Origin of the sequence: Arcicella rigui, from assembly GCF_034929435.1 — a bacterium.
Lineage (GTDB): Bacteria > Bacteroidota > Bacteroidia > Cytophagales > Spirosomataceae > Arcicella > Arcicella rigui.
In genome coordinates this window covers 115,344-173,014 of sequence record NZ_JAYFUM010000008.1, presented here as the reverse complement: position 1 = coordinate 173,014, position 57,671 = coordinate 115,344, and the positions used below count along the sequence as shown (strand labels likewise).

General features: G+C 35.7%; 58 protein-coding genes and 1 tRNA gene (2 of these 59 cut by a window edge). 31 read left to right on the top strand and 28 right to left on the bottom strand.

Annotated elements, in window-relative coordinates:
- Together VB248_RS08350 and VB248_RS08345 are read right to left on the bottom strand one after the other, a co-directional pair.
- Positions 1-264, bottom strand: the 5' portion of a protein-coding gene (locus VB248_RS08350; protein ID WP_323296301.1) for a RidA family protein. 249 nt of this gene lie to the left of the window's left edge; the window shows 264 of its 513 coding nt (coding positions 1-264); its start codon is at positions 262-264; its stop codon lies beyond the left edge, outside the window.
- 89 nt (positions 265-353) lie between these two features.
- Complete coding sequence (locus tag VB248_RS08345; protein ID WP_323296300.1) at positions 354-719, bottom strand: VanZ family protein; 366 nt, start codon at positions 717-719, stop codon at positions 354-356.
- Between the two features lie 218 nt (positions 720-937).
- On the opposite strand from VB248_RS08345, the gene VB248_RS08340 reads away from it, so the two are divergent.
- The gene (locus VB248_RS08340) at positions 938-2,548 is read left to right on the top strand and encodes a beta-N-acetylhexosaminidase (protein WP_323296299.1); all 1,611 of its coding nucleotides are present in this window, start codon (positions 938-940) and stop codon (positions 2,546-2,548) included.
- 349 nt (positions 2,549-2,897) lie between these two features.
- On the top strand, positions 2,898-4,931 hold the full coding sequence (metG, locus tag VB248_RS08335; protein ID WP_323296298.1) for a methionine--tRNA ligase: 2,034 nt from the start codon (positions 2,898-2,900) through the stop codon (positions 4,929-4,931).
- A gap of 380 nt (positions 4,932-5,311) precedes the next feature.
- Here the strand turns inward: metG and VB248_RS08330 are convergent, their stop codons facing one another.
- The 3 genes from VB248_RS08330 to VB248_RS08320 all read right to left on the bottom strand — a co-directional run bounded on the left by VB248_RS08330 (position 5,312) and on the right by VB248_RS08320 (position 10,046).
- On the bottom strand, positions 5,312-6,067 hold the full coding sequence (locus tag VB248_RS08330; RefSeq protein WP_323296297.1) for an SDR family NAD(P)-dependent oxidoreductase: 756 nt from the start codon (positions 6,065-6,067) through the stop codon (positions 5,312-5,314).
- Positions 6,068-6,241: 174 nt separating this feature from the next.
- Positions 6,242-7,003: an NIPSNAP family protein gene (locus VB248_RS08325; RefSeq protein ID WP_323296296.1), complete on the bottom strand. Its 762-nt coding sequence runs from the start codon at positions 7,001-7,003 to the stop codon at positions 6,242-6,244.
- A 28-nt stretch (positions 7,004-7,031) separates the two neighbouring features.
- Entirely contained in the window at positions 7,032-10,046 is a 3,015-nt protein-coding gene (locus VB248_RS08320) for an OmpA family protein (RefSeq protein ID WP_323296295.1), read from the bottom strand.
- 97 nt (positions 10,047-10,143) lie between these two features.
- Between VB248_RS08320 and pth the strand changes: the two genes are divergently transcribed.
- A complete protein-coding gene (pth, locus tag VB248_RS08315) occupies positions 10,144-10,704 on the top strand; it encodes an aminoacyl-tRNA hydrolase (RefSeq protein ID WP_323296294.1) in 561 nt (186 codons plus the stop codon).
- A 907-nt stretch (positions 10,705-11,611) separates the two neighbouring features.
- On the opposite strand, the gene rlmB is transcribed toward pth, so the two are convergent.
- Positions 11,612-12,403, bottom strand: coding sequence for a 23S rRNA (guanosine(2251)-2'-O)-methyltransferase RlmB (rlmB, locus tag VB248_RS08310; RefSeq protein ID WP_323296293.1), 792 nt, complete (start codon positions 12,401-12,403; stop codon positions 11,612-11,614).
- Between the two features lie 538 nt (positions 12,404-12,941).
- On the opposite strand from rlmB, the gene VB248_RS08305 reads away from it, so the two are divergent.
- From VB248_RS08305 to VB248_RS08185, 25 genes are all read left to right on the top strand, one after another.
- Entirely contained in the window at positions 12,942-13,529 is a 588-nt protein-coding gene (locus tag VB248_RS08305) for a hypothetical protein (RefSeq protein WP_323296292.1), read from the top strand.
- 442 nt (positions 13,530-13,971) lie between these two features.
- The gene (locus tag VB248_RS08300; protein ID WP_323296291.1) at positions 13,972-14,157 is read left to right on the top strand and encodes a CsbD family protein; all 186 of its coding nucleotides are present in this window, start codon (positions 13,972-13,974) and stop codon (positions 14,155-14,157) included.
- Positions 14,158-14,216: 59 nt separating this feature from the next.
- Entirely contained in the window at positions 14,217-14,693 is a 477-nt protein-coding gene (locus tag VB248_RS08295; protein WP_323296290.1) for a hypothetical protein, read from the top strand.
- A 105-nt stretch (positions 14,694-14,798) separates the two neighbouring features.
- On the top strand, positions 14,799-15,509 hold the full coding sequence (locus VB248_RS08290; protein WP_323296289.1) for a BON domain-containing protein: 711 nt from the start codon (positions 14,799-14,801) through the stop codon (positions 15,507-15,509).
- 94 nt (positions 15,510-15,603) lie between these two features.
- A complete protein-coding gene (locus tag VB248_RS08285; protein ID WP_323296288.1) occupies positions 15,604-16,227 on the top strand; it encodes a murein L,D-transpeptidase catalytic domain family protein in 624 nt (207 codons plus the stop codon).
- 82 nt (positions 16,228-16,309) lie between these two features.
- A complete protein-coding gene (locus tag VB248_RS08280) occupies positions 16,310-17,968 on the top strand; it encodes a L,D-transpeptidase family protein (protein WP_323296287.1) in 1,659 nt (552 codons plus the stop codon).
- Positions 17,969-18,085: 117 nt separating this feature from the next.
- Complete coding sequence (locus tag VB248_RS08275; RefSeq protein ID WP_323296286.1) at positions 18,086-18,868, top strand: MlaE family ABC transporter permease; 783 nt, start codon at positions 18,086-18,088, stop codon at positions 18,866-18,868.
- 51 nt (positions 18,869-18,919) lie between these two features.
- Positions 18,920-19,720 carry an ABC transporter ATP-binding protein gene (locus VB248_RS08270; RefSeq protein WP_407652891.1) on the top strand — a complete coding sequence of 267 codons (801 nt, stop codon included), beginning with the start codon at positions 18,920-18,922 and terminating at the stop codon, positions 19,718-19,720.
- Positions 19,701-20,696, top strand: a complete 996-nt coding sequence (locus tag VB248_RS08265; protein WP_323296285.1) for an MlaD family protein — start codon at positions 19,701-19,703, stop codon at positions 20,694-20,696. Before VB248_RS08270 ends, VB248_RS08265 begins: the two co-directional genes overlap by 20 nt.
- A gap of 178 nt (positions 20,697-20,874) precedes the next feature.
- Entirely contained in the window at positions 20,875-21,483 is a 609-nt protein-coding gene (locus tag VB248_RS08260) for a porin family protein (protein ID WP_323296284.1), read from the top strand.
- A 284-nt stretch (positions 21,484-21,767) separates the two neighbouring features.
- Positions 21,768-21,986, top strand: a complete 219-nt coding sequence (locus tag VB248_RS08255; protein ID WP_323296283.1) for a hypothetical protein — start codon at positions 21,768-21,770, stop codon at positions 21,984-21,986.
- Positions 21,987-22,363: 377 nt separating this feature from the next.
- Positions 22,364-23,404: a glycoside hydrolase family 130 protein gene (locus VB248_RS08250; protein ID WP_323296282.1), complete on the top strand. Its 1,041-nt coding sequence runs from the start codon at positions 22,364-22,366 to the stop codon at positions 23,402-23,404.
- The gene (locus VB248_RS08245) at positions 23,401-25,749 is read left to right on the top strand and encodes a glycosyltransferase (protein WP_323296281.1); all 2,349 of its coding nucleotides are present in this window, start codon (positions 23,401-23,403) and stop codon (positions 25,747-25,749) included. Before VB248_RS08250 ends, VB248_RS08245 begins: the two co-directional genes overlap by 4 nt.
- Before the next feature lie 155 nt (positions 25,750-25,904).
- Positions 25,905-26,348: a hypothetical protein gene (locus tag VB248_RS08240; RefSeq protein WP_323296280.1), complete on the top strand. Its 444-nt coding sequence runs from the start codon at positions 25,905-25,907 to the stop codon at positions 26,346-26,348.
- A 104-nt stretch (positions 26,349-26,452) separates the two neighbouring features.
- Positions 26,453-27,001: a hypothetical protein gene (locus VB248_RS08235; protein WP_323296279.1), complete on the top strand. Its 549-nt coding sequence runs from the start codon at positions 26,453-26,455 to the stop codon at positions 26,999-27,001.
- 62 nt (positions 27,002-27,063) lie between these two features.
- The gene (locus VB248_RS08230) at positions 27,064-27,333 is read left to right on the top strand and encodes a YtxH domain-containing protein (protein ID WP_323296278.1); all 270 of its coding nucleotides are present in this window, start codon (positions 27,064-27,066) and stop codon (positions 27,331-27,333) included.
- Positions 27,334-27,400: 67 nt separating this feature from the next.
- Positions 27,401-27,754, top strand: a complete 354-nt coding sequence (locus tag VB248_RS08225) for a hypothetical protein (protein WP_323296277.1) — start codon at positions 27,401-27,403, stop codon at positions 27,752-27,754.
- The gene (locus VB248_RS08220) at positions 27,751-28,239 is read left to right on the top strand and encodes a hypothetical protein (protein ID WP_323296276.1); all 489 of its coding nucleotides are present in this window, start codon (positions 27,751-27,753) and stop codon (positions 28,237-28,239) included. The genes VB248_RS08225 and VB248_RS08220 overlap by 4 nt, the downstream gene beginning before the upstream one ends.
- A gap of 81 nt (positions 28,240-28,320) precedes the next feature.
- Positions 28,321-28,755 (top strand): sll1863 family stress response protein, encoded by a 435-nt coding sequence (locus VB248_RS08215; RefSeq protein WP_323296275.1) that lies wholly within the window; start codon positions 28,321-28,323, stop codon positions 28,753-28,755.
- 45 nt (positions 28,756-28,800) lie between these two features.
- Positions 28,801-29,430, top strand: coding sequence for a porin family protein (locus VB248_RS08210; RefSeq protein WP_323296274.1), 630 nt, complete (start codon positions 28,801-28,803; stop codon positions 29,428-29,430).
- Between the two features lie 18 nt (positions 29,431-29,448).
- The gene (locus VB248_RS08205; RefSeq protein WP_323296273.1) at positions 29,449-29,604 is read left to right on the top strand and encodes a lmo0937 family membrane protein; all 156 of its coding nucleotides are present in this window, start codon (positions 29,449-29,451) and stop codon (positions 29,602-29,604) included.
- A gap of 499 nt (positions 29,605-30,103) precedes the next feature.
- On the top strand, positions 30,104-30,664 hold the full coding sequence (locus VB248_RS08200) for a helix-turn-helix domain-containing protein (protein WP_323296272.1): 561 nt from the start codon (positions 30,104-30,106) through the stop codon (positions 30,662-30,664).
- 39 nt (positions 30,665-30,703) lie between these two features.
- Positions 30,704-31,138: a response regulator gene (locus tag VB248_RS08195; RefSeq protein WP_323296271.1), complete on the top strand. Its 435-nt coding sequence runs from the start codon at positions 30,704-30,706 to the stop codon at positions 31,136-31,138.
- A gap of 352 nt (positions 31,139-31,490) precedes the next feature.
- A complete protein-coding gene (locus VB248_RS08190; RefSeq protein ID WP_323296270.1) occupies positions 31,491-36,083 on the top strand; it encodes a CheR family methyltransferase in 4,593 nt (1,530 codons plus the stop codon).
- Positions 36,084-36,264: 181 nt separating this feature from the next.
- A complete protein-coding gene (locus VB248_RS08185; RefSeq protein WP_323296269.1) occupies positions 36,265-36,579 on the top strand; it encodes a hypothetical protein in 315 nt (104 codons plus the stop codon).
- Positions 36,580-36,981: 402 nt separating this feature from the next.
- Here VB248_RS08185 and VB248_RS08180 read toward each other — a convergent pair.
- The 5 genes from VB248_RS08180 to hisG all read right to left on the bottom strand — a co-directional run bounded on the left by VB248_RS08180 (position 36,982) and on the right by hisG (position 40,824).
- Positions 36,982-37,055: transfer RNA gene (locus VB248_RS08180), tRNA-Ala, on the bottom strand.
- A gap of 60 nt (positions 37,056-37,115) precedes the next feature.
- A complete protein-coding gene (locus tag VB248_RS08175) occupies positions 37,116-37,622 on the bottom strand; it encodes a hypothetical protein (RefSeq protein ID WP_323296268.1) in 507 nt (168 codons plus the stop codon).
- An 11-nt stretch (positions 37,623-37,633) separates the two neighbouring features.
- A complete protein-coding gene (hisC, locus tag VB248_RS08170; RefSeq protein ID WP_323296267.1) occupies positions 37,634-38,689 on the bottom strand; it encodes a histidinol-phosphate transaminase in 1,056 nt (351 codons plus the stop codon).
- A 12-nt stretch (positions 38,690-38,701) separates the two neighbouring features.
- Complete coding sequence (gene hisD, locus VB248_RS08165; RefSeq protein WP_323296266.1) at positions 38,702-39,958, bottom strand: histidinol dehydrogenase; 1,257 nt, start codon at positions 39,956-39,958, stop codon at positions 38,702-38,704.
- 5 nt (positions 39,959-39,963) lie between these two features.
- Complete coding sequence (gene hisG, locus VB248_RS08160; RefSeq protein WP_323296265.1) at positions 39,964-40,824, bottom strand: ATP phosphoribosyltransferase; 861 nt, start codon at positions 40,822-40,824, stop codon at positions 39,964-39,966.
- Positions 40,825-41,160: 336 nt separating this feature from the next.
- Between hisG and VB248_RS08155 the strand changes: the two genes are divergently transcribed.
- Entirely contained in the window at positions 41,161-41,826 is a 666-nt protein-coding gene (locus tag VB248_RS08155) for a carbonic anhydrase (RefSeq protein WP_323296264.1), read from the top strand.
- Between the two features lie 188 nt (positions 41,827-42,014).
- On the opposite strand, the gene VB248_RS08150 is transcribed toward VB248_RS08155, so the two are convergent.
- The 5 genes from VB248_RS08150 to VB248_RS08130 all read right to left on the bottom strand — a co-directional run bounded on the left by VB248_RS08150 (position 42,015) and on the right by VB248_RS08130 (position 45,409).
- Positions 42,015-42,662, bottom strand: coding sequence for a phosphoribosylanthranilate isomerase (locus VB248_RS08150; RefSeq protein WP_323296263.1), 648 nt, complete (start codon positions 42,660-42,662; stop codon positions 42,015-42,017).
- Positions 42,646-43,140, bottom strand: coding sequence for an NUDIX domain-containing protein (locus VB248_RS08145; protein WP_323296262.1), 495 nt, complete (start codon positions 43,138-43,140; stop codon positions 42,646-42,648). Before VB248_RS08145 ends, VB248_RS08150 begins: the two co-directional genes overlap by 17 nt.
- A 3-nt stretch (positions 43,141-43,143) precedes the next feature.
- A complete protein-coding gene (locus VB248_RS08140) occupies positions 43,144-44,301 on the bottom strand; it encodes an MFS transporter (RefSeq protein ID WP_323296261.1) in 1,158 nt (385 codons plus the stop codon).
- A 175-nt stretch (positions 44,302-44,476) separates the two neighbouring features.
- Positions 44,477-44,998 (bottom strand): 5' nucleotidase, NT5C type, encoded by a 522-nt coding sequence (locus VB248_RS08135; protein WP_323296260.1) that lies wholly within the window; start codon positions 44,996-44,998, stop codon positions 44,477-44,479.
- An 18-nt stretch (positions 44,999-45,016) separates the two neighbouring features.
- Positions 45,017-45,409 (bottom strand): VOC family protein, encoded by a 393-nt coding sequence (locus tag VB248_RS08130; protein ID WP_323296259.1) that lies wholly within the window; start codon positions 45,407-45,409, stop codon positions 45,017-45,019.
- 111 nt (positions 45,410-45,520) lie between these two features.
- Here VB248_RS08130 and VB248_RS08125 point away from each other — a divergent pair, with 111 nt between their 5' ends.
- Entirely contained in the window at positions 45,521-46,270 is a 750-nt protein-coding gene (locus VB248_RS08125; protein ID WP_323296258.1) for a DeoR/GlpR family DNA-binding transcription regulator, read from the top strand.
- A 144-nt stretch (positions 46,271-46,414) separates the two neighbouring features.
- Here VB248_RS08125 and VB248_RS08120 read toward each other — a convergent pair whose 3' ends face one another.
- The 11 genes from VB248_RS08120 to VB248_RS08070 form a co-directional block, all read right to left on the bottom strand.
- A complete protein-coding gene (locus VB248_RS08120) occupies positions 46,415-46,870 on the bottom strand; it encodes a Spy/CpxP family protein refolding chaperone (protein WP_323296257.1) in 456 nt (151 codons plus the stop codon).
- Positions 46,871-46,874: 4 nt separating this feature from the next.
- On the bottom strand, positions 46,875-47,312 hold the full coding sequence (locus tag VB248_RS08115; RefSeq protein WP_323296256.1) for a hypothetical protein: 438 nt from the start codon (positions 47,310-47,312) through the stop codon (positions 46,875-46,877).
- Between the two features lie 63 nt (positions 47,313-47,375).
- Positions 47,376-47,924: an RNA polymerase sigma factor gene (locus VB248_RS08110; protein ID WP_323296255.1), complete on the bottom strand. Its 549-nt coding sequence runs from the start codon at positions 47,922-47,924 to the stop codon at positions 47,376-47,378.
- 152 nt (positions 47,925-48,076) lie between these two features.
- On the bottom strand, positions 48,077-49,036 hold the full coding sequence (locus VB248_RS08105; RefSeq protein WP_323296254.1) for a transketolase family protein: 960 nt from the start codon (positions 49,034-49,036) through the stop codon (positions 48,077-48,079).
- A 10-nt stretch (positions 49,037-49,046) separates the two neighbouring features.
- Positions 49,047-49,655 carry a hypothetical protein gene (locus VB248_RS08100; protein ID WP_323296253.1) on the bottom strand — a complete coding sequence of 203 codons (609 nt, stop codon included), beginning with the start codon at positions 49,653-49,655 and terminating at the stop codon, positions 49,047-49,049.
- Positions 49,616-50,590 carry an AAA family ATPase gene (locus VB248_RS08095; protein WP_323296252.1) on the bottom strand — a complete coding sequence of 325 codons (975 nt, stop codon included), beginning with the start codon at positions 50,588-50,590 and terminating at the stop codon, positions 49,616-49,618. Before VB248_RS08095 ends, VB248_RS08100 begins: the two co-directional genes overlap by 40 nt.
- Complete coding sequence (locus tag VB248_RS08090) at positions 50,587-51,171, bottom strand: Uma2 family endonuclease (protein ID WP_323296251.1); 585 nt, start codon at positions 51,169-51,171, stop codon at positions 50,587-50,589. Before VB248_RS08090 ends, VB248_RS08095 begins: the two co-directional genes overlap by 4 nt.
- 334 nt (positions 51,172-51,505) lie before the next feature.
- On the bottom strand, positions 51,506-52,363 hold the full coding sequence (locus VB248_RS08085) for a transketolase (RefSeq protein WP_323296250.1): 858 nt from the start codon (positions 52,361-52,363) through the stop codon (positions 51,506-51,508).
- Between the two features lie 48 nt (positions 52,364-52,411).
- Complete coding sequence (bcp, locus tag VB248_RS08080; RefSeq protein ID WP_323296249.1) at positions 52,412-52,864, bottom strand: thioredoxin-dependent thiol peroxidase; 453 nt, start codon at positions 52,862-52,864, stop codon at positions 52,412-52,414.
- Positions 52,865-52,903: 39 nt separating this feature from the next.
- Complete coding sequence (locus VB248_RS08075) at positions 52,904-54,931, bottom strand: M23 family metallopeptidase (protein WP_323296248.1); 2,028 nt, start codon at positions 54,929-54,931, stop codon at positions 52,904-52,906.
- A gap of 49 nt (positions 54,932-54,980) precedes the next feature.
- Positions 54,981-55,592 (bottom strand): fumarylacetoacetate hydrolase family protein, encoded by a 612-nt coding sequence (locus VB248_RS08070; RefSeq protein WP_323296247.1) that lies wholly within the window; start codon positions 55,590-55,592, stop codon positions 54,981-54,983.
- 176 nt (positions 55,593-55,768) lie between these two features.
- On the opposite strand from VB248_RS08070, the gene VB248_RS08065 reads away from it, so the two are divergent.
- Entirely contained in the window at positions 55,769-56,611 is an 843-nt protein-coding gene (locus VB248_RS08065) for a M48 family metallopeptidase (protein ID WP_323296246.1), read from the top strand.
- 74 nt (positions 56,612-56,685) lie between these two features.
- Here the strand turns inward: VB248_RS08065 and sucC are convergent, their stop codons facing one another.
- Positions 56,686-57,671, bottom strand: the 3' portion of a protein-coding gene (sucC, locus tag VB248_RS08060; RefSeq protein WP_323296245.1) for an ADP-forming succinate--CoA ligase subunit beta. Its footprint extends 211 nt past the window's final position; 986 of the gene's 1,197 nt are visible here — the last part of the coding sequence; its start codon lies off the right edge, out of view; its stop codon occupies positions 56,686-56,688.

Sequence of the window (57,671 nt, the reverse complement as noted above, 5' to 3'; positions counted from 1 at the left end):
TGCCGTTAGTTCTGCGGCTTTAGCTCCTTCTTCAACGCTTAAATCTTTGCCTAATTTTCCTTTGATGTACTCGCCATCTTTTTTGACTGGGCCTTTTCCTGCCAGAAAAAGTAAATTACCTGTACGAACTACATTGACGTAACTCGCCACGGGTGGAGCTACTTCTGGCAAAACAATGCCCAATTTAGTCAATTGTTCTTCAGGGCTTTGTGCAAAGCTGTTGAAGCTTAAAAATACGCTGATGATAAGGATTATATTTTTCATAATGTTGTTTGTTTGATTTTTCAATTTAAGGAAAAATGAAAAATAAACAAACAACAATGAAGGCTTTTGCAGTGATTTGAATAGAAATCTTATTTAAAAAACTGAGCAATTTTATCAAAAAGCCACCAAATCAGGAAGCCAATAAAACCGCCAATGCTATCCGCTACGGCATCGTACCAATCAAAACTTCTATGGAAATCCTCGGGCAAAATGCCTTGCCAAAATTCAATGGCAATACCATAAAGTATGCCCAGAAGCAGAATTAGCCATACTTTTCGGGTATGAAATAACCAAAAGAATGAAAAGCCTGCAAAAGCGATAAAATGATTGGCTTTGTCGTTGAGTTTTTCTCCTTGTGGAATGTGTTCACTCGGAATGGTACAAAGCACGAAAATAAGTATTGTCCAGAAAATGGCTGGAATAATGTTTTGGAGGAGTGTTGTGATAGTTTTCATGCCCAAATTTAAGCAATTCAAGCTTTTGGATAATGATTAAAATTGAAAAGATGATTTTTTATTAAAAATACAATTTTCAATTTTTTACAGTTAATTCGGAAATATATTGCATATGTTAAAAAATAATTTATCTGTTACCCTATAAGAAATTTTACGATTAACTTTTTTTACCTTAATTTAGATGCCTGTAATACTTTACTATTTTCCAAAATTCAACCATGAAAAAACTCTTTGTTTGTTTATCGCTACTGATTGGTTCACTGACGGCTTTTAGTCAGAATCAGTATAATATTATTCCAGTTCCTCAAAAGCTTATCCCGCAATCGGGTGAATTTGTCATTGGCAAAAGTACAGCCATCGTTTCAACTACTGAATTCAAAGATGTCGCTAACTTTTTGAACGAGCAATTGAACGTAGTAAGTGGTTCAAGTAAAAAAGTAAGTATCAAAGAAAAAGGTTTAGCGAGTTCTTCTATTCAGTTTGTAAAAAATGAAACATTGGGCGACGAAGCTTATACTTTAAAAGCAAGCTCAAAACAAGTAGTAATCGCAGCCAAAACTCCAAAAGGTGCGTTTTATGGCGTACAAACTTTGTTACAATTATTGCCAACACAAGTATTCAGTGATGTAAAAGTTGAAGGCTTGAAATTATCAGTGCCAAATTGTACAATTGAAGACGCTCCACGTTATGTGTATCGTGGTTTGCATTTAGACGTTGGTCGTCATTTCTTTCCTGTTTCTTTTGTGAAAAAATACATTGATTTAATTGCTTTGCACAAATTCAATACTTTTCACTGGCATTTAACAGAAGACCAAGGTTGGAGAATTGAAATCAAAAAATATCCAAAATTAACAGAAGTTGGTTCGGTAAGAAAACAAACTTTAGTCGGACATTACGGTTCTGGTAAATACGATGGAAAACCTTACGGTGGTTTCTATACACAAGAAGAAGTAAAAGAAGTAGTGGCGTATGCGAAAAAGAAATTTGTGACGATTGTTCCAGAAATTGAAATGCCCGGTCACGCACAAGCGGCTTTGGCGGCTTATCCAGAATTAGGCTGTAATCCAGATAAAATTTATGAAGTTTATACTACTTGGGGTGTTTCTGATGATGTTTTTGCTCCGAGAGAAGAAACTTTTACCTTCTTAGAAAATGTATTAACAGAAGTGATGGATTTATTTCCGGGTCAGTACATTCATATTGGTGGTGACGAATGTCCTAAAACTCAATGGAAATCAAGTCGTTTTTGTCAGGATTTAATGAAGCGTGAAGGCTTGAAAGATGAGCATGAATTACAAAGTTATTTCATCCGTAGAATTGATAAATTTATTACTTCAAAAGGTAGAAAAATGATTGGTTGGGATGAAATCTTGGAAGGTGGTTTATCGCCAAACGCAACAGTAATGTCGTGGAGAGGCGAAGAAGGTGGAATTGCCGCTGCCAAAGAAGGACATGATGTAATTATGACACCGGGTTCACATTTGTACTTAGACCATTACCAAGCTGACCCAAAAACTGAACCTTTGGCGATTGGCGGATTTTTACCTTTAGACAAAGTTTATAGCTACGAGCCTGCTCCAAAAGAATTAACAGCCGAGCAAAAGAAATTTATTCTTGGACTTCAAGCAAACGTTTGGACGGAATATATGAAAACTACCGATTACGTAGAGTATATGGTTTACCCAAGAGCTTGTGCAGTGGCAGAAGTAGCTTGGTCGCCAGTTTCGGCAAGAAATTATGAAGATTTCACCAAACGTTTGAAAGTACATATTGAACGTTTAGGAAACTTGAAAGTAAATTATGCGAAGAGCTTTTTGAGTGCGAAATAGCTTTTGGATTTCGGACATCGGGTTTCGGATGTCGGATTTCAGCTTTTGGGCATTGGATTTCGGAAGTCATCTTTTAGACTTTAAGCTTTGATTTTTATACAACCAAACCGACTGTTAATAGCTATGAGCTTTTGGCAGTCGGTTTTTTGTGTATTGATTTATCAAAAATAAATCAGGCAAACTATAAATATATTTCCTGAAATCCGAAACCCGATAGCCGAAGACTGAAAACCAATAGCCAAAATCCGACCTATTTTTATAACTTTGTGGACTTGTTGGTATTTAATATAAGTTTCAGCAGAGACAATGAAACATCAATGAACGTTTTCGTTCAAACGATACAAATTTTATGAGCAAACCATTCAAAAGAACCACCGTTACGGCAGCGTTGATTTATGCCAACGGCCCCATTCATATCGGACATATTGCAGGCTGTTATCTGCCAGCAGATATTTATGTGCGTTATTTGCGTGCTACTGGACAAGACGTAAAGTTTATTTCTGGAACAGACGAACATGGCGTACCGATTACTATTAAAGCCAAAAAAGAAGGAGTAACGCCTCAGGAGGTAGTGGATAAGTATTATACGATTATCAAAGACTCATTTGAAGAATTTGGGATTTCCTTTGATATTTATTCAAGAACTTCTAACAAAGTTCACCACGATATGTCACAGGATATTTTCAAAAATATCTACGACAAAGGTCAATTTGTAGAAGAAACTACTGAGCAGTATTATGACGAAAAGGCTCAGACTTTCTTAGCTGACCGTTATATCATTGGTACTTGTCCGAAATGTGGCAATGAATCAGCCTATGGCGACCAATGCGAGCGTTGTGGTTCAACCCTTTCACCAACGGAATTAATCAACCCTCGTTCGGCTTTGAGTGGCGAAAAACCTGTAATGAAAGCAACCAAAAACTGGTACTTGCCTTTGGATAAAATGCAGCCAGCTTTGGAAAAATACATTGAAAGCCACCCAGAATGGAAAACTAACGTGATGGGACAAGTAAAATCTTGGCTAAACGACGGACTAAAACCACGTGCAATGACTCGTGATTTGGATTGGGGAATCAAAGTTCCTTTGCCAGATACCGAAGGAAAAGTAATGTATGTTTGGTTCGACGCTCCAATCGGTTATATTTCTATGACCAAAGAATTGACCGAAGACTGGGAAAAATACTGGAAAGATGAAGAAACTCGTTTGGTACATTTTATCGGAAAAGATAATATCGTTTTTCACTGTTTGATCTTCCCTGCGATGTGTATGGCCGACGGTAGATTCATTTTAGCAGATAACGTACCTGCGAATGAGTTTATGAATTTAGAAGGCGATAAAATCTCTACTTCAAGAAACTGGGCGGTTTGGTTGCACGAGTACTTGCGTGAATTTGAAGGCAAACAAGATATTTTACGTTATGTTTTGGCAGCTTCTGCACCAGAAACCAAAGATTCAGATTTTACTTGGAGTGATTTTCAAGTGCGTAACAATTCTGAATTGGTAGGCATTTTCGGAAACTTCGTCAATCGTGCGGTAATTCTTACGGAAAAGAATTTTGAAAGTAAAGTACCAAAATTAGGCGAACTGAACGATTACGATAAACAAGTATTAGCTACTTTGGCTGAATTGCCTGCTAAAATTGGTGATTCAATCGCCAATTATCGTTTCCGTGAAGCTTTGGCTTTGATGATGGACGTAGCTCGTTTGGGGAACAAGTATTTGGCAGAAACAGAGCCGTGGAAAGTAATCAAAACTGACAGAGAACGCACAGCAACGATTTTGAATATCGGTTTACAGATTGCAGCAAATCTTTCTATTTTGGCTGAACCATTCTTGCCATTCACGGCTGAGAAAATTCGTCGAATTTTAAATATTGAAGCTTTATCTTGGAACGAGGCTGGTCGTGCAGATTTGTTGGTAGAAGGACAAACCGTGACGAATATCGGATTACTTTTTGAAAAAGTAGAAGATGCTACGGTAGCGGCACAAGTAAAAAAATTAGAAGATGCTAAACAGCAAAATCTTTTAGCAGGAAAAGAAGTACCAGCTTTAAAAGAAGAAATTCAATATGATGATTTTGCGAAAATGGATATTCGTATCGGTACAATTATCGAAGCTGAGAAAGTAGCCAAAAGTAAAAAATTATTGAAATTGAAAATAGAAGACGGTATCAAACAAAGAACAATTTTGAGCGGTATCGGCGAACATTTCCAACCTGAAAATATTATTGGTCAACAAGTAAGCTTCTTAGCCAATCTTGCCCCAAGAAAAATGATGGGAATGGAATCTGAAGGAATGATTTTGATGGCAGAAGACAAAGATGGTTCTTTAGCCTTTGTTCAACCAAGCAAGAATGTTTGGAATGGCGGAACAGTTGCCTAATTTTTTAGCCATATTGATTGAGCCTCGATTTAACAAAATCGGGGCTTTTTTTATTTAGAAACAAATTAGGAAAACCAAAAAGAGTAGTTTTTGAGGGGCTTTTTTTGCCTTTGGAAACAGAATGGCTATAAATAAAATAAGGACAGGAGAAACTCCCGGCCTTATCTGTTTAACCTCTAAACCTATTTAACTATGAAAATTAATACAAATGTAAGGTATTTTTTGATTAATTATCTATTAATATACAATAGATTTTTTTTCGTTTTGTGACGAAAAAACATTTTAAGTGATAAGACTTGAAAATATATGTATATACATTGATTTTTTTTCATTTTGAATGAATCAAATTGATACAATAAGTCCAATCTTCACTGAATTTCTTAAATATTCCGTTTGATAACGGTGGCGGAAGCTTGTGCCACAGGTAAAATAGTAATATCTGCCATCACTACATGAGCAGGACGACTTACGGCAAAAGCAATCACATCGGCAATGTCCTTGGCAACTAAAGGCTGAAAACCCTGATAAACTGAATCTGCTCTTTGCTCGTCACCTTTAAAACGTACTAATGAAAATTCGGTTTCAACCGCACCCGGAGCAACGTTCGTAACTTTTATGCCATGTGGGTTTAAGTCCAAACGCATACCCTCAGAGATGGCTTCTACGGCAGCTTTGGAAGCACAATAAACATTTCCATTCGGATACGTAGCTTTGCCCGCAATTGAGCTAATATTAACGATGTGTCCTTGTTTTTTGGCAATCATCCAAGGCATAATTACTTTTGAGACATACAATAAGCCTTTTACGTTGCTGTCCATCATCGCATCCCAGTCTTCCACCGAGCCATCTTGAATTGGGCCTAAGCCATGTGCATTTCCAGCATTGTTAATCAGGATGTCTATATTTTGAAGTTCAGCCGAAAGCGAATGAAGGGCATTTTCTACTTCTTCAAGTTTTCTTACATCAAAAGTGAGGGTATGTACTTGTACTTTTGAAGAAAGACTTTCTTGTAAAGCCTCAAGACGGTCTAAACGTCGGCCACACAAAATTAAATTGATGCCCAAGTCTGCTAAGGTTTCGGCGGTTGCTTTCCCGATACCAGAGCTTGCACCTGTAATAAGAGCTAATTTTGACATTTTACTGTTGTTATAAAAATGATTGCAATATTATCAAGCAGTCAGATATCGGCTTTCAGATTTCAGCGTTGAAGTAAACATATTTTTAGTGTTTGGCTCTATTAATCAGATTGTTGGTAAACAATTTGTGTTTATAATAATCTGACGACTAATTGCTGAAAGCTCACAGCTAACTTACTTCAAAGGAGAAAAATCCACTGGTGACATATATTCAGAAGTCACTTTTATTGTAAGTGAACTTCCAGCTTTTTCTTCAGAAGCCTTTCTTACTGCTTGCCATTCTGGGTCAGCACCGAAAGATTTGAATGAAGCCAAACCTGCTTCTTTTGATTTGTGCGTTAGAAAATAAATCAAAGTATTTTCTGCACCTTGTTCTTTGTCAGTTGGAGTCCAGTAAATAATGTTAGTCATACCATGTCTTTCAAATAATTTCAAAGTATGATTTCTGAAACGATCCAACAAGTTAGAAAGATTATTTGGCGTAGTAATATAAGTTCTTAATTCAAAAACTCTATCGCCAACAGATTTTAGGTTATTGGGCGAAAAGTCGGTTGTTTTCAAGAATGTACTTTCTACTTTGGCTACAATCTCGCCATTTGCCGTAGTTTCTTTTACTACTTTCACCCAACCTTTATCTTCTGAAAATTCTTTCCAAGATTTTTCACGAGCTTCACGAGAGGGGTACGAAAGTACATAGACCATTTTATTGTCTTTGTTGTCTAAAGGCAACCAAAAGCCTTCTAAACGCATTTTGTGTTTTTTGAAGAAATGAAGTGTATGTTCTTTGAAGCGGTTCATCAGTACGTCAAATTTACCTTCGCTGGCATAATACACTCGTAATTCATAAATGCGTGCATTGGGGTCGTCCTTTTTTGCGGCGTTGATACCAAAGCTTACCAATAAGCTAAGAATGAAAACAAAGAGTTGTTTTTTCATGGTTTTTGTTTTGAATCTTGTTAAAAAATTATTGAATCGTTAGCTCAACTCGTCTGTTTTTCTTTTTATTTTCTTCGGTATCGTTCGGAGCAACTGGTTTTGTACTTCCATAACCTTTGAAAAATAAGCGTGATTCGGCAATGCCTTTACTCACTAAATAATTGTAAATGACTCTTGCTCGGTTTTCAGACAAAGCTAAGTTGAGCCTTGAATCGCCAATATTATCGGTATGCCCACCAATTTCTATCTTTATTTGTGTGTCTTTTTGCAACAAGCCTACTAATTTATCTAATTCTGCGTATGACTCTTTTTGCAAAATAAAACTACTCTGTTCAAAATATACTTTGTCTAAAACCACAGATTGTCCTTTTTCGATAGTCGATAAGTTCTGAACATTCGAGCCATCAATACTCTTTTGTACTTTAGGAGCAGTTGTTGGCGGTGGGGTAACATTACTTGGACTTTCTTTTTTGGTTACTTGTGTTGGAATTTTTACCAACATCATCGTATAAAGCATGGGATTTTTGGTAGGTGTATATTTGAAAGTCACTTTCTTAACATGATAATCTTTGGCGGTAATTTCTACTTCATATTCATCTTTGTTTTCTAAAGCCAAAAAGCTTTCAGGCAAACGACTGTTCGTGCTTACGGTATAATTCTTTTTGGTTTTCGTTGTACTTAGCAAAAAGGTAGCTTCCAAAGGTTTTCCGCTGGTAGAATCAATGGCTGTTAAATAAATGCCTTTTTGCTTTTGAATCGGAATCAGTAAACATTCTAATTCTGCTTGATTGATTTTTGATAAATCTTGTTCAAAAACATCATAACCGTTCGCCCTGATTTCTAAATGATATTTATCTTCTGGATTCAAACTCAGCAAAGCATCGCCATTGCTCAAATGGTCAATTTTTGCTTTATTATTGATATTTGAAAGATTAGTAACTATAATTTTATCAGGTACAACCGCCTCTTTCGTGATTCTATTTTTAGGTTTAATCGTCAGCAAAGTCATTGCCTTTTCGATATGAATGGTGTATTCATACTTTTTGGTAGCATCAAAATCAGGCATATTAAAAGTACTGTGTTTGGTAACGTACTTCAATGCAGACGTTTCTACGGTAAATACTTCTTGTGTAGTAACTCTTACACGTGCTTTTGTTTCGTTTTTAAACAAAATATTTCTTCGTAATTTCTCTAATTTGATGTCGATAAATGCTTTTACAGGTTTTTCTGTTTCATTGTCAATTACTTCAAAAGTGATAGGAATACTATTTTTGTACAACATAAAATTGATAGAATTGCCTGCTGGAGCTTTTTCTACTTTTTCTTTCAATTCAATGTAGTCTTCGGCATTGAGAATAAATTCATATCTACTCGAAATCTTCAAATTTGCCACGTAATCATTACTTTGTGGTCGGGCGGTGGCGTTTTTTACTTCCGAAGCATCTAAATCTACAATTTTGATAGTAGCATCTTTGATAGCGTCTTTGGTTTCAGCATCAATTACTTTTATCGTAAGAGGATAGCGGTCAACCACCATCGGAATGGCATAATCGTGATGTCCTTTATTCAAATCTTTGATTTCAATCGTAGAATTTCCATCAGCATAACCTTCGGCTTTTACTTGTACTTTCAATATATCTTTTCTTGTAAGTGGAATCGAGAAAAAATCATTGGCTTGCTGAGTTCTTCCTTTATAAACTTCACCCGTGTTTTCAGAAGTAACAATAAACTCTGCACTCATTTGTTCGTTGGTCACTTTATTGAACGCTGTGAAGTTCAAGGTCATCACCTTGCTGTCTTTTGTAGCAGTATTATTACTTGTTGTATTGTTAGTCGGATTTTTGATAGGAGCGGGGGCTGTTACAATTACTTCTTGTGTCAGCGTATTTTTAGGGGCTGGTTTTTTACTAAGAAGCATGTCAACGACAATTTTTTCACAGTCTTTTTTTGAAGACAAATCAATGATTTGTTTCGTAAGTGTATAGTCTTTTTCGTTGATTTCAATCAAGAATTTTCCTCTTGCACTTAGATATGCCAAGTATTTTCCGTTTGATTCGCTGCTACTAAGGATTGTCAGAAGTTGCTGTGAAGCTGATGTTTCAAAAATAGAAACGGGCGTATTGATTGCTTTTTTTGTAAGTGAATCTTTTACGCTTAGTTCAAATAAAACAAGTGGGTCGCTGATGAGCGGTGCTACATAAATATCTCCTTCTTTGGCGAAATAACTAAAATCGCCACAAGCAGGACTGGCAATCATTTGCTCTGATTTGGGCGTGTTCAAATTGTCCAAAGCCACAGGGTTCGACCAAGTACCATCATTTTGTAATTGCGTTTTGTATAAATCAAAACCGCCTTTACCGCCTTTTCGGATAGATGAAAAAATGAGTGTACTGCCATCGAGCATAATTCTTGGAGCTTGCTCGCAGCCTGCATTAATATTTGAAGGAAGTTCAACTGCTTTTTCCCAAGTACCATCAGCTTTGCGTTTGGCAACCATTATTTTATAACAACGCTGTTCTGCTTTTGTACTTGTCGGATACTTGGCACGGGCAAAGTACAAGCTTTGTCCATCGGCAGAGAGTGAAGGGAAACTTTCTTCATCAATTGTATTGATAGCTCCACCGATATTTTTTGGTGCAGACCAGCCCGTACTGTCTCGAACAGAAAAATAAATGTCTTCATGTCCTCCCGAATCTTTTCCATTGCCCGAAAAGAAAATAGTATTGCCGTCGTAGCTAAGGCAAGGAGCACCAAAAGGAGCTTTTTCAAAATTATTGGTACCGATTTTACTAATGGCAACTGGTAAAGACCAAGTATTTCCATTTTTTCTTGATTCAAATAGCTTCCATTCGCCTTGTCTGTTCGATTCAAAAACAAGTATTTTGCCGTCAGCACTAATAGAAGGCGATAGTTCTGTAAATTTTAGTGTATTGATGGGAGCTGGCAGTGCTTTGATATTTTGAGAAAAAGAAAGTTCTTTTATCATCGTAAATGATAAAAAAAGTAAAATTGCGAAGCTTCTGATGAGTTTTTTGTTTTTCATGTAAGGATAAATACTATACAAAATTACTTAATTTTGATGACTCATTGATGAAAAAAAATAGGAGTAACCTATTTTGTAAAAAACATAATTATCACAAATGAAATATTTGATTGTCGGTTTGGGTAATATTGGCCCAGAATATCTTCTTACTCGTCATAATGTTGGATTTATGGTTGTTGACCGTCTGGCGAGTAGTTTTGAAGTAAAATTTACGATGGAACGTCTTGCTTATCATACAGAAATCAAACACAAGGGAAAGCAAATTCATTTAATAAAGCCCACTACTTATATGAACCTGAGCGGTAAGGCGGTAAACTATTGGATGAAAGAATTGAAAATCGAGAAAGATAACGTATTAATCATTACTGATGATATAGCCTTGCCTTTTGGAAAACTCAGAACCAAACCTAAAGGTTCGCATGGTGGACACAATGGACTTAGAAATATTGAAGAAGTTTTAGGTTCGCCACAATATGCTCGTTTACGTTTTGGCGTTGGCGATGATTTCAGCAAAGGCAGACAAGCAGAGTACGTTTTGGGGCAATTTGAGCCTAAACAATTAGACGAATTACCTGAGCATTTACAACGTGCTGCCGACATCTCAATTAGCTTTTGTTTACAAGGTTTAGACAAGACAATGAATGCTTATAACCAGTAATTGTATTATTCTAATAAATTTCGATTTTTTTGAAAAAAATAATAACAAAATATTTGCAAACTTTTTACTCTGCATGCAGAATAATATTTTGATTTTATAATGTTGGCATAACATAAGTATTTATTTTTTACTGATTTTTAGGTAGTTACTACTATTTATTTGAAATTTTTTGAAAACAAACATTTGTATATTTGTAAAATATTGCACAACTTTGCATTGTCAAAGTTAGAGGTTTATGTTTGTACAAAACCACGATTTGAAAAAAAATATTTCAAAAAAAATAAACTTTTTCCTACTTATTTACGTAGTATATATACAAAGAGATTAGTAGAAAATCACTGAGTAAAAATCACTAATTATTTTAAGTTTTATTCAGTCAATTAAAATGAGTTTTTCTTATTGCTATTCGTAGTAATATTAAATATAAATACTAAAAATTTTCATAGTTAAATAGGTTTAGAGGTAAGATGGAAAGGGCGTTTCCTTTGGAAACGCCACTTTTTGAAAGAATTTCTCAGAGGCGTTTCGGAAAAGGAGAGAAGAGAAAATATTTTTAAAGAGAATAGTTATTTTTCATAGTTAAATAGGTTTAGAGGTAAGACGGGAAAGGGCGTTTCTTTTGGAAACGCCACTTTTTGAAAAAAACTTCGTTTTACTGATGGCTTTGTTACATTGAAAATCAAAATTTTGTTTAGGGTGTAGTTATTTTTCATAGTTAAATAGGTTTAGAGGTAAGATGATAAAGGACAGAGCTTATAGTTCTGTCTTTTTTTATGAATTTTAAATAAAAAAATCCCTTTTGGTCATGAGCCAAAAGGGATTTTTTGTTGGAAATCAATTAAGGGTATTGTATGATGACATCTTTTGAAATGATTTCATCATTCAGCATTCAAAACTCATCATTTAACTACGCCAATCGCTTTCTCACTACTTCATAAAGAATTACGCCAGTAGCCACTGATACGTTCAATGAACCTACTCGGCCTACTAATGGAATGGTTGCCAGTTCATCTACTGCACGCATCAAATCATCTGAGATACCGTCTTCTTCCGAACCCATGATAATGGCAGTCGGTACTGTTAAATCAACATCATAAATATTTTTTGATACTTTTTCAGAACAAGCTACTACTTGAATACCTGAATTTTGTAAAAATTTCACGGTGTGATATAAATTTTCTTCACGACAAACAGGTAAAAAATTCAATGCTCCCGAAGATGTTTTCATGGCATCAGCATTGATTTGTGCAGCACCTTTTGTAGGAATCACTATGGCATGCACGCCAGTACATTCAGCAGTACGAGCGATTGCTCCAAAGTTACGAACATCGGTGATTCTATCTAATACTAAAATCAAAGGTACTTCTCCTTTTTCGTAAACATCTGCCACAACATTCTCCAGTTTTGCGTAGTTGATAGCCGACACAAAAGCAATAACGCCTTGGTGATTTTTACGAGTAATTCTATCCAACTTTTCAGTAGGTACTTTTTGTACAGGAACACCTTTCAAACGGGCAAATTCTAATACTTCAAGGCTTCCTAACTCTCTCTGAACCAATAATTTGTCGATTTCTTTTCCCGAACGAAGCGTCTCTAATACAGATTGAATGCCGAATACGATGTCTTTATTTTCAGGTTTAGGTTGGTTGAAATATTTGAAGGGTTTTTTAGGGCCGTCCGAGTGCTTTTCAGTTGTCATTATATTATTTGTTATTGATTATGCTTCATCAAGACCTAATCCTTAGATTTTGATTATTTTACAAAGTTCGTAATTTTTTACGCTATTTTTATTTTTCCTTCAAGAAACACAATAAGTCTTTTCATTTTTTCGTCTTTTAAACACTTTTTGAAGACAAAAAAAGAGAGGTTTGAAAATGATTGAACGACACTCGGGCATCAAAAAGTTGGTAAAGAGTAAGTCCTCAATTTATTAAACGGTTTGCTTTTTCCCTAAAAAATATAGTATCTTTGTATCGTATCTGTGGAAATGTACAAATCGTTCTTTGAATTCACATTAATATAATCCTTTCTTTAATTGCTGTTTTTCAGCAACTTACGTATAAAATATTTCAATTTTCTGAATAGTCTCAGAAACATTTTTCCACAGAAAAATCTAATAATTTAAAAAGAGTATTTTAGTTTATTTCTGTTAGCATAAGTCCGTTTTATTGAAGACAAATGTTAATTATTGTTCACGTCAAACCAAAAGAGGTTTGCATAAATCCCAAATCAAGGAGATGAAAAAAATGATTAAATTGACCGTTGCTATCTTAGTAGTTAGTTCGGTAGTTTACGCTTGTAAGGTGAAACAACAAAGTAACCTTTCTCCCGAAATGAAGCCCAAATCTGTCTTTACTCAGGAAAACGATGCCGATATCGTTCATTTATTAGCAAAAAACTGGGTAATTAATGTAGTAAATTATCAGGCAGATGCTCGTAAAAATGTATTATATGAAAGAGGAATAGATGCCAATTTGCATGATTTCTCGAAAGAGTCTTTTCAACTAACAAGCGATGAGAAAGTAATTTACACAGATGGTGCTGGCAAAAAACACCGTGGTACTTGGGAATTAGAAAACGAAAGTACACAACTGGTAATGAAATTTGAAGATGGCGAAGAAATTTCATGGGACATTATCAAAAGAGATAAGAACCATTTAGATTTACACTTAGCCATTGATGCCCGCAAAATTGAGTGGAACGTTGAAGATTTAGATAAAATTGATATTCCAACGGCGGTAGTTTTTGCAGGTTTTTATGCAGGAGTAGTCGATGAGGATACTCAGAGTGTAAATGTTACTTATAGAATGATGCCACGTAGCTAAGGATTGTTTCCTTCGATACTCAACCTCTTTGTTATGGTAAATTAGTTTTACCAAGGCAAGGAGGTTTTTTTATGCCCGTACTTTTCCGAAAAGGACAAATTCCTATGTTGGCTTGCTTATTTAAGGCTATTTTTCAGAATGTGGGAATCTTGTAAGTGATTCCAAAAATTGTATAACACAATGCCTTAGGGCTTTATATACCTTTGTTTTGTTCTAAAGAGACAAATTATTTCAATAGTCATGTTGTCTGAGGCTTGTAGTCTAATTCAATTTTGAACGATTCATTATTAAAAATATATCATAAATTGTTGCTGAATAAAACCTCTAAATCTATTTATGTTAGCCAATGCTTTGGCTAACATTTCAAATAAATTTCTTACTTAGTTAACAATGTGGCTTAGGATATTTTTCCTGATGCCATTCACTATTAATCATTAATCAAATGAACACTACCGAATTATTAGGAAACTGGAATGAGCAGAAAGGGAAACTTAAAGCAAGATTTGCCTCATTAACGGATGACGATTTATTGTTTGCCGAAGGTAAAAAAGAGGAAATGATGGGAAGACTTCAGAAGAAACTTGGAAAAACAAAAGACGAGTTGCATGGTATTATTGACGCTCTTTGATTTTCGAGGTTAAGAAAGTAAGACTATTGAGACTACTCATTTTACAAATTTTAAGATAAATGGACAATGCTCATTATCATTTAGCACTCAATCATTTGCCTCTTATTACACCTATTGTAGGCTTTTTGATTTTGGTATTAGGGATTATTCTCCCTTCTGCCATTATCAAAAGAATTGCTTACGGAGTATTTATTTTGGGGGCTTTTTATACGATTCCTGCTTTTTTAACGGGAGATATGGCAGTAAAGTCGCTAAGTAACTTACTAAATGTAAAACCATTTATACAAGAACATGAAGCAAAAGCTGAGTCTTTTGCTTTACTTTCTTATCTGCTTGGATTGATGTCGCTTTTTGGTTTATGGTCAAATTGGAAAGAAAAGTCTTATGCCAATACTTTTTCTTATATGATACTTACCCTAACAGTAGTCATGTTAATTTTTGCCAAGCAAACAGCTACTTCTGGAGGCAGAATTCGCCATACTGAAATCAGAACAGACGCAGAAACAGATTCTATCAATATCAACAAAACTTTATAGTTTGAATCATGAAGGCATTCAAACTTTAAATGTCATTTCTAAATTTAGTATTGTTTTTTAATAGGTCTGTACTTCAAACATATTTTATTATAACAAAACAAAAAAATGAAAACTAATGAAGATTTACAAAAGGACGTTCAGAATGCCATTAAATGGGAGCGTTTGTTGAATGCCGCAGAAATTGGAGTGACGGTGAAGGATGGTATTGTTACACTTTCTGGAACTGTGGATAGTTACGCAAAAAAATTAGAGGCTGAAAAGGCCGCTAAAAATGTTGCAGGTGTAAAAGTGGTGGTAGAAACCATTCAAGTACAGTTTGGTGAAAATCAAACTCAAAAGAATGATGTCGAAATTGCGAAGGAAGTGATAAATGCTTTTGAGGGTAATTGGGAAATACCCAAAGGAAAGGTAAAAGTAAAGGTAGAAAACGGAATTGTAAGCATGGATGGCGAATTACCTTGGCATTACCAAAAAGTAGCTATCATGCGAATTGTGAAAAACCTGTTAGGGGTAAAAGGAGTAAATAACCATATCTTAATCAAATCTGAAACCCATGATGATATTGAACAAAGAGATATTGAAAGTGCATTGAGACGAAATTGGGCAATTGATGATGAAGACATTATTGTAACCGTGACGGGGCATAAAGTTACGCTAACAGGAAAAGTACAATCTTGGTATCAAAAAGATGAGGCTTCACGCATTGCTTGGAACGCACCAGGTGTTTGGATGGTTGAAAATGAATTATTGGTCGATTATGAAGTGGCTTTGTACAGCAGTGAAGCAATGGCTCAAGCGGATGAATTTTTAGATTAGTAAGATGAATTTATCGAAACAATATTCAATCTAATGCAATGATAATGAGCTTATTCCTGTTGTAGTTAAAACGATACTCATAATTGTAGAAAATATGATAATATTCTTTCAGATAATTTCTTTTTTACTAAATATTAGTTTTGCCGATACTTCAACCGTAACAATCGTTAAAGAAGTTGATGAAACTCAACAATTGTATAACGATTGTCAGCTTAAAGGCTTGGTGAGTTATGAGGCATTTCAGCAATCATTGAAAGGTTATCAGAAATTTCATCCTACCAAACCAATCATTACCATTGTTGATTTTGCCCTTCCTTCATCGGTTGAACGCTTTTTTGTGATTGACCTTGCTCAAAAAAAATTACTCTTTTCATCTTTGGTAGCTCATGGTAAAAAATCGGGCGATAATATTGCTCGTTCATTTTCCAACAAAATGGAGTCGCACCAAAGTAGTTTAGGGTTTTATTTGGTTGGAACTCCCATCCAAAGCCCAAAACACGGACTTGCTCTGCTGTTGCTTGGTTTAGAAAAAGGAGTGAATGATAATGCACGCCGTCGAGAAATCATTATTCATGGTGCGTCTTATGTGAGTCCTTCTTTTGTACAGCAGTTTGGTCGTTGTGGACGTAGTTTTGGCTGTCCGGCATTGCCACAAGACCTTATTCCCAAAGTAGTACCTGTTTTAGCGAACGGAAGTTTGTTGTATATTCATAGTTAGACTACGACTTGCCCTAAAACAGCGGTAGCGACAACCTTTTTTCCTCTGTTTTGCTATGAAAGATAAATACGCTTTTAGAAAAATGACAGTATTACTCTGTTGGATTGCTATTTGTATGGCATTGTTGTTAGTGGAATGCCGTCATTCAAAAGACAATACAGAAAATCCAATAGAGAGTGATTCGCTTCAAAGTCAGGTTTTACCCCAAAAACTTTCCTTTGTTTTGAACGAACAAGACCTCAAGGCATTTTTTACAAGTTTTTCAGAGTCCGATTCACTTCAAAAAGAAGTAAAGACATTTTATGAAAGAAGAAATTACCATTATGCTTGGTTTACTACCAAAGGAATGGCTTTGGCTGTGCCAGTTTTTTATAAACAATTAGAAAATTACAGACACGATTTTGCAGATAATAGTCTCAATTATGCTCTTTTAGATACTTTGATTCGGGCTGTGAAGCGTGATAAAAAAGCTTTTCAAGCCAATAATCGCCAAACTCAGCAATTAGAAATATTACTGACGACAAGTTTTTTCAAGCACGCTCAAAAAGAGTACGAGGGTATTCAAGAAAATCCTTCAAAGCTTCAGTGGTTTATTCCACGAAATAAGAAAAATTACCAAGCTTTACTTGACTCATTGGTGTCGATACAACCTAATGCCGTGTTCGACGAACCTTTGAACGTTTATTATTTAAGGTTAAAAGAAAAACTTAGACTTTACCGCTCGATTGAGCGAGAAGGTGGTTTTCAACCCATTAGTTTTGATAAAAAACGTTTGACTTTAGGTGAACAAGATTCATGTTTATTAATCTTAAAAAAACACTTACTTGCTACTCAAGACCTTGCACAAAATGATAATTCTATACTTTTTACTGATACTTTAGCCCTTGCACTCAAGCATTTTCAAAGAAGAATGGGTTTGAATGCCAATGGTGTTTTAGACCAAAATACACTGACCGAACTGAATCGCCCGATTGATTTTAGGATTCAGCAAATTATGGTGAATATGGAGCGTTTGCGTTGGATTCCTGTAAAAATGGAAGAAGATTATATTTTGGTCAATATTCCTGAGTTTACACTACACTATTTTGAAAATTCAAAACAACTTTGGAAAACCAATGTGGTAGTAGGAAAAGCAGCGACAAAGACATCAATTTTTAAAGGAAACCTTTCAAATATTGTGTTGAATCCCTATTGGGGCGTTCCGATGAGTATTGGTAAGAATGAAATTTTACCACATCTCCAACGAAATCCGAATTACCTCCGTAAAAACAATATGGAAGTACTTTCGGGTGATAATGTGATAGATGCTTCGAGTATCCATTGGAAAGATTTTAAGGAGAATGTTCCTTTTACTTTCCGACAAAAACCGGGGAAAGACAATGCTTTGGGAAGAATAAAGTTTCTTTTTCCGAATAATTTCAATATTTACTTACACGATACGCCTTCAAAAAATTTATTTGGAGAAAGTAAAAGAGCATTTAGTCATGGCTGTATTCGGGTTGAAAATCCGAAGCAATTGGCATTATATCTTTTGCAAAAAACGGGCGATTGGGATGAAGAAAAAATAGATAAAGTTTTAGCCACGGATAAAGAAAAGTGGGTAAATATTCGCCCGAATTTTCCTGTGTATATCGCCTACTTTACCGCTTGGGTGGACGAAGAAGGCGACCTAAATTTCAGAAACGATATTTATCATTTAGATGAGCAGTTGATGAAGCGAATTTATGGCTTTGAGCTTTGAGCTTTGAGCTGTCTTTAAAATTTTTAATCAGTAAAGTTACATACAAAGGCTGGATACAGAAAAACTCAAAGCTGTAAGCTTATAGCTCACGGCTCAAAGCTCACAGCTAAAAAAAACATGAACCACAAAAACACCTTTGTTATTTCACAAAAAGCAGATGCTTTCTTTCAGGGTATTTATGATGTTTGTGTTTTTATTCTTCATTTTTTCAGAGAAGCGTTTTCGCCACCTTTTGAATGGAAAGAAATTATTGCACAATGTTATGTGGTAGGTTATAAATCACTGCCTTTAGTTTCGCTTACGGGTTTTATTACGGGAATTGTTTTTACGAAGCAATCACGACCTTCTCTTTCAAATTTTGGTGCGAGTTCTTGGTTGCCATCTTTGGTTTCAATTGCTATCATTAAGGCTTTAGCCCCTTTGGTAACGGCACTGATTGCCGCAGGAAAAGTAGGCTCGAATATGGGAGCAGAGTTGGGTTCAATGCGAGTAACTGAACAAATTGATGCCATGGAAGTATCGGCAACTAATCCTTTTAAATTTTTGGTTGTCACCAGAGTTACAGCTATTACGTTGATGTTACCGATTTTGGTAATTTATACAGGTTTTGTGGGTATGTTGGGTTCGTTTATGAATGTTCATCAAAACGAAGCAACCAGTTTCAATTCTTTCTTTCAGAGTGCTTTTAGTACCATTACGTTCTTAGATTTTTTCGCTTTTGTCTTCAAGGCATTTTGTTTTGGTTTTACCATCGGAATAGCTGGTTGTTATCAGGGTTATAATGCCGAAAATGGTACTCAGGGCGTTGGGAAAGCTGCCAATACTGCCGTAGTAATGGCGATGTTCATGGTTTTTATTGAAGAAATCATCATTGTTCAGCTTATAAATGCCATTCGTTAAGGATTTTTCTTATCAATTTTTTACTCAATCACTATTCAATATTTAATTTTTATGATGAATTCTTTAGCATCACAAAGTTACCCTAATAACGAATGTGTGATTCGTACAAGAGGTTTGAAAAAATCCTTCGGAAGTCTTAATGTCTTGAAAAATATCGACTTAGATATTGTCAAGGGTGAAAATTTAGCCGTACTGGGGCGGTCGGGGAGTGGAAAATCGGTGCTAATAAAAATTATTTCAGGCTTGCTAAAACCCGATGAAGGCAAAGTAGAAGTATTAGGACAAGAAATTGATAAAATCGGCCCGGAAGCTTTGCAAGCATTGCGGATGAAAATCGGTTTTTCTTTTCAAAATAGTGCCTTGTACGATAGTATGAGTGTGAAAGAAAATTTATCATTTCCCTTGGTCAGGAATAAAAGACATTTAGGCGAGAAAGAAGTAAAGTACGCTATCGAAGAAGTACTCAGTGAAGTGGGGCTGTCGCAAACGCTTAATCAAATGCCTTCTGAACTTTCGGGCGGACAAAGAAAACGTATCGGAATAGCTCGAACCTTGATTTTGAAACCTGAAATTATGCTTTACGATGAACCTACCGCTGGGCTCGACCCAATCACGAGTATTGACATCAACAACCTGATTTTGAAAGTTCAAAAAAAATATAATACCAGTGCCATCATTATCACCCACGATTTAACTTGTGCCAAAAAGACAGCCAACAAAGTAGCCATGATTGTTGATGGTACGTTTCTGACCTCTGGAAGTTTTGACGAAGTATTTACTTCTGATGATGAAAATGTAAAAGCCTTTTACGATTATAATTTTATAAAAACTGATGAACTCATCGAAAAATAAGCGTCCTATTATTGTTGGAATTTTTATATTTATTGGGCTGGGAATACTTTTACTTGCCATTTTTACTTTGGGCGGACAAAAGAAAACCTTCGTAAGTACTTTTACCATCAATGCCATTTTTGATGATGTCGAAGGCTTACAAGCGGGCGGAAATATTTGGTTTTCGGGTGTAAAAGTGGGGACAGTAAAAAAAATAACTTTCTACGGAAATACACAAGTACAAGTAATAATGAATATTGATAGAGAAGCAGAATCTCATATTCATCAAGGAGCAAAAGCCAAAATCGGTTCGGATGGTTTAATCGGTAATAAAATCATTGTTATTTATGGCGGAGATGCTCGTAAACCCCAAATTGAAAAAGGAGACTTTTTATCGGTAGAACATACACAAACGACCGAAGCGATGATGACCACCTTACAGGCAAACAATAAAAATCTGTTGGAAATAACCAATGATTTTAAAAGTATAAGTAACAAACTGAATCAAGGAAAAGGCTCTTTAGGAATTTTGTTGAATGACCCAACTTTAGCGTTGAAGTTGATGAAAACCGTTGACAAAATGGAAACAACGGTTAGCAATTTCAATGAAACTTCTTTAGAAACCAAAGGAACATTGACCAATCTACATCTTTTCTCACAGAAGTTGAATACGCAAGGGAGTTCCATAAACAGTTTTGTGACGGATACTTCTATCTATAAAAACATGAAAAATGCCTCTGTTCATTTAAGAAATGCCTCTTTATCCGTAGAAAAGTTTTCTAAAAATGCACAAGCGATAGGGAAGCGACTTGAACAAAAAGATAATGTACTTGGACTTTTGTTAAATGATTCTCTGTCAGCAAGTTTGCTGAAAAAAACTTTTAAAAATGCAGAAACCAGTAGTCAGAAATTGGATGAAGATTTAGAAGCCATTCAACATAATTTCTTGTTAAGAGGTTTTTTCAGAAAAAAAGAGAAAGCAAAAATTGACGAATAAATGTATCAATCAAAAATAGTAATCTGTGAATGATGTAAGTCTCTTCCAGAATTGTGTAACACATTCGCAACAGAATAGTAAGACCTTTGAGATAAGTAGTTGACAATGTTTATCAACTGATAAAAAAACTACTTCAAACACTTAGCAATAAGTGAAAGCTATTTAAAACTCAAAGATGATGTTAAAGAAAATTATGTTACTGTCTGCATTACTATTTGTCAATTCAAAAATTGTTACGGCACAATCATTATCAGTCGGCCCAATTGTTGGAGCTAATTTGGCAACGATTAATTCGTTACCCAACACCAAAAGTATTGCAGGTATTTCAGGCGGAGGGTTTGCCAATTACAGCGTTGATGAGCATTTGGGTATCGGAGCAAAAATTTTATACTCACAACTGGGAACAGCTTTTTCAAATTCGTCAAAAGTCGTTAAACTTCACTATATACAAATTCCGCTTTCTGCCATTTATTACTTCGGAGACAATGGCAGTGAGTTTCGTCCAAAGGTTTATGCTGGGCCTTATTTAGGAACATTACTGAAAGCAAAAGATGAAAATGGTAATGAAATTTTAAGACCAGACGGAACGCACGCTTACAACACTTTTGACCTTGGCGGACAAGTTGGACTGGGCTTTAACTATCGCATTATGCCAAGTACTTGGATAAATTTTGATGCTGGTTTTGCCAAAAGTTTCACAGATGTTTCAAAAAACAATAGCAATAGTTATCACAATGTGGCTTTTAGCTTGAATGTAGGCGTTAGCTTTCCGATAAGTGGGGAATAAAAAAATGAAGAATGAGTAATGTGATTTTTTATTTAAAGTATTGAAAATTAGTGTTTTACTTTAAATGAATGTGTTACTTGTTTGATAAAAATATTAAAAATAAGGATTGGAGTTTTAGTTTATTATGGTAATAAGCAGTTTGGTTAATTATTTAAGCAAAGCGTTTATACAGTGGTTAGGTAGTTCATAAACGCTCTCTTTTTAGAGAGTGTTTTTTGTTTTTCGGAAGCACACTTTTAAGAGTTTTTCAAATAAATGATTTCACATTATAAAATCTCAAGATTATGAAAACAGCAGCAGAATTGAACGCAGATATTTTAAGGATAACTTTGGCGATAAAGTCGCAATTTCCAGAACTATCAAAGTACATTGAAGAAATGCCAATAACAATGCCAGATGAAGAAAACCCGGACATTACGCTGAAAAATTTGAAAGAGTATTATGAATCATTAGAAAGTATTTTAAAAAAATATGTGCCGAATCATAAAGGGAGTTCACTTTAGTTTTTTTGGGGGGGACTTTAGGATTTTTGGACTTTAAGACTTTAGGATTTTAAGATTTTGGACTTTAAAATCTTAGCATTTATATTTCAAAATCAGAGCCTTTATTTACTGCATCTTCCTGATTTTTATGGTCTCTTATATTTGTTCTCTTTCTTCCTGCATACTTCTTATTTCCTCCTAAAGTCTTAAAGTCCTAAAATCCTAAAGTCAAGAAATTTCCATCCTTTAATGTGTGAAAAATATAAATTTTACACAAAACTATATAACAGCTTATTTCCTGAAAACCAACAACTTTACATAAGGTTAAGGCTGAGGATAATCTTGGAAAAATACCTGTTTAATTAGCCAGTTGAGCCACTCATTCTGGGAATAAAATTATGATAGAGGTAAAGAAAGAAGGTATTTTACTCCAGAAAACCAACAATGGTTTCGAGAACGAAGGAGTACTGAATCCTGCTGCCATCAGAGTAGGGGATTTTGTGCATTTATTTTATAGGGCGGTCAGTAAGGGAAATTATTCAAGTGTTGGTTATTGTAAACTCAAAAATGCTCTTGAAGTAATAGAACGAAGTGATACTCCTGTGATTTTCCCAGAATTCGACTACGAGTCTCATGGCATCGAAGACCCACGAATTGTAAAAATTGAAGATTTGTATTACCTCACTTACACCGCTTATGATGGCGTGAATGCTTTGGGGGCTTTGGCGACTTCCAAAGACTTGGTAGTCTGGGAAAAACTGGGATTGATAGTACCACAAATCACTTACCAAGAATTTAGTCGCTTGTCGAGTTCAAAAGGAGTATTAAATACCAAGTACGTTCGTTACAATCAGCATGAAAATACATATCACCAAGAAGACCCCGAGGTTTTAGTTTGGGATAAAAATGTAATTTTTTTCCCAAGACGAATCAATGGAAAACTCTTTTTTCTACATCGTATAAAGCCAGACGTGCAAATAGTTGTGGCAGTTGAAAACCTGAATGAACTCACTATTGAATATTGGCAAAATTACTTTTTACACTTCGACGAAAACATCGTATTAAAGCCTGAGTACGAACACGAAGCCAGTTATATCGGAGGAGGTTGTCCACCAATCGAAACCGAAAAAGGTTGGCTATTGATTTATCATGGCGTAAAAGATAGCATCAACGGCTATGTGTATGCGGCTTGTGCTGCTTTGTTGGACATTAACAATCCACAAATAGAATTAGCACGCTTGCCTTATCCACTTTTTAAACCCGAAGAAACTTGGGAATTGAAAGGTGAAGTAAATAATGTTTGCTTTCCGACAGGTGCGGTAGTTTTTGACGACCGCCTTTATATCTACTATGGAGCTGCCGACGAGCAAATCGCCGTGGCTTCTATTAGTTTATCAGCTTTACTCATAGAATTAACACAAAACACCAAGAAAAAATGAGCAATGACAACCAGAATGGCTTTTTGAAAAGTCTAAATTCCTATTCAATTTTGGGAGATAAAAATAACCTTTCGACAGAAAATCAAGAACTTCCAGAGATTTTATTCATTACTTCCTATCCACCTCGTGAGTGTGGGCTGGCCACTTATTCGCAAGATTTGATAATGGCTTTGAAGCATAAATTCAATCAATCTTTTGAGATGAATATTTGTGCTTTGGAAACTGAAAACGAGCGACATCAGTACAAGGGAAAAGTAAAATATATTCTGAATACCGATAATCCTCAGTCCTTTTACAGGCTTGCAGATAATATTAACGACGACGAAGTAATCAAATTAGTGGTAATTCAGCATGAATTTGGTCTTTTCAATCAACAAGAAAAAGCCTTTGTTGATTTCTTGCAAATGCTTACTAAACCCAAATGTTTGGTTTTTCATACGGTTTTGCCAAAACCCAATGCCAAATTGAAAGCCAATGTACAGCAAATGGCAAATTTTAGTGAATCCATTGTTGTAATGACCCATTCGTCGGCAAGTATTCTGAGTAACGAATACGGCGTAGCTTCCAACAAAATTACGGTAATCAAACACGGAACGCACTTGGTGGCTCATGCCGACAAAGCTGTTTTAAAAGATAAATATCAACTTACAGGCAAAAGAGTACTCTCTACTTTTGGTTTGTTGAGTTCGGGAAAAAACATAGAAACTACATTGGCTGCTTTGCCTGCCATTATCGAAAAAAATCCAGAAGTAATGTTTCTGATTATTGGTAAAACGCATCCTTCTATCGTAAAACAAGAAGGAGAGAAGTACCGAAATATGTTGGAAGAAAAAGTAAATACTTTGGGGCTTCAAGCACACGTCAAGTTCATTAATTACTTTGTGCCTTTGCCCGATTTACTCGAATATTTACAGTTGACAGACATTTATTTATTTACCTCAAACGACCCAAACCAAGCAGTAAGCGGTACTTTTTCTTATGCCATTAGCTGTGGTTGTGCCATTATTTCTACGCCCATTCCGCACGCTCGTGAAGTACTTCGCAACGATGCAGGTATCATTATCGACTTTGGTAATGCTACACAATTAGCAGAAGCGGTCATTAAATTATTAGGTAATGAAGACCTACTTAAAACCATCAGTTCCAAAGGTTTGCATAGAATCGTTCCGACTGCTTGGGAGAATTCAGCAATTGCTCATGCTCGGCTGTTTAGTAAAATAATGGACGAGCCAATGTCGCTTCATTTTAAAATACCAGCCGTCAAACTGGACCATATCAAGCGATTGACTACTTCTTTTGGCATGATTCAATTTTCGGTAATTAATCATCCTGATATAAATTCTGGTTATACTTTAGACGACAACGCTCGTGCTTTGGTAGCGATGTGCCAACATTTTGAATTAACCAAAGAAGAAAGTGACTTAACTTATATTTGTCTCTATATCAACTTTATTAGTTTTTGTTTACAGCCAAACGGAAGTTTCTTGAATTATGTAAGCGAAGACAAAAACTTTACAGAACAAAACTACGAAACCAATCTTGAAGATGCCAACGGTAGAGCTATCTGGGCTTTGGGCTATGTAGTGTCATTGAAAGAAGTATTGCCTTCTCCACTAATACTTAAAGCTGACCAACTGCTAAGTAAAGTATTAGTAGATATAGATAAAATTCACTCTACAAGGGCTATGGCGTTTATTATCAAAGGCTTATATTATCGTAGCTTATGGAAAAGTACAGAGCAAAGTACAGAATTGATAACTATTTTTGCCAATCGCTTGGTACAAATGTATCGTCACGAAGCAGAAAAAGATTGGCTTTGGTACGAAAGCTATCTTACTTACGGCAACAGTATTTTACCTGAAGCAATGCTTTGTGCTTGGCTGGCTACCGACAATCAGTTGTATCAAGATGTAGCAAAATCATCTTTTGATTTTCTTTTATCAAAGATTTTTAATGCTAATAGAATCAAGGTTATTTCAAACAAAGGTTGGCATCATAAACAAAACAATACCTTAGATAGTATTTTGGGCGGAGAACAACCCATAGATATTTCCTATACGATTCTTGCTCTGGGCAAGTTTTATACAGTATTCAAAACCGAAGAATACTATTTGAAAATGGAAATAGCCTTTAGTTGGTTTTTGGGGAATAATCATCTGCATCAATTAATTTATAATCCTTGCACTGGTGGCTGTTATGATGGATTAGAAGAAAATTATATCAACTTAAACCAAGGGGCGGAGTCAACCGTGAGTTATTTAATGGCTTGCCTAACACTTGAAAAAAGTAAATTAAATCAGCCACAAGTACGATGGCAACAGATTCGTCAATTGCAATATGGCTGAATCCATCATTTGGGGCTTTCTCCTGATAGTTTTATAAATACTTGGTGCTATTAATGTGTGAATGATAGAACTTATCTTCAATATTATGTAACACAATACGTAAACAAAAGCCTGACCTTTGTTGAGTAGAAAAGAAACATTTAATCAAAAAAGTCATGCAAAATTTCATTACAAAAAGAATCATTAGAAACAGTGTTTTAGGGATTCTAAGTATTTTTCTGGGTTTGTCTTTCGTATCGTGTACCAAACAAATTGCATTTCAAAATTCGGCAGTAGTACCTGCTGCCAGAGGAACAATCCATGTAAAAAGAGATGCCAATAAAAACTATGTGATTGGGGTAAATATTTTAGATTTGGCAGAAGTAAATCGTTTGACACCACCCAAAAAAACCTATGTTGTATGGATGCTGACTGAACAAAGTGAAACCAAAAATATTGGTCAAATCAATTCAGAAACTAAAATGTTTTCTAAAAAGTTGAAAGCCAATTTTGAAACGGTTTCTTCTGAAAAACCTATTCAGGTATTTATTACCGCAGAAGACGACGGAAGTACTCAGTACCCTGGCGAAGTGTTGGTACTTACTACCAATAAGTTCTAAGTAATACACTATGCTAAAAGAACACCTAATTTATATCAACACTTATTTATCAATCAGTTTTTACAGCCTATTTAAACTCAATTTTATTCTAAAACAATCAAGCTATGAAAAAGATATTAGTCATCACTTTGTTGCTGTTGTCGTGGATTGTAGTTCAAAAAGCTACGGCACAGCTCAGAGTTGGTCTGAATCTCAATGTAGGGATTCAGCCACAATGGGGGCCAGATGGCTACGACCACGTTTCGTATTATTATATCCCCGACATCGACGTATTCTATAATGTTGCCAGTCAGCAATATATTTATGAAGAAGGCGGACGATGGGTTTTTGCCCCTTCGTTACCCAATCGTTATGATAATTACGATTTATACAGAGGCTACAAAGTAGTGGTAAATGCCAAAACACCTTACAGAAGAGCCAATACTTATCGTGTAAAGTATGCCCGTTATAAAGACAATCATCAGCAACATATTATTCGTGATAGCCACGATTCACGCTATTTTTCAAATGTCAATCATCCGCAACACGAGCAATGGGAAAGAGAACAAAAGCAGAAAAAAGGGAATAATCATGAAAAGGAAAATCACCCCGGAAACGGCAACAACAAAGGTGGTGATCGAGAACATAAAAACGGTGGAAAGGGAAAGCACTAATGATTAAGAAAGGAAGAGTAGCTCATAAACAAAATGATTTAAACAGCTTAAATAAAAACACGATGAAATCAGCAAAAGTAATTTTCGGTATTTTAATAGGTATAGCAGGCGGTACACTTTTGGGTTTATTATTTGCCCCAGATAAAGGTTCGACAACACGCAAAAGAATTTTAGACAAAGGCGAAGACTATGCCGAAGGACTAAAAAATAAACTTGAAGGCGTTTTGGATGCCGTAGCAGACAAGTACGATACTACTTGGCAGAATGCACAAGTGGGTATCAACGACGGTAAAGAAAAAATGAAGGCCATCAAAGAAGATTTGAAAGCTTAGAAAATAGCATTGCTTTCCTGAATCTGTTTGCCATTCTTTCGTCTTAAAGCTATCTAAATATATCCTTATGAATATCCATGAAGCACCTTTGGAAACACTTGTTGAAAAAGTAGGAGATTATAGTAAAACTTCCTTGGCATTGTGCAAACTTACGGCTATCGACAAATTCGCTGATTTACTTTCTTCTTTGGCTGTCCAAATTATCGTTTATAGCATTCTTATTTTGGCAGTACTCATTGTGAATATTGGCATGGCATTATGGATAGGGGAGTTACTTGGAAAAACTTACTTTGGGTTCTTTGTTATCGCTGCTTGTTATGCTGTGTTGGCTTTTGTTTTACACATTTTTAGACTGAACTGGATAAAGTACCCGATAAACAATGCCATCATCGCTAAATTATTATCCTCTGAAAAAGCATGAAAAAGAAAAGCGAGATAGAAGCACTTCGAGAAGCAATTGCCCAATTAGAAATAAGGCAAAAACAGGAATTATTGGATTTGAAAACTCAGTTTACACTAACACAGGATAGTTTCAAGTCGATGAACCTTATCAAAAGCACTTTCAAAGATATATCCACTTCGCCCGATTTAAGGAATATGATTTTAAACAACACAATAGCCCTTACAACTGGCTATTTGTCGAAGCGTATTTTGGTGGGTTCATCGCACAATATTTTCAAAAAAGCCATAGGTACTTTTGTGGAGTTTACCGTAGCAAAACTGACGCTAAATCAGGCTGGAAAAATGGTAAATGTGGGCAAAAAAGTATTGAATTACTTTATCAATGCCCGACGCAAAAGCCTTCGCCTCAACACCAACATTCAAGAAAATGATGACACTTTTGAAGTATCAACCCCTTTAGGAAAAATCCAATCAAAGGAAGTAGTTGTTCTTCGTATAGAATAGTAGGTTATCAAAAACAGTCAATTAAAACTCAAATCACCATCAGTAATAGAAGTATTATTAATGGCTAATCAAAAAATCTAAATGAAAAAAACATTCGTATTTATCACAGCTATCGCAATGACGGTAGCAGTGATGGGCTGTGATTCTTCGGCCAAAAAAGTAGAAAACGCTCAAGAAGATGTAGCGGAAGCGAAAGCAGATTTGAAAGACGCTAAAGAAGATTATACCCAAGAAATAGAGTCTTATAGACAAGAAACGGCTGATAAAATTGCTACAAACGACCAAAGTATCGCTGAATTCAAGACCAGAATTGCCTCTGAGAAAAAAGAAGCAAAGGCAGATTACAACAAAAAGATTGTGGCTTTAGAAAAGAAAAATAGCGACATGAAAAAAAGAATGGATGAATACAAAGAAACGGGCAGAGAAAACTGGCTGATTTTTAAAATGGAATTCAACCGTGATATGGACGAGCTTGGACAAGCCTTCAAGGATTTAACTGTTAAAAATGTCAAATAAACTGAACCGAATTTTGTAAAACACTTAGGTTCAATCTAATTCAAAATGAAAAAAATAACTTTATTACTCGCAGTGATGACTGTATTTACAGCGAATATTTTCGCTCAGGAAACAAATCAGAAATTTAATTTGGGTATAAAAGCAGGGGGAAATTTCTCTAATATTTATGATACTCAGGGCGACTCTTTTACGGCTGATGGCAAATTAGGTTTTGCTGGTGGTGTATTTATGAGTATTCCAATTATCAAATTTATCGGTATTCAGCCAGAAGTATTATTCTCGCAGAAGGGTTTCAAAGGCAAGGGCGTTTTGTTGGGAAGTAGCTACGACCTTACTCGTACTACCAGTTATATCGACATCCCAATTCTGTTGGCCATCAAACCAATCAATATGCTTACGATTTTGGCTGGACCACAATTTTCTTTTTTATTGAAAGAAAAGAACGTTTTCCAAAATTCATTAGCCAGCGTAGAACAGGAAGAAGTATTTAAAAATGATAACGTTCGTAAAAACATCATGGGTTTCACGGGTGGTTTAGACCTTAATTTCCAGAGTATTACTTTAGGATTAAGAGCTAATTATGACTACCAAACCAATAATGGAGACGGAACGTCGTCAACGCCTCGTTACAAAAATGCTTGGTATCAAGCAACCATCGGTTTTAGATTTTTATAAGCTCTAACGCAAAATATCATGGGAAATTTAATTTATTCAATTGCGGTTATTTTAATCATTGTTTGGGCAATTGGCATTATTGGTTACGGTGCAGGAGGGCTCATACACATACTTTTGGTAATAGCGATTATAGCTATTTTATTAAGAATTATTCAAGGTAAAAGACCGTTATAACGAGTCGTTTTCATCATCGTTGGCTCGCTGCAATAACACAGCAAATTGTTAATGAATGGTTTGAATACCAGTTAATATTTGGGGTTTATTGCAGTGAACCGATGATTTTCTTATATCACTTCTCCTTATAATTAGGAAAATACCGAAGCTACTTCGACCGCCAGTCCCATTTTTTCTTCCTTTTTGTTCACGCATTGACGGTATTTCAATGCGTGATTTTTCTTTGTGAAAATTTACTCAGCCAATCGTTCAATAAGCTCAAATAGCAGAATGTGTGAATTATATAAGTTTCCAAAATAATTATATAATTGCTTTACTCAAAAAATAACTCATCTTTGTTGGTTGATTTTCAGACTGTTAATCTTTTCAATAGAAAAATTTTCAATTTTCCTCACTTCTCATTTTTCTAAACTTTCTCATCGTTGAATCTTTTTGCCAACAATGGTGACAATTCAATCAATTAATCATTTTAAACCAGTTCGAGGAGAATAAATAATCTATGAAATTATACATAAAATATATGGTAAGTGCCCGTTGTAAAATAATGGTGAAAACCGAATTGAAAAAGTTGGGCTTACATTTTATTGTGGTGGATTTGGGAGAAGTAGAAATTATGGAAACCCTAAGTGCATCACAAAGAGAAGAATTGAAGATTGCCTTACTGGCTTCGGGGCTGGAATTGATGGATGATAAAAAAGCAATGCTGATTGAAAAAATAAAAAATGTGGTGATAGAAATGGTACATTATTCGGAGGAATTGCCCAAAATCAATTTTTCTAATTTTCTCAGTGAAAAACTCAATTACGATTATACTTACTTGGCAAATTTGTTTTCAGAGGTGCAAGGTACAACCATTGAGCAATTTATTATTTCCCATAAAATTGAACGTATTAAAGAATTGATGATTTATGGAGAATTGAACATTACCGAAATCGCCCAACAAATGAATTACAGCAGTGTAGCTCACTTGTCGAGCCAGTTTAAGAAAGTAACTGGGCTTTCGCCATCGCATTTCAGACAATTAAAAGATAAAAGACGTAATCCCATTGAAGATATTTAACCAACCATTTGCCTTGAACATTTCAGCCCTAATTTGTGTATGAAAAATCCAACTAAAATAAAATTATTTCTGGTCGATGACGATGCCTTATTTTTAAAATCTTTAGAAATAGAGTTTTTACAAAATGAAGCATTTGATGTAGAAACATTCGCTACTGGTGAACTTTGTATTGCTAATCTATCGCATCATCCAGATGTAATTATTTTGGATTATCATTTAGACGGCATAGAAAAAAATGCCATGAATGGTATAGCAACCTTAGACTGTATCAAAGAAAAAATGCCCGCAACGCCAGTGGTGATGCTGTCGTCGCAAGATAAAATTGATGTGGCTATCAATTGTATGCACCACAACGCTTTCGATTATGTCGTAAAAAGCGAAACGGCTTTTGTGCGTTTGCAGAAAAATATTGATGTCATTTTCAAGTTCCAAAAAATCAAAAAACAGTTGAGTTGGTATATGGATAGAATGTAGTTATGAATTATGAGTTGTGAATTATGAATTATGAGTTATGAGTTGTGAATTATGAGTTATGAATTATGAGTTATGAATTGTGAGTTATGAATTGTGATTTATGAGTTATGAGTTATGAGTTGTGAGTTATGAATTGTGAGTTGTGAGTTATGATTTTTGAATTCTTATATTTTGTAAGTTTCTGATTATTAGATGCTTGAAATTGTATTCACTGCTCGTTTTTTTCTATTAACTTATTCACTTATTCACTCCTTTGCTCAATGAAAATCTAATGGTTTTGTTCATCCCAAAAGCCATTAGAGTAGTCTAACCTCTATCTATTGATACATTTTTATACTATTTTCTCCCTGTAATGAAAAAAAAACTATTAGTGAAAGCCAATGAAAAACTTGAGCAAGCCCAAGACCATGCTTTTACGATTGTTGCCATTGGTGCATCTGTTGGCGGACTTGAAGCGATTTGCGAATTGTTGAAAAATATTTCGCCTGATACGGGTATGGCTTTTATTTATGTACAACACCTCAACCCCGACCATAAGAGTTTGCTTACTTCTATTTTAGCCAAAATGACTACGATGAAAGTACAGGAAATTGAAAATATGGAACATATTTTACCGAATAATGTCTATGTAATTCCGACGAATCAAGTGATAGAAGTAATCGACGGACACATTAAATTGTTACCACGCACCAAAAATACGGCTGTGATTTCGATTGACGTACTTTTCTCGTCGCTTGCCAAAACACACCATGAAAAAGTAATAGGAGTGATTCTTTCGGGAAATGCCAGCGATGGTACAAACGGACTAAAGGACATCAAAGAAGCAGGAGGGATTACTATTGCACAGGACGATACCGCTCAAGCCAACAGTATGCCATTGTCTGCCATTAATGCTGGCATTGTAGATTTTGTTTTATCTCCAAAAGACATTGCCAAAAAGTTAGAGAATCTCAGTAAATCAAATTTTGACAAAAAAATAAAGGATGATATAGAAGTACAAAACGAAAACCCCAATGCTGATTTGGATAATATCTTCAATCTATTGCGAACAAAAATGGGCGTAGATTTTAGCCATTATAAAATGCCAACCATCAAAAGACGCATTACCCACAAAATGAAGCAATCGGGGATAAAAACGATTAAAGAATATGTAGTTTTCCTACAAAAAGATGATGCCGCCATTGCTTTACTTTACAAAGATTTGCTGATAAATGTTACCAATTTTTTCAGAGATACCGAAACCTTTGAATACTTAGAAAGTACCATTTTACCAAAATTATTGAAAAGTAAAAATAGTGAAGAAAGCCTGAGAATTTGGGTACCTGCTTGTTCTACGGGCGAAGAAGCCTACTCGATAGCGATTTTGATTGATGAATTGAGAGAGAAAAAAAACAAGAAAATTATCTTTCAGATTTTTGCTACCGACCTCAGCGACGAAGCCATTCAAGCCGCACGATTGGGCGAATATTCACAAACGGATGTAAAAAACATTCCACAAAAATACCTGAATCGCTACTTTTCAAAAATTGGCGAAAACTATAAAGTCATCAAAGAATTGCGTGATTTATGCGTATTTGCTCCACATAATATTTTGCGAGGCCCACCTTTTTCAAGAATGGATTTTGTAAGTTGTTGCAATCTATTGATTTACTTCGACTCTACGGCACAGAAAAAAGTATTTACTACCCTACATTTTGCCCTCAACGACGCAGGTTTTTTGATGCTCGGCAAAGCAGAAACCATTGGTACTACCTCACAGCTTTTTACGCAAGTAAACAGTAAATATAAAATTTATACTTGTAAAAAAAGTAATGGTATTAGGCGGCAAATGGAGCTTCAACCTCGTTTTCCGAGAACAATTTTTCCCACTAAGAAAATCAACATTCCCACAAAAAGTATCAGCGTTACTCCCGTTGGCATCGAAAATGCCATTGATGCCGTTTTGTTGGCATCTTATATGCCAGCTTGTGCCGTGATTAATAAAGACATGGAAATACTTCAATTCAGAGGCCCCGTTTCTTTTTTTCTCGAACACCAGTCAGGCAAAGCCAGTCTTCATATTCTGAAAATGGCAAGACCAGAATTTGCTTTTGAGCTACGCAACGCTATTTATGAAGTAATCAAAACCAAACAAAATGTTCAAAAATCAGGCATCGAAATCAAGATAGAATCCGCTTGGCAATTGCTGTCTTTTGAAGTTTCTCCGCTCAAAATTGATTGGGAAGAACCGCTCATTATGATTGTCTTTACGCTACACAAACAAGCCGACAGGAGCTTAGAAAACCACAAAAGCGATAAAAGTTCTTTGGCACTTCGTGACCAAAGAATTAAAAAATTAACCGAAGAACTCAACAGTATTCGTAAAGAAATCAATACGATTACGGATTTACAGGAAATTACTTTTGAGGAATTACAAGTAGCCAATGAAGAGATTGTTTCGTCAAACGAAGAGTACCAAACCTTGAACGAAGAGCTTGAAACTTCCAGAGAAGAAATTGAGGTAACCAATGAAGAACTGATTTCGAGTAATCAGGAATTGCACATGCGGAATAGTTTGCTGACAGAAGCTTACGATTTTTCAGAGGCAATTATTGCTACTATTCACGAACCCATGTTGGTTTTGGATAAAAACTTTGCCGTGAAATCTGCCAATAAATCATTTTACGAAAAATTTCTTTTCAAAAAACAAGATACCGAAGGCATTTCTTTGTTTGATTTGGGTGATAAACAGTGGAATATCGTAGAACTAAAAACGGCTTTAAAAAATATCATTTCACATAATAGTAGTTTATCAAAATTTCACCTTACTCATACGTTCAAAGGAATTGGTGAAAAACATTTACTATTAAACGGCAATCTTATATTACAAAAAATCAGTTCTGAACAATTGATTTTATTGGCAATAGAAGACATTACGGAACAGAAAAGAATTGAAAATAATCTGGCTCAAAGTCTGAAAGAAGTATTAGATTATCGTTATGCCCTTGATGCTTCTTCGATTGTAGATGTGGCAGACGAAAAGGGAATTATCAATTATGTAAATGATAATTATTGCAGAATTTCCCAGTATTCATCGGATGAATTAATCGGAAAAAATCATCGAGTCATCAACTCAAATTACCATTCCGAAGTATTTATGAAGGAATTATGGGATACCATAATGAGCGGTAAAATTTGGAGAAATGAATTAAGAAATAAAGCAAAAGATGGTTCATTCTATTGGGTAAATTCTACAATTGTTCCGTTTCTGGATGAGGAGCAAAAACCTTATCAATTTGTGGCAATCAGTATAGATATTACTGACCAAAAAATGGCTGAGAGAGAACTGATGGAAGCAAAAATCTTTGCCGAACTTGCCACAGGTATTGCCGAGGAGGCACAGACAAAAGCCGAAAGGGCTTCACATAATGCCGAGGAAGCCATGAAAGCCAAGCAACAGTTTTTATCCAATATGAGTCACGAGATACGAACGCCTTTGAATGCCATCATTGGTTTTACAAAAATTGTTCTTAAAACCAATTTAGAAGCCAAACAAAAAGAGTATTTGACGGCGATTAAAATGAGTGGCGATGCTTTGATTGTATTAATCAATGACATTCTGGATTTGGCGAAAGTAGATGCAGGAAAAATGGTTTTTGAAAAAAAACCTTTCAAATTGGCGTTTTCGGTATTGACGATTATTCGACTTTTTGAAACCAAAAGTCAAGAAAAAAACCTCATTTTAAAGTCCGAAATCGACACCAATATTCCAGAAGTACTGGTAGGCGACGCCTCACGTTTACACCAAATTATGTTGAATTTGGTAAGTAATGCCTTAAAATTTACGGCAAAAGGCTACATTTCATTAAATATTCGTTTGCTAAACGAAGATGCCGAAAAAGTAACGATTCAGTTTTCGGTAGAAGATACCGGTATTGGCATCGCTACCGACCAGTTAAAAACCATTTTTGAAAACTTCCAGCAAGCATCCAGCGAAACTTCCCGTTTGTACGGCGGCACAGGCTTGGGGCTTGCCATCGCCAAACAATTGGTAGAGTCGCAAGGGGGCGTTATTAGCCTTAAAAGTAAAATAGACGAAGGTTCTACCTTTACTTTTGTGCTGACTTTCTTCAAAACCGAAGCAAAAGCCGAAGAAGAAATAGAGTTGATTCCTTTAGACAACCGACTCAGCAATGTAAATGTCTTGGTCGCCGAAGATACTCCTCTGAATCAATTATTGATAAAAACCCTTTTGGATGATTTTAATTTTGAATGCGATATTGCCGAAAATGGAAAAATCGCCATCGAAAAGCTACAAAGCAAAACTTATGATATTATTTTGATGGACATACAAATGCCCGAAATGAATGGTTTTGAGGCAACAGAGTACATCCGAAACACACTGCAATCCAATATCCCGATTATTGCTCTCACGGCTGACGTTACCACATCAGATGTGGCAAAATGCAAAGAAGTAGGCATGAACGAGTACATAGCCAAACCTGTGGACGAACGTCTACTTTATACTTTGATGGTAGGACTGATTCCGCAGAAAATAATTGAAAAAGTAATGGAAGACGAAGTATTGATGATAGAAGACGATACGCTTGTGACCTATTTAGATTTAAGCTACTTGACTACCCGCACCAAGAATAATCCGAAATTGATGACAGAAATGATTAGTATTTATCTCAAACAAACGCCGATACTAATCAATGCAATGAAGCAAAGTTTATTGGAAAATAACTGGCAATTGTTACAGGCGACGGTGCATAAAATGATTCCTTCGTTTTCGATAATGGGTATCAAAGGAGAACACGAAAACGTAGCCAAAAGAATTTATGATTATGCTGGCTTGAATCAACCCCATGAAAGTATTCATGATTTAGTTGCTCAACTCGAATTTGTTTGCGAACAGGCTTGTAAAGAATTGGAGCTTGAGCTTGAGAGAATTAATAATTTGTAAATGAACCTTGTGCTTATAGCATAAGGCTTACAGCCTAAAGCGGGTAAAAATAATTTTGCCAACTTACTTAAAAGTGTGAATCATATAACTCTCTTCCACAATTCTATAACATCATCGCTTTTTAATTCCTCATCTTTGTATTGAAATTAGAAACCCTTCTAATGAACTAATTATCAGCGAGATGAAGAAAAAAATATTTTATTTAATGACTGCCCTTTTGTTGTCATTTACGCCAATTGCTCTACAAGCCTCAGCCATTGTAGCCGAAGAACCTACTACGATGAGTGTTGAAAATGAAGTAAAAGCTAAGGCTTTAGTACAACGTTTGGAAGAAATAAAAGCCATGGATAAATCTTCTATGACTTCAAAAGAAAAGAAGGCATTGCGTAAAGAAGTACGCAGTACCAAAGCGGCACTTTCAGAAATGAATGGCGGAGTTTATCTTTCGGTAGGAGCAATCATCATCATTATTTTATTACTGATTATATTATTATGAAAGTGCTTACAGAAAGTATTTTTTATGAAGTATGCACTTTGTTTCAGAAAATCACCAATCGCTATTACCTCAAAGGACTTCATGTTTGTAGTGCCATTATACAGCTGCAAAATTAAGATTTAGCAAAACTATGTTCAAACACTACAAATATTAAAAGACGAATACTTATTTTGACAAACCTATCTATTTCAATACCGTTGGTAATTTATTCTTTTATGAGAATAGATTGCCATTTTTTTTGATTTTGGAGGTACAGCAATGCTTCTGAAATGGTGGCTTTTTCAACTTAGCGTGGTTTTGGTAATATCAATACTTTCTGATAACAATCTATAAATTAATGTAATTTTTTACCGAGTAAAAAAAAAACCGCTTAAAGACGAATCTCTAAGCGGTTTTAAATTGTGGAGACTATGGGATTCGAACCCATGACCTCTACGCTGCCAGCGTAGCGCTCTAGCCAACTGAGCTAAGCCCCCCCAAAGTTTTGCAAATGTAAAGAATATACTTTGTTCTGCAAAACTTTGATTGGTGTCGGGTTAAAAATTCACCCTTGCACCAATACCTCCTTGCGGATGGATATATTGTGAGGCTGGTATCATCTCAAGATATACGCCCAATTCGCCAAAAACTGACAATGGTGAATTGGGAATCGAGTACTCTAAGCCTGCCTGTCCGATTCCGCCTGTGCCAGAAGAGGACATTTGGACTCTGTTTACAACATAATTGCGGGAGGTCATCTGTAAACCAAAACCATAGTAGGCTTCTAACAGGTTACTTCCTAATTCTCTGTGCCAAAGATAAAGGGCATTGAATGAAACGCCTGCTCCATCAAAACTTCCCTCTCGATAAGGGCTTCTTAGTCCCCAAATTGCTCCGTAAACGCCCAAGTTAAACTCAATGGCATTTTTATCGTTTTTCAGATAACGCCTTACGGTTAAGCCTGATGGGTCGCCTAATTTTGCTCCAACTGCCCAAGCTTTATACTGTGAATGCCCAACAAAACTGATACAAAGGAGAAATACAATACAAAGAATTTTTTTCATGATGATAAGGTTTACTGTTGATAAGCCTTGAGTAAAGTCATCAGATGTTGGTTTTCTTCGGATGTTCCTATTGAAATTCTTAGAGAATTATCACAAAGTTTTACTTTTGAACGGTCACGAACAATGGTTTTTTGTTCGATTAAGTAATCAAAAACGGCTTTGGCATCTTGGAATTTCACTAAGAGGAAATTGGCATCCGACGGGAATATTTTCTCAACGATTGACAAACCTGATAACTCTTCGGCTAATAACTGACGGTTATGATTCAGGGTATTAACGGAATTCTTAACGAAATCAGTATTATCAATATTTTCAATGAGTAGTTTTTGCGTCAGCCCGTTGATATTGTAAGGGTACTTTATTTTGTTTAAAAGCTTGATAAGCTCTTCGTTGGCAAATGCCATTCCCAAACGTAAAGCGGCTAATCCCCAAGCTTTTGAGAAAGTTTGGAGTACCATTACGTTAGGAAAATTATCTAATTCTTGAATAAAAGAAGGCTCGTCAGAAAAATCGTTGTAGGCTTCATCAATGACTACAATTCCGTGTTCAAAATTGTCGATAATGCTTAAAATTGCTTCACGATTGATAATATTTCCTGTTGGATTATTGGGCGAACAGATAAAAATCAATTTCGTTTTCTGATTGATTGCCTCTATGATGGCATCTGTATCTAATTGATAATCCTCGGTTAAATCAATTTTCTGGATTTGAACATTATTCACAGAAGCACTTACTTCATACATTCCATAAGTAGGCGGAAGGATGATGATATTGTCTTCTTTTGGTTCGCAAGTCAATCGGATAATCAAATCAATCGGTTCGTCAGAACCATTTCCTAAAAATATCTGTGAAGGTCTGCAAGCTTTGATAGCCGCCAATTTTTCTTTAATGGCAAATTGATATGGGTCTGGATAACGATTCCAATTTTCGGGCGTTGCCGAGCCAATTGGGTTTTCGTTTGCATCCAAAAATATTCCTTCTTTTCCTGTATATTCATCACGTGCAGACGAGTAAGGAGCAAGGCTAAGAATATGTTTACGAACTATCTGTTGTATGTTAAAACTCATAGTTAAAATAATTTACAATCTAATTTTTACTGCATTGGCGTGTGCGTCTAATGACTCCGCCTCTGCCATTTCGATAATGGTTTTGCCCAAATTTTTGATACCTTCTTGCGTAATGTGTTGTACCGTGATTTTCTTCACGAAACTATCCAAACTTACGCCCGAGTAGGCTTTTGCATAACCGTTGGTTGGGAGCGTATGGTTCGTGCCAGAAGCATAGTCGCCAGCCGATTCGGGAGTGTAATTTCCTAAAAAGATTGAACCTGCCTGATAGATTTTTTCTGATACTTCTTCTGCGTTCTCTACTGATAAAATCAAGTGTTCGGCAGCGTATTCGTTCAGAAGCGTCAGGGCAATTTCTTGGTTTTCTACCAAAATTGCTTGGCTGTTTTCAAGGGCTTGTGAGGCAAAAGCGGCTCTTGGTAATACCGCTAATTGTTTACTCAATTCTTCATTTACAGCATCAATGATTTTCTCAGAAGTAGAAACCAATAATACTTGTGAGTCGATACCATGTTCGGCTTGTGACAATAAATCTGCGGCTACAAAAGCAGGATTTGCCGTATCATCGGCATAAACTGCCACTTCCGACGGCCCCGCTGGCATATCAATCGCTACGCCTTCTTTGTTTACCAACATTTTGGCGGCTGTAACGTACTGATTTCCCGGACCAAAAATTTTATAAACTTTTGGAATACTTTCTGTACCATAAGCCATTGCCGCAACTGCCTGAGCTCCACCAATTCTAAAAATTTTGCTGATGCCACAAAGGGAAGCCGCATATAAAATGGCTGGATGGTTGGAAGGTGTACACAAAACTACTTCACGACAAGCCGCTATTTGTGCAGGAATTCCCAGCATCAGTACCGTTGAAAACAATGGAGCTGTTCCGCCCGGAATATATACCCCAACTTTTTCGATACCTACCGTTTTTCTCCAACAAGTAACGCCACTCATAGTTTCAATTTTCTCAGGAGTACTCTTCTGAGCTTCATGAAACTTGTAAATATTGCTATATGCTTGATGAATTGCTTTTTTTAAGTCTTCGGAAAGTAAACTTTCAGCTTTTTCGATTTCTTCGACAGGCATGGCTAATGAATCGAGATGGACTTTATCGAAGGTCAAAGCAAAATCACGAAGTGCGGCATCGCCTTCGTTTTTTACTCGACTCAAAATAGGGGCAACTCGCTGTTCAATCACAGAAATATCTTGTGTCGGACGAGTAAGTAAGGCTTGGTATTCGGACTGTTTAGGATATTTTATAATCTTCATTGAATCTAATAAATCATTTTTTCAATTGGCATTACCAAAATTCCTTCAGCACCTGCTTCACGGAGTTTTTCGATATTTTGCCAAAAGTCATTTTCGTTAATTACTGAACTCATCGCCGACCAGCCAGCTTGTGCTAAAGGAATCACCGATGGCGATTGCATTCCCGGCAACAATTTACTGATGGCTTCAATGTTTTCGTTTTTAGTGTTCAAAACCACATACTTGTTATTTTTTGCACGTTGAACGGCATCAATTCTAAAAAGAATTTGGTTAAGAATACTTTGTTTTTCTTCCGACATTTTCGTGTAGCCAATCATGATGGCTTCCGAACGGAAAATTACTTCTACTTCTTTCAAACCGTTACTCAACAAAGTACCACCCGAAGAAACAATATCGCAAACAGCATGAGCCAAACCAATACTTGGGGCAATTTCTACCGAACCAGAAATCTCATGAATATGCGATTGTACTCCTTGCGATTGCAAATAATTGCCTAAAATAATTGGGTACGAAGTAGCAATATCTTTTCCTTGTAAATCTTGTACTCCACGGTACTCTTCGCTACGAGGAATGGCAATAGATAAACGACATTTTGAGAAGCCCAAAAGTTTTACTTCTGATACATTTTTATTACTTTCAACATGCACGTTTTGTCCGACAATACCAATGTCAGCCACACCGTCTTCTACATAACCCGGAATATCGTCGTCTCTTAAAAACAAAAATTCAGCAGGGAAATTAGAAGAAGTAGCTTTTAATTTACCAGCACCATTATCAAACTTGATTCCACATTCCTTAAAAAGATTGAGGGAGTCTTCACTTAAACGTCCAGATTTTTGAACGGCAATTCTTAAATTTTGAGTCACTTGTCAGTTATTTATAGTCAGTTTTTTGCTAACAATCTCCAAAAAATAGAGAATGGCTTGTCCTCTTGAAAGCGAAATATGCAACGCTTATTTTGGCTAAATGCTAACGGACTGCAAAATTACGGAATCCAACTTAGGTTTTGACGGCTTTTTCATAAATTGTCGCTAAATCATCCATATTTCTTTTCTAAAAAAGAATATTTTGACGTTTATAGCTTTTATTTGAATGGTTTTTGGGCAGAAGTACAAAGGCGAGCCAAAATTATCGCTGCTACTGCTAAGAAAACTATTTTTTAGTAGAATAAACATACATACAAACATAAATGAAATATATCCATGAAAACTTACAAACAATTGTTATTAGCCAATAAAGCTTGGGCAAAAGAAAGACTTGAATTAGATGAAAGCTATTTCACGAATCTTTCTAAAGACCAAAAACCTGTTTTTCTATGGATTGGCTGTGCTGACAGCCGTGTGCCTGCCGAGGAAATAACAAATACTCATCCCGGAGAAGTATTTGTGCATCGGAATGTAGCCAATTTGGTCGTGCATACTGACATCAATTTGTTGTCGGTTTTACAATATGCCGTGGAAGTTTTACACGTAAAGCATGTAATTGTTTGTGGACATTATGGCTGTGGAGGTGTAAAGGCAGCAATGGGACAAAACGATTTGGGTTTAATCAATAAATGGCTCAGAAATATCAAGGAGATTTATGATAAACATAATTATGAATTGAAAAATATTTCAGATGAGTCGGCTCGTTTCAACCGTTTGGTAGAGCTAAATGTAGAAGAACAAGTAAAAAATTTAGCTAAAACTACTATCGTTCAGCGTGCTTGGAAAAACTTCAAAGTGCCACATTTGCACGGTTGGGTTTTTGATATGAAAACAGGTTTGATAAAAGAAGTAATGGAAATTGAAGCCTGTTCAGAAGTTGACCCAATTTTCAAATATGAATTCCATACAGATGAATTAATTACTAACAGTTCAATTCATTAAAAAGTGATTAGCTAATAGTGATTGGTAATTAGTTTTAAAATGCTAATTACCAATTATTTACATGAAAGTTAATTGAAATCATTTCTAAAAGCTATTTGAGATTTCTGATATATGACACAAGAAACCATTTAATAAATCCAAAATCCGACATCTGAAATCCGAAAGCAAATGCCTTTCACAACTATTATTTACGATAATACCTTCATTAATTTCGCTAATTTCTCAGCGTCCAATTTCCCTGAAGTTCTTACGCCGCTACAAATATCTAAACCAAAAGGTTTTACAAACTCAAGAGCTTCTTTTACATTGTCGGGATTCAGACCGCCAGCCAAAAATACGGGAATAGAAAGTTCTTCCACAATTTGTCGGCTAATCGTCCAATCGTGTTTTCGACCCGTTCCGCCTAATTCCTTTACTGCTAAATTGGGATTTCCCGAATCCAATAAAATCATATCTGCTAAACTTTCATACTTCTTGGCTTCTTGAATAGAACTTTCGTCTGTTACATGAATTACTTGTATCAGTTTGATATTTGGCAAATTAGCTCTTAGAATCGGGTAAGTTTCTACCGCTACTGCATCTACCAATTGAATACAATTTGTGCCTGTAATGCGTTGATGTTCAATAATTTCAGCCGCTTCGGTTTTTGGCGTTAGCAAAAAACTATCAAGATGTGTAGGAATCGTCTTTGCAATTGCTTGAATAAGTTCATCATCAATCGTTCCCGGGCCACTCGGCATTTTTGCCACCAAGCCCAATACATCAGCCCCTGCTTCGATAGCCATTTTAGCTTCTTCTTTCGTAGAAATACAGCAAATTTTAATTTTGACTTTCATGGCTAAAGACTACTTTATTTTCTATTTCTTCATTCATAAAAAGTAAGTTTACTTTATCGTCGTAAAGAGCATTAAAGGCAAAATGCTTTTTTTGTAATATGTATTCGTAAATAAAAAAGTCAGTTTTGGGTGTTGGGAAGCTATGGATATTTTCAAAATTATGCCATTCTAATACGCCTTCGTTACACAGTGGAGGTTCAAAAAAATCTATTTCTGCCTCATAAATAAAGCTCATCCAATTGTACTTTACGGGCGAAGTTTCGACCAAAGTACCACAAAAACGCATTGCAGGTACTTTTATGCCAGCTTCTTCCCATACTTCACGGATGGCTGCATGATAAGGGTCTTCATAAGCATCTACTTTTCCGCCCACAGGTACATAAGTATCTTTGTTGGGTTCATTAAAACGCTTGAGTAACAAAAAGTTTGTTCCCTTACGAAGTACACATATTACGGCTACTCTTTTTAAACCTTCCATGATTTATTCTTGTACAGGAATTTTGGTGGTAAGATAACTGCCCAATAAACCTAAAATAATCAAAGACATCAAGGCGATTTTTAAAGAGAAAAATTCAGATAAGTAACCAATCATCACTGGGCCAATCAAAAATCCTGCAATACCCAAAGTAGAAATTGCCGCCAGTGCTACGCCTGCTGCCATTGTTTTGGAGTGTCCTGCTTGGCTGTAAATCAGGGGAACAATCGTAGAAAGTCCTAATCCTGTAATCCCGAAACCAATCACAACGCTAACTGGATGCTGAATAAAAATGGCGATTGACATTCCCAAAAACACTAATAAGCAGTTGGTCAGAAGTGTTTTTTGCAAACCTAAATTTTGTAAAATTTTATCGCCAAATACTCTGCCGACTACCATCAATACCGAAAATGCCGTAAAGCCTGCGGTAGTATAACCGTTCGGATTATTGAGTACTTGTTTGTAATACAACACACTCCAGTCCGCCATTGCACCTTCGCAAAGCATTCCACAAAAACAGATAATTCCTAAAATGATTAAAGATTTATCTGGAATGGCAAAAAGTGGTTGGTCTTCGGCTGATTTATGGTCTTGTTGAAGTAAAAAGCGATAGGTAATTAAGGCAATCATTAAATCCAAGCTTCCGATAGCTACTAAATGTTGGAAAGGCGTAATACCTTGTTTGGCAATAAAACCGCCCAAAGCTGCCCCAATCATAAAGCCAACGCTAAAAACCGCATGAAAGGAAGACATTATCGAGCGATTCAAGATTTTTTCAACGCCAACTGCTTGTACATTCATGGCGATGTTCAGCATATCGCTTCCGAAGCCAAAAAAGAAAAGTGCAATCGCTAAAGCAATCGAACTTTTTGCCATGCCCAACAAAGGCAAAGCGATAAAGTAAAAAAGTGTTGAAATAAAGGTAATATTTCTACTTCCGAATTTATGAATCAAAACGCCTGCAATGGGCAAAGCCGTTAAACTACCAATGGGCATGGCAAAAAGTACTGTTCCCAAAGCTGCATCGCTGAGTTGCAAAAGCTCTTTCATATCAGGAATACGAGATGCCCACGAGGCAAAGCTTATTCCACAAAGAAAAAACATGGCGTTTGTAGCTGTACGAGCCGTTTTTCCAAGATGTGTTGCTGAGATAGTTGTTTCCAATATTGTAATACGATTTGTCAAATCGACATTTTAAATTGAGCGATTTAATGAATGAGTGATTTAGTGATTTATACTACGGAAATCAGTAAATCACCCATTTGTATTTTGTTGTTTAATTTTTAAATAACTGATAATTAAATACTTGAAAAACCAATCACTATTTTCTAATCACTACTTACAACAAAATACTTTCAACTTCTTTCCAAGAATGTACTCTTGTAAAATCTTTTACGTGCTGATTGTGCGTAGCATTGAACAAAAGTCCTTTTCCTTCAAAGTTAATAAGATTTTTTTCATGGTCGTCAATGATATAATCGGCTTTAATCATCCATTTATGTCCACAAAAAACCGTATGCGACCAGCCAATGTAAGGGAAATATTTATCCAACCATTCTAATTTTTCTTCCATTGATAAAGGAAATTCTGTGGCAGCCGAAACAATAAAAATTTCGTGTTTGGCATGAAGTTTCTGTACAACTTCTTGTGCATCAGCAATTAAAGGAAGGTCTGCAAAAAAACCTTTTTCCCAAAGCATTCCTCTAACAGTTGAATATTTTTCGTGATACTCTTTATAAATTTCTGGACTGGTATTCAATTGTTCACGAGTAAAATTTGTACCAAGTCTTTTGTTGGTTTCGTTCAATATCTTCAAACTTGTGTCTGCCAAGACATCATCCATGTCGATTAAGATTCTCATAAATAATAATTTAAGGTTTTATACAGTAATTTCAATGCGATTATTCTCAGGGTCTAAAACTACACTTTCGTAGTAGCCATCGCCAGTAGTTCTTGGTTTTCCGATAACGGTAAAACCATCGTTTGCCAAAGTTTCAGTTAATTCATTCACTTTTTCAATACTTCCAACCGAAATGGCAAAATGTACCAAGCCTTTTGTTTGTTGCAAAATATCGGTTGGGATGTCCACCACCGAAGGCGAGTACATGATTTCTAAACGAGTACTTCCTTTCCCAAAACTTAGAAAGTACGATTCAAATTTTGTATTAGGATTTACATATTTTTGATTGGACTCTGCCCCGAAATACTGGCAATAAAACGATTTCATTTTTTCTAAATCAATCGTCCAAATAGCTATATGTTCAATACTCATTTGCGTTTTTTTAATGTTTGGACAAATTTACCGCAATAAAACGCATAATTCAAAATAAATTTTCATTAAATTTGTGAATAATACCGAATAAAACCGCATAAAACCGAAGTAATGCTACGAGAAGAACGTTTGCAAATCATTTTAAAAATGTTGGAAACTAATCAGCGAGTTTCCTCTATTGAATTGGCAGAAATCTTAAATGTTTCTGACGATACCATTCGCCGTGACTTAAATGAATTAGCTGAAGAAGGGCTTTTGAAGAAAGTTCATGGCGGAGCAATTCCCAAGTCGCCAAGTCCGTATAAGCTCAAAGAAAGAATTCATATTGCCCATGAAGAAAAAATAGTTTTGGCAAAAAAAGTACAAAGCTATTTCAAAGACGGACAAGTGATTTTGATGGATAATGGCTCTACCAATATGGAAGTAGCCAAAATGATGTCGCCAGATTTGCGTGCTACCGTTTTCACAACGAGTATTCCAATTGCTCAAATTTTATGCGAACACCCCAATATTGAACTGTTTTTATTGGGTGGAAAAGTATTCAAAGATGCACAGAATACTTATGGAACAGAAGTAATAGAGCTGTTGAGTAAAATGCGAGCAGATGTTTTACTGATTGGCGTTTGTGGGATTCATCACCAAGTAGGAGTGACGATGCCCGATTGGGGCGAAAGCGTGGTGAAAAGAAAAATGGTTGAAGTAGCCGATAAAGTAATTGCTTTGGTAACTGCTGACAAACTAAATACTGCCGAAAACTTTGTAGTTTGTCCGTACTCAAGATTAGATGTGGTGATTACGGGCGAAGGAATTACCGAAGACGCTTTAGCCGATTACCGTGGAATTGGTCCAAAAATTCAATAAAAAAATCGCTTAAAATTGTGATAATCATACAATTTTAAGCGATTTTAATAAAGTAATTTACAAAATTATCTTAAACTTTGATTAATCATCTGTTGCTCAGTTTTTTACACTCAAAAATCTGCACTCCTAATTCAACACTCCTAACTACGGTTTTTCTTTTTCCCCTCTATTCAACTTATTTACCAACATAGTATTAAAAAGTTGCTCGGTTTTGTAAAGCTCCGATACTTGTCGGACATTGAGTACTTTCAGAAATTTACTCATGTACTCTTTTTCTAAATCTACTTCTTTTTGTTTGAGGCTAAGAATTTCTTTTAAATCAGATAAAATTTTATCTTCCGAACTCGTCAAATTTCTGCTTTCTGCCGTGATTTGACGGATGTTTTTCTTAATCTCAAAACGTTTACTTTCAAATTCATTGTAAACCGCCCAGAAGCCTTTGGCTTGCTCTTCCGTAAGGTTGAGGCGATTGGTAATTAAACCTACTTTGGCAGCTCTTATGCGTTCTCTACCTCGGTGATGCTGTTGTTCGTCTTGTGCTTTTGTAGCAAAAGAGGCTATCAAAGTAAAAATGCTGATTAAAATGGCGAATCGTTTCATGGCTTTAAATGTCTTCCTCAAGGTTTTCTAAATCAATACTTTGTATAATGTCTTTATCGTTCAATTTTAAATAATCCAAAAGCTCGGAATCGTTGCTAACTTTTACATCTTCTTCTTCAAAATGTTCGGCAATATCTGATTGCGAAACATCTTCTTGAATCAAATAATTGACAATTTCTTTATTTTGTACTTCCGACAATGCCTCGTTGCTCAAAGCATCTTGTTTGGGCATCCAAGTAAAATAAGCCAAAATAACAATAATTGAACAGGCAGCCAAGCTCGCCCAAGTTCTTTTCATCGACCAAGAAACTAAAGGAATTACTTTAGCTCGCCCAGATGTTTTCGCTTGGATTTGCATCGGGAGGTTCTCAAAGTAATTTTCGGGTACTTTGAAAATGTTCTCTCGTGAGATTTTTTCGATGTCAAATTTATTGTTTTCCATTTGATTAATATTTCAAACCTTTGACAATCAAATTGTCGTAGGGTTTAAGATGCAAGGATTATTTTATTCAGCAGCGTTATTTTTCAAATGTTCTTCTACTTTTTTAACTGCCAAATGATAAGAAGTTTTCAAAGCACCAACCGAAGTACCCGTAATTTCGGCAATTTCTTCATATTTCATTTCATCAAAATACTTCATATTGAAAACTAAACGTTGTTTGTCGGGCAAAGTTAAAAGAGCTTTTTGTAATCTCAGTTGAATTTCATCGCCCGAAATCATGTCGCTGTCTTCTAATTTATTGGCAAGTTCTTCGCTAATATCATTAATCGGCAAGAAAAACCGCCTTTTTTTCTTAGCCAAAAAGTTCAGACATTCATTGGTAGCAATTCTGTACAGCCAAGTAAACAACTGAGCATCGCCTTTAAATCTTTCAAGACCATTCCAAGCTTTGATAAAGGTTTCCTGCGTAAGGTCGTCGGCATCGTCGTGGTCGATTACCATTTTTCGGATATGCCAATACACACGTTGCTGGTACTGACGCACCAACAAGTTGAAAGCATAATTACGACTTTCAGGTTTAGCGAATTTTTCTAATAATTCTTTATCAGTCATTTTAGGCAATGAATAGAATGCTAATTGCAAAATAGGCACAAGTACTAAAATAAAAAAGGCAAAAGCCGAAAAGAATAAGAATTTAGAAGTTTTCCTTCAAAAATCTCAATCTAATTCGCCTTTTGCCAATTTAATCCAAAGGATTAAAAAAATTATGCTTGTTTACGGGCAATTGCTTTTAAAGCTTTCTCAACGATAGCTGCTGCATTCAAGCCATATTTTTCCATTAATTGAGCGGGAGTACCAGATTCACCGAATGAATCTTCAACACCTACGAACTCTAATGGAGCAAGATGATTTTTGATTAATACTTGAGCAATAGAATCGCCTAAACCACCCGCAATTTGGTGTTCTTCAGCAGAAACCGCACAACCTGTTTTGCGAACTGATGCTAAGACAGCTTCTTCGTCCAAAGGTTTAATCGTGTGGATATTAATAATTTCAGCGTCGATACCTTTTTCAGCTAAAATTTCACCAGCTAAGATAGCTTCCCAAACCAAGTGACCTGTTGCGAAGATACTTACGTCTGCACCTTCGTTTACCATCCAAGCTTTACCGATGATAAATTCTTGGTCTGGAGCAGTAAAAATTGGCACAACTGGACGACCGAAACGTAAGTAAACAGGACCTTCGTATTCAGCTACTGCGATAGTTGCCGCTTTCGTTTGGTTATAGTCACAAGGGTTGATAACTGTCATGCCCGGAAGCATTTTCATCATACCAATATCTTCTAAGATTTGGTGAGTAGCACCATCTTCACCCAAAGTTAAACCAGCGTGCGAACAAGCGATTTTAACATTTTTGTTTGAATAAGCTACTGACTGACGGATTTGGTCATACACACGACCAGTACCAAAGTTAGCAAAAGTAGTAGCAAAAGGAATTTTACCACCGATAGTCAAACCAGCAGCGATACAAATCATATTTGCCTCAGCGATACCCGTTTGGAAGAAACGTTCAGGATTTTCTTTGATGAAAGCATCCAATTTCAATGAACCAATTAAGTCAGCACAAAGTGCTACAACATTTGGGTTGGTTTGTCCCAACGCCTGCATTCCAGCACCGAAGCCAGAACGAGTATCTTTTTTTTCTGTGAAAGTATATTTTTTCATTTTTCTATTTTTACTCGACAGTTTCAGTCGAGGCACATTGCTTTAATTTTGTTAAAAAATAATTTGCACTTGGGCAATTGGGATGATTGGCTGCATTTTGAATTGAAAAACCTGAGTTAATCATTTTAGAAGCCATTGGTACTTTTTTAGGAATCCCTCTACCTTTGAATTGTATTAACAAAGCTCTTAAAGTATTAAAAGGAACATTTTCCTTTTCAGGATAATCAAAAGTAAAAGATTGATTAAACAAATGAGTAAGCAAAATACTATCAGCTAAAAACCAAGATTCAATTTGTTTAATTGCAACAATAATATCCTGTTTATCTCTTTCTGTAATTCTTTCTTTTGTTTTGGTAATACATTGGTCATTATCTAAATCGGTAAGAATCACAATTTTTTCAGCTCCCTTTTTGATTAAGTTAGCTTGATGAATAAGAATATTGTGAGGTAGTAAGTTTTTGTTGCCACCTGCATTTATAATCCCTACTGTCACTAAATTTAAATCACGAAGAATAGCTTTGAAATTATCTGAATTTAAAATAAGTGCCTCGGTTTCACCCTCAACAATAAATCCAATCTTTACCACGGCAACCCACCTCCAAGAGTATTGGTTAACCATGCTTCATCCATACTTAATCCATGAAAATCTTCGCCTTTGAATTGCTTGATTTTTGTCTCACCGTTAATTTTGTCAACAGTAATAACTTCATCAGGGCTTAGTTCAGATACCAAAGTTTGCGAATGCGTATTTAGCCAAATATAATGACCCTTTTCTTCACAAGCATATCTAAAAAATCCTACTAATTCTTTTACTACTCTTGGATTTAAGCCATTTTCAGGTTCTTCAATACACAAAAACTGAGGTTCATCAGATTGAAAAACGGCAGTTAAAAGAGCGAGAATATTGAAAGTTCCGTCTGAAATCAAGTTTTTTGTAAAAGGCTTTTTGATTCCTTTTTCATAAATTAGTAAAGTATCGGTATTACTTAAATCACTTGAAATTACTTCAACTCTTTCAAACCCTGGAATGAACAATTCAAGCCATTCTGATATCTCTTCCTTTTTGAATTCATCAAGTAAAATTCGTTTCAGAACTTTTTCAAGATTAGAACAACTAAGTGATAAAAATCTATTATCAATAAGTTTGAAACGTTCTCTACTTAGGTTATTAGGAAAAATAACACAAAAGCTTTCAATGAATTGTCTAAAATCGGCGTAGTTCTGGTACTCAAAACTTTCGCCGTTATCAGGTCTTAAACCACTATGTAGCATTCCAGCGTAAAGAGTAAAGTCTTCAAATTGGAGATTACTACCATCAAAAATTGAGGTACTTTTAGGGACGTTCAAAAAGGAATCTGTTTCTCCAAAAATAGACCGACTAAATTGGTGATTTGATGGGAAACGGAATGAAATTGTTGTAAACTCCAAAGCCTCAAAAATATTACTTTTCCCAGAACCATTTGGCCCTACAAAGACCGTGAATGGATTGGGTTCAATGATTTCTAAATCTGCAATAGATTTAAAATTTTTGATATGTAATTTCTTGATTTTCAAACGAATACTTTGTTTAAGTCGATACTTAATTCAGGAAAAGTAAATGAGTTCATGATTTCATCTTCAACATAAGGACGCTGACCGATGTATTTGCCTGCTTCATTGAGTGTGTAAATCAACACGTTTTTATCAAGCGTGTTTACAATCCAGTACTCTTTTACGCCAGCTTCCTCATAGACTTCAAATTTTTCTCGCATTTCTTTTTTACTGTTTCCGGGCGATAAAATTTCAACAATTAAGTCTGGAGCACCAATACAGCCTCTTTTATCCAATTTAGATTCATCACAAATTACACAAATATCTGGCTGAACCACTGTCATTACGTCCTTCTCGGTTTTCTTATCGAATCTTGGAATTCGTACATCAAAAGGAGCTGAGTACCATTCACATTTACGAGCATAAAAGTATGCGTCAATTTGCCGCCCCAAATTTCGAGAGATAGCTTGATGCTCTCTTGAAGGAGCAGACATTTGACGAATGTATCCTTTTATCAATTCCAAACGTTCAACTATTTGCCATTTTAAATAATCGGCATAAGTATATTGTTTGGTTAAATCGAGTTGTTCTATGCTGGTAATCATTTATTTAGCTATGAAATATTAGTTATGAATTATGAAATCTTAAACCCTTCTTTCTTCTTTTTTTGAGTGATAATGATTGATTTAACAATTTTCAAAAGTGATATTGAATCGTTATAAATCGAATCATTTTTTATTTCTGATTATTAATCAGGTTCATTTAAAAGTCCAAGACAGTATTTTGTTTAGTCACCTTTTTTTGTGCTATTCCTAATTTATAAAAAAATCTAAACCTGATGAATATGTTAAAGTTTATCGCAACAATTTTATCAAATTAACAAATTTTTACTTTTCATAATTCATACCTCATAATTCATACCTCATAATTCATATCTAATCAATAGTCTCCCAAAGTTTCAGGTAACTGAGCTAAAGCTGCGGCTAATTGCTCGTCGTTTGGAGCAACCCCATGCCATTTGTGTGAACCCATCATAAAGTCAACACCAGCACCCATTTCAGTAGTCATCAAAATCATTGTTGGCTGTCCGTTTCCAGAGAAAGCACGAGCTTCAGCTAATACTTTTACAACGTCTGCCATATCGTTACCATTCATTTTCATTACGTTCCAGCCGAAAGCCGCATATTTAGCACCTAAATCACGGTTGTTCATTACTTTATCAGTTGGGCCGTCGATTTGCTGACCATTGTAGTCGATGATTGCTACCAAGTTATCAACTTTGTGGTGTGGAGCATACATAGCCGCTTCCCAAACTTGACCTTCGTTTTGCTCGCCATCACCCATTAAAACAAATACTAAAGAATTGTCTTTGTTCAATTTTTTCGCTTGAGCTGCACCAATCGCTACCGACATACCTTGTCCTAATGAACCAGAAGCGATACGAATTCCTTCAAGGTGTTCGTGAGTAGTTGGGTGTCCTTGAAGACGAGAATTTAATTTACGGAAAGTTGCTAATTCAGAAGCTGGGAAATAACCAGCACGAGCTAATACTGAATAAAATACTGGTGAAATGTGTCCGTTCGATAAGAAGAAAAGGTCTTCACCGATACCATTCATATCGAAAATTTTGTTACCAGATTCATCTGATTTTAGAGTCATTTGGTCGAAGTAAAGACCAACCAATAAATCAGCACAGCCTAAAGAACCGCCTGGGTGTCCAGACTGGCAAGCGTGTACTTGACGAACGATGTCACGACGTACTTGCGAAGCAACTTTTTGTAATTCAGTAATTTCCATTTTTTTTTGATTAATTATTGTATTCTTTTAATAGTGATTTTTGGTTAACTATTCTCGAATAATTTGCGAGGTATGTTCTTTTGTTTTTACTTTTTCGATAATATCGCTAATCATTCCCGTTTCGTCGATTACGAAAGTAGTACGTGCTGTACCCATGTAGGTTTTGCCATACATAGATTTTTCAACCCAAACGCCATAAGCTTCTACTACTTGGTGGTCTTCGTCCGAAAGTAAGGTAAAGCCTAAATCATACTTTTTAATAAATTTTTGATGAGCCTTTTGTCCATCTACACTTACGCCGATGATTTCAAAACCTTTTGACTTTAACAAAGGTAGATTTTCGTTCAAGTTGCAAGCTTGGGCAGTACAACCGGGCGTATCGTCTTTGGGATAGAAGTACAGGATTACTTTTTTTCCCAGAAAATCCGAAAGCTTAATCAGATTTCCGTGTTGGTCTTTTTGCTCAAAATCGGGAGCTTTATCTCCAATAGATAATTTCATGTTCTATATTGTTTATAAAGACAAAAGTTGATGATTTGCCTATACGCCTTTTCGTTTTTTCTTCTTTTTTTCTGAAGCTTTTACTGCTTTAGGATGCTTTGCTGATTTCTTTGGTGATTCCTTGTGCTTAGTTTTCTTGCTTTCAACTTTTTTCACAATTGCACCACTTTGAGCATCAACATCGGTTTGGAAACTACTTTTATTTCCTTGATTATCTTCTAATTCCAACCTTACTTTTCCAATAAACTTTTGGGTAGAATCTTTTTTAACTGTCCAGAGTAAAGCTCTTTTCATGTCATAATCGCTCAGAACGTACTCATCATTCAGAAATACTTTAAAAGTTTTTACGCCTGATAAATTATCTCCAATCCTGAAACTTATTATATCTGGACTTTTCGATACTAAATTCGCTCTGGGTGGAATCGTATCTGTTTGTAAAAGATAATTGCCCAAAGTATTAGCTTTAAAGACAATTCTGTTATCGTTCCATTTGCCTCCTAAAAAACGTTTTTGATTTTTGTAAGAATAATAAATCGCCGTTTTGTCCATTAATTTAGGTTGACTTTCTGGCTGATAGCTTACAGTTATTCCGTTTCTCAAAGGAGTTGTTGCTTGCCCAATGCTTACTTGATTTACGCCTACTGATGTTTCTAAGTACAGCGTGTCATACAAAGTTTTGGTATCAAAAATGACTGAAAGTTTATCCGAAACAAAACTTTGGTTTTGGTTAGGCACAATCATTTTTTGGAGCAACATAGGTTTTTCTAAACTATCAATTAGGATAGATTTCGGTAAACCCTTCTTTAAATCCCAAAGATATACAGCTTCGTTGTTTTTTACGTAATTTATTGCCAGTTCAGCCGAAGTTTTTTCAAAATTCAAAATCGCTATCGAGTTGATTGTCTTTAAGTTACGAGCTTTTATAACTAAAGTGTTATCTACTGTGCTATAATTTAGGCTTAAAGGTAACTTATTTGGATTAACTGTCACAGAGTTTTCTGTTTTTTCTCCTTTAATTTTAAAATTTAATGTACTTCCATTCTCGTAAGCATCCCAAATTTTAATACTAATATCATGTACTTCGCCGTCGTTGATGATTATTTTTCCTTTACCGATTGATGGTTTATAGACGGGCAATTCGTCGTTACCATCATCTTGAAACAATTTCTGAATTCTTTCACCCTCCGTTTTTTCATAAGCATAATCTGTATGCACATTGATGTCGTGTGAAACAGCATTCGGGAATTGCTCCAAATGAAAATAATGTACTTCTTTGCCATCTACAAATAGTTCTGTACAAGTAAGTCCGTTAGAATTATGCGTATCGTTCATTTTATCTACTGCCAATAATTCTAAACCAATTTCACCAATAGCCGAAATCACGGTATTAATGCCATAAGTACCATCAGGCTTTTTTTCTGGACGAAATGCCTTTCTGCTAAATTCTCCGTTTACTCTTGCGTCGGTACTAAGTGTTTTAATAAAAAGTTGTTGAAAAATAGGAGGGACGTTGTCTTTGATTTCCGAAAAGCCAAAATTTAGCGGATTAAGGATATTGTTTTGAGCATCTCTGATTTCAAAATGTAAGTGTGGCCCAGCCGAACCACCTGTATTGCCCGAAAGCCCAATGACATCACCTTTTTTTACAACAAATTCATTCGGCGAAGGCTTTAAGCGGATTTCAAAAGTTTGGCTTTCTAATCTTTTTTTCTTGACATAACTCGCCAAAGGTTCAGCGAAAGATTTTAGGTGACCATATACTGTAATGTATCCGTTGGGATGCGTTAGGAAAATAACATTTCCATAGCCACCCGTTTGTACTCTTACTTCCGAAACGTAGCCATCAGCTGAAGCCAAAACCGACAGACCTTCACGCCCTTGCGTTTTGATGTCGATACCAGCATGGAAATGGTCGGCACGCAAATCTCCCATTCCGCCAGCTAAATAATTTTGTTGTTTAGGGTTTATCGGAAATAAAAAATAGTCTTTCGGATACAAAAGTTGTGTTTTTTGGGCAAAATTTTGGTAGGCAAAAAAACTAAGAATAAGGATAAACGATAATTTCATATTTTGATAAAACACCCTTTAAGAAAGTACTCCTAAAGGGTGTTTAGGTTTACTTAATGTCAAATGATAGCATTTCTTTTCCTTCGATGAAAGCCGTAAGCTTGTCGCCAATATTTACTTTTCCTACACCTGCTGGTGTACCTGTAAAAATCAAATCTCCTGTTTTCAGGGTAAAGTATTTTGAAATTTCAGCAATGATTTCGTTAAAATCCCAAAGCATCATCGAGGTATTTCCTTTCTGACGAGCCTCTCCGTTGACATCCAGATGAAAACTTAGATTTTTTAAATCAGCAAAATTACTTTTTGGCACAAAGCCAGAAATAGGAGCAGAGCCATTAAAAGCTTTGGCTTTTTCCCACGGCAAACCTTTTTCTTTTAATTTAGCCTGTACATCTCTTGCAGTAAAATCAATCCCGATTCCGATTTCGTCGTAATACTTATGTGCAAACTTTGCTTCAATATTTTTTCCCATCTTATTGATTTTCAGAATGATTTCAACTTCGTGATGAATATCATTTGAAAAATCTGGATGATAAAAAGCCTCATTTTCTCTTAAAAGAGCCGTGTCGGGCTTCATAAAAACCACAGGTTCAGACGGACGTTCGTTATTTAGTTCGGCGATATGTTCGGCATAATTTCTACCAATGCACAAGATTTTCATTTTTCTATCTTTTATGAATTTTTTACAAAATTACCCTGAAAATGTAGAAATTTAGAACCTTTTTAGGATTTTTACGTCTCAGATTAAAAATTGCTTTCTTATAAGTAGCAAGGTGAAGTGAATTTTTAGTGCTAAATTTACTCATAGAAGAAATAATCTTAATCCTTAACATCACGATGAAAAAAATTCTTTTTTACGGAGCTATTCTCCTAAGTTCTATTTGGGCTTGTACTCAAGTACCAATTTCGGGTCGTAACCAATTATTATTGGTTTCAGATGATGAAATGAACGCCATGTCATTTACGAGTTATAAACAGTTTTTAGATACGAATAAAGTAGTTCCAGCCAATACTCAACAAGCTGCGATGGTAAAACGAGTAGGCGACAGAATTGCAAAGGCTGCTCAGAGCTATTTCGAGAAAAACAATGCACCTGATTATTTGAAGTCGTATCAGTGGCAAACAGAATTGGTACAAAGTAACCAAGTAAATGCTTGGTGTATGCCGGGGGGCAAGATGGTTGTTTACACAGGTATTTTACCGATTACTGTTAATGAAACAGGTTTAGCCGTAGTAATGGGGCATGAAGTATCGCATGCGATTGCCAAACACGGTAGCGAAAGAATGAGTCAGGGAATGGTTGCTCAAGGTTTATTAACCGCAGGACAAGTTGGTTTGGGTATAGCAATGCAGAATAAGCCAAGTGCTACCAAAAATTTATGGAATACTGTATTCAATGTTGCTGCACCAACTGGGGCTCAGTTAGGAATGTTGGCTTTTGGACGTAACCAAGAGTCGGAGGCAGACCATTTGGGTTTGATTTTTATGGCTATGGCTGGTTATAATCCGCAAGAAGCTGTTTCTTTCTGGGGAAGAATGGCGGCACAATCGGGTGGAGCTAAGGCTTCTGGATTGATGTCGTTCTTATCAACTCACCCTTCAGACGAAAAACGCATCGAAGATATTAAAAGATTAATGCCCGAAGCACTTCAATATTATAATACTTCAAGCAAAAAATAAGCAAAAGGTTAATCATAAAAAAGCCAAGTTTCTATTTCAGAAACTTGGCTTTTTTTATAGCAATTTTTTAAAGACTACATTGCCGCTAAAACTTCTTCTACTTTAGTTGCAGCATCTTTCAATAAAACAGCTGAATATACTTTCAAGCCAGATTCATCAATGATTTTTGCACCTTCAGCAGCGTTTGTACCTTGTAAACGAACAATGATTGGTACAGGAATATTACCGATAGCTTTGTAAGCCTCAACAACACCCGTAGCAACACGGTCGCAACGAACGATACCTCCGAAGATATTGATAAGGATTGCTTTAACGTTAGGGTCTTTCAAGATAATACGGAAACCAGCTTCAACGGTTTTAGCATTAGCTCCTCCCCCTACATCAAGGAAGTTGGCAGGCTCACCACCCGACAATTTGATAATGTCCATCGTAGCCATAGCCAAACCAGCACCATTTACCATACAACCAACGTTACCGTCAAGTTTTACGTAGTTTAAGTCGTTTTTCGACGCTTCAACTTCTAATGGATCTTCTTCAGTAATATCACGTAATGGAATAAAGTCAGCATGACGATACAAGGCGTTATCATCTAAGTTTACTTTAGCATCCACTGCCAAGATTTTATTGTCTGAAGTTTTCAACACAGGGTTGATTTCAAACATTGATGAATCAGTTTCAACATAAGCTTTATACAAAGAATTGATGAATTTTACCATTTCTTTGAAAGCGTCTCCTGATAAACCTAAAGCAAAAGCAATTTTACGAGCTTGGAATGCTTGTAAACCTACTCTTGGGTCAATCCATTCTTTAATGATTTTTTCAGGCGTATGTTCTGCTACCTCCTCAATGTCCATACCACCTTCTGTTGATGCCATGATTACATTACAAGCACGACCTCTATCCAACAAGATAGAAATGTAGTACTCTTTCGGTTCAGTTGGACCTGGATAATAAACGTCTTCCGCAATCAAGACCTTATTAACTTTTTTCCCTTCTGGGCCAGTTTGGTGCGTAATTAATTGCATTCCCAAAATCTGTTCAGATTTTTGGCGAACTTCAT

What these genes read in the sequence shown, in the direction of transcription:
- VB248_RS08130 (WP_323296259.1), bottom strand. Translation starts at nt 45,409, where the DNA reads ATGAGTATTGAACATATAGCTATTTGGACGATTGATTTAGAAAAAATG.
- VB248_RS08195 (WP_323296271.1), top strand. Translation starts at nt 30,704, where the DNA reads ATGAAAAATCCAACTAAAATAAAATTATTTCTGGTCGATGACGATGCC.
- metG (WP_323296298.1), top strand. Translation starts at nt 2,898, where the DNA reads ATGAGCAAACCATTCAAAAGAACCACCGTTACGGCAGCGTTGATTTAT.
- VB248_RS08265 (WP_323296285.1), top strand. Translation starts at nt 19,701, where the DNA reads ATGAACTCATCGAAAAATAAGCGTCCTATTATTGTTGGAATTTTTATA.
- VB248_RS08120 (WP_323296257.1), bottom strand. Translation starts at nt 46,870, where the DNA reads ATGAAACGATTCGCCATTTTAATCAGCATTTTTACTTTGATAGCCTCT.
- VB248_RS08105 (WP_323296254.1), bottom strand. Translation starts at nt 49,036, where the DNA reads ATGAAAAAATATACTTTCACAGAAAAAAAAGATACTCGTTCTGGCTTC.
- VB248_RS08145 (WP_323296262.1), bottom strand. Translation starts at nt 43,140, where the DNA reads ATGGAAGGTTTAAAAAGAGTAGCCGTAATATGTGTACTTCGTAAGGGA.
- VB248_RS08115 (WP_323296256.1), bottom strand. Translation starts at nt 47,312, where the DNA reads ATGGAAAACAATAAATTTGACATCGAAAAAATCTCACGAGAGAACATT.
- VB248_RS08220 (WP_323296276.1), top strand. Translation starts at nt 27,751, where the DNA reads ATGAAAAAGAAAAGCGAGATAGAAGCACTTCGAGAAGCAATTGCCCAA.
- VB248_RS08210 (WP_323296274.1), top strand. Translation starts at nt 28,801, where the DNA reads ATGAAAAAAATAACTTTATTACTCGCAGTGATGACTGTATTTACAGCG.
- VB248_RS08150 (WP_323296263.1), bottom strand. Translation starts at nt 42,662, where the DNA reads ATGAAAGTCAAAATTAAAATTTGCTGTATTTCTACGAAAGAAGAAGCT.
- hisD (WP_323296266.1), bottom strand. Translation starts at nt 39,958, where the DNA reads ATGAAGATTATAAAATATCCTAAACAGTCCGAATACCAAGCCTTACTT.
- hisC (WP_323296267.1), bottom strand. Translation starts at nt 38,689, where the DNA reads ATGAGTTTTAACATACAACAGATAGTTCGTAAACATATTCTTAGCCTT.
- VB248_RS08320 (WP_323296295.1), bottom strand. Translation starts at nt 10,046, where the DNA reads ATGAAAAACAAAAAACTCATCAGAAGCTTCGCAATTTTACTTTTTTTA.
- VB248_RS08345 (WP_323296300.1), bottom strand. Translation starts at nt 719, where the DNA reads ATGAAAACTATCACAACACTCCTCCAAAACATTATTCCAGCCATTTTC.
- VB248_RS08240 (WP_323296280.1), top strand. Translation starts at nt 25,905, where the DNA reads ATGCAAAATTTCATTACAAAAAGAATCATTAGAAACAGTGTTTTAGGG.
- VB248_RS08230 (WP_323296278.1), top strand. Translation starts at nt 27,064, where the DNA reads ATGAAATCAGCAAAAGTAATTTTCGGTATTTTAATAGGTATAGCAGGC.
- pth (WP_323296294.1), top strand. Translation starts at nt 10,144, where the DNA reads ATGAAATATTTGATTGTCGGTTTGGGTAATATTGGCCCAGAATATCTT.
- VB248_RS08125 (WP_323296258.1), top strand. Translation starts at nt 45,521, where the DNA reads ATGCTACGAGAAGAACGTTTGCAAATCATTTTAAAAATGTTGGAAACT.
- VB248_RS08065 (WP_323296246.1), top strand. Translation starts at nt 55,769, where the DNA reads ATGAAAAAAATTCTTTTTTACGGAGCTATTCTCCTAAGTTCTATTTGG.
- VB248_RS08340 (WP_323296299.1), top strand. Translation starts at nt 938, where the DNA reads ATGAAAAAACTCTTTGTTTGTTTATCGCTACTGATTGGTTCACTGACG.
- VB248_RS08200 (WP_323296272.1), top strand. Translation starts at nt 30,104, where the DNA reads ATGAAATTATACATAAAATATATGGTAAGTGCCCGTTGTAAAATAATG.
- VB248_RS08085 (WP_323296250.1), bottom strand. Translation starts at nt 52,363, where the DNA reads ATGGAAATTACTGAATTACAAAAAGTTGCTTCGCAAGTACGTCGTGAC.
- VB248_RS08225 (WP_323296277.1), top strand. Translation starts at nt 27,401, where the DNA reads ATGAATATCCATGAAGCACCTTTGGAAACACTTGTTGAAAAAGTAGGA.
- VB248_RS08255 (WP_323296283.1), top strand. Translation starts at nt 21,768, where the DNA reads ATGAAAACAGCAGCAGAATTGAACGCAGATATTTTAAGGATAACTTTG.
- VB248_RS08325 (WP_323296296.1), bottom strand. Translation starts at nt 7,003, where the DNA reads ATGAAAAAACAACTCTTTGTTTTCATTCTTAGCTTATTGGTAAGCTTT.
- VB248_RS08295 (WP_323296290.1), top strand. Translation starts at nt 14,217, where the DNA reads ATGGACAATGCTCATTATCATTTAGCACTCAATCATTTGCCTCTTATT.
- VB248_RS08260 (WP_323296284.1), top strand. Translation starts at nt 20,875, where the DNA reads ATGTTAAAGAAAATTATGTTACTGTCTGCATTACTATTTGTCAATTCA.
- rlmB (WP_323296293.1), bottom strand. Translation starts at nt 12,403, where the DNA reads ATGACAACTGAAAAGCACTCGGACGGCCCTAAAAAACCCTTCAAATAT.
- VB248_RS08205 (WP_323296273.1), top strand. Translation starts at nt 29,449, where the DNA reads ATGGGAAATTTAATTTATTCAATTGCGGTTATTTTAATCATTGTTTGG.
- VB248_RS08190 (WP_323296270.1), top strand. Translation starts at nt 31,491, where the DNA reads ATGAAAAAAAAACTATTAGTGAAAGCCAATGAAAAACTTGAGCAAGCC.
- VB248_RS08300 (WP_323296291.1), top strand. Translation starts at nt 13,972, where the DNA reads ATGAACACTACCGAATTATTAGGAAACTGGAATGAGCAGAAAGGGAAA.
- VB248_RS08075 (WP_323296248.1), bottom strand. Translation starts at nt 54,931, where the DNA reads ATGAAATTATCGTTTATCCTTATTCTTAGTTTTTTTGCCTACCAAAAT.
- VB248_RS08250 (WP_323296282.1), top strand. Translation starts at nt 22,364, where the DNA reads ATGATAGAGGTAAAGAAAGAAGGTATTTTACTCCAGAAAACCAACAAT.
- VB248_RS08100 (WP_323296253.1), bottom strand. Translation starts at nt 49,655, where the DNA reads ATGGTTAACCAATACTCTTGGAGGTGGGTTGCCGTGGTAAAGATTGGA.
- VB248_RS08275 (WP_323296286.1), top strand. Translation starts at nt 18,086, where the DNA reads ATGAACCACAAAAACACCTTTGTTATTTCACAAAAAGCAGATGCTTTC.
- VB248_RS08245 (WP_323296281.1), top strand. Translation starts at nt 23,401, where the DNA reads ATGAGCAATGACAACCAGAATGGCTTTTTGAAAAGTCTAAATTCCTAT.
- VB248_RS08290 (WP_323296289.1), top strand. Translation starts at nt 14,799, where the DNA reads ATGAAAACTAATGAAGATTTACAAAAGGACGTTCAGAATGCCATTAAA.
- VB248_RS08270 (WP_407652891.1), top strand. Translation starts at nt 18,920, where the DNA reads ATGATGAATTCTTTAGCATCACAAAGTTACCCTAATAACGAATGTGTG.
- VB248_RS08135 (WP_323296260.1), bottom strand. Translation starts at nt 44,998, where the DNA reads ATGAGAATCTTAATCGACATGGATGATGTCTTGGCAGACACAAGTTTG.
- VB248_RS08070 (WP_323296247.1), bottom strand. Translation starts at nt 55,592, where the DNA reads ATGAAAATCTTGTGCATTGGTAGAAATTATGCCGAACATATCGCCGAA.
- VB248_RS08090 (WP_323296251.1), bottom strand. Translation starts at nt 51,171, where the DNA reads ATGATTACCAGCATAGAACAACTCGATTTAACCAAACAATATACTTAT.
- VB248_RS08330 (WP_323296297.1), bottom strand. Translation starts at nt 6,067, where the DNA reads ATGTCAAAATTAGCTCTTATTACAGGTGCAAGCTCTGGTATCGGGAAA.
- VB248_RS08185 (WP_323296269.1), top strand. Translation starts at nt 36,265, where the DNA reads ATGAAGAAAAAAATATTTTATTTAATGACTGCCCTTTTGTTGTCATTT.
- VB248_RS08280 (WP_323296287.1), top strand. Translation starts at nt 16,310, where the DNA reads ATGACAGTATTACTCTGTTGGATTGCTATTTGTATGGCATTGTTGTTA.
- VB248_RS08110 (WP_323296255.1), bottom strand. Translation starts at nt 47,924, where the DNA reads ATGACTGATAAAGAATTATTAGAAAAATTCGCTAAACCTGAAAGTCGT.
- VB248_RS08215 (WP_323296275.1), top strand. Translation starts at nt 28,321, where the DNA reads ATGAAAAAAACATTCGTATTTATCACAGCTATCGCAATGACGGTAGCA.
- VB248_RS08285 (WP_323296288.1), top strand. Translation starts at nt 15,604, where the DNA reads ATGATAATATTCTTTCAGATAATTTCTTTTTTACTAAATATTAGTTTT.
- VB248_RS08175 (WP_323296268.1), bottom strand. Translation starts at nt 37,622, where the DNA reads ATGAAAAAAATTCTTTGTATTGTATTTCTCCTTTGTATCAGTTTTGTT.
- VB248_RS08235 (WP_323296279.1), top strand. Translation starts at nt 26,453, where the DNA reads ATGAAAAAGATATTAGTCATCACTTTGTTGCTGTTGTCGTGGATTGTA.
- VB248_RS08155 (WP_323296264.1), top strand. Translation starts at nt 41,161, where the DNA reads ATGAAAACTTACAAACAATTGTTATTAGCCAATAAAGCTTGGGCAAAA.
- bcp (WP_323296249.1), bottom strand. Translation starts at nt 52,864, where the DNA reads ATGAAATTATCTATTGGAGATAAAGCTCCCGATTTTGAGCAAAAAGAC.
- VB248_RS08305 (WP_323296292.1), top strand. Translation starts at nt 12,942, where the DNA reads ATGAAAAAAATGATTAAATTGACCGTTGCTATCTTAGTAGTTAGTTCG.